Here is a 55,675-nt window from a genome sequence, read left to right on the forward strand (position 1 = left end):
TCACCGAGAAGGTGCGCCGCAAGCCGTTCTCGGTCGTGCTCTTCGACGAGGTCGAGAAGGCCCACCCCGACATCTTCAACAGCCTGCTGCAGATCCTCGAGGAAGGTCGCCTGACCGACTCGCAGGGCCGGGTCGTGGACTTCAAGAACACCGTCATCATCATGACGACCAACCTCGGCACCCGCGACATCAACAAGTCGGTCAACCTCGGCTTCCAGCAGTCCGGTGACGTCGCCGGCTCCTACGAGCGGATGAAGGCGAAGGTCGCCGACGAGCTCAAGCAGCACTTCCGCCCGGAGTTCCTCAACCGCGTCGACGAGATCGTCGTGTTCCCGCCGCTCTCGCGTGCGCAGATCGTGCAGATGGTCGACAACATGATCGCCTCCGTCGAGCTGCGGCTGCGCGACCGCGACATGCAGCTCGAGCTCACCCAGGCGGCCAAGGACCTGCTCGCCGCGCGCGGGTTCGACCCGGTCCTCGGTGCGCGTCCGCTGCGCCGCACGGTGCAGCGCGAGATCGAGGACGCCCTCGCCGAGAAGATGCTCTTCGGCGAGGTCGGCCCCGGGATGATCGTGCTCGTCGACGTCGAGGGCGAGGGGCCGACGGCCACCTTCACCTTCGACGGGCAGAAGGTCAACGCCCTTCCCGACATGCCGCCGCTGGAGACCGCGGCGCTGGGTGAGGGCACGATCGAGGGCCCCGACGACAGCGAGGGTCCCGTCGACGTCCCGAAGTCCACCGACAACGACTGAGCAGTCCAGCAGCACCCGAGGCCCCGGTTTCCGCGAGGAAGCCGGGGCCTCGTGCGTGTGCGGGGCTTCGGCTCAGGGCAGCGCGTAGGTGTCCGCGGAGAGCCGGGCGACCAACCCGTCCTCGACCAGCCCGGCCAGGCAGCGCTCGCGCTGGGTCGCCTCGCTCCAGACCTGGTCCAAGGAGCTGCGGTGCACCGGGCCGTCGCTGTCGCGCAGCACCGCCAGCAGTCGGCCCCGGCACTGCCGGTCGGTGCCGGCCCAGGCCTGCGTGGCGCGCTGCGGCCCGTCGTACGCCGGGTGCCCGGCGGCGCGCCAGGCGCACAGGTCGGCCACCGGGCAGGCCTCGCAACGCGGGCGCGCGGCGGTGCAGACCAGGGCGCCGAGCTCCATCGTCGCGATCGACCAGGTCGCGGCGTCGGCCACGTCGGCCGGCAGCAGCTCGGCGGCCACGTCGCGCTCGGCCCGGGTCACCGCGGGGGCCGGCAGCGCCACGCCCCGCACGGTGCGGGCGAGGACCCGGCGCACGTTGGTGTCCAGCACGACGTGGCGACGCCCGAAGGCGAAGGTCGCGATGGCGGCCGCGGTGTAGTCACCGATCCCGGGCAGCGAGCGCAGGTCGTCGTAGTCGGGCGGCACCTCGCCGCCGAAGCGCTCCACGAGCGCGCACGCCGCGGCGTGCAGGCGCAGCGCGCGGCGGGGGTAGCCGAGCCGGCCCCAGGCCCGGACCGCCTCGCCGGTGCTCTCCGCGGCCAGGTCGGCGGGCGTGGGCCAGCGCTCCAGCCACAGCGCGTGCACCGGCAGCACCCGGGCCACCGGGGTCTGCTGGAGCATGAACTCCGAGACCATCACCGACCACGGGGTGGCGGCGGGGGAGCGCCACGGCAGGTCGCGGGCGTGCTCGTCGTACCACCGCAGGAGGGGCTCGTGGAGGGCGCTCACCGGGGTCATTCTGCTGGGGAGCGGGTCCGTGCGGTGTGGCGGCCCGGCAACTGCCTCCTCTCTCGATAACGTGAGCCCATGAGCTCGCGGCCCGCACCCCTGGCACCGCGCGGCCCGTTGCCGGCGGCGGTCTACTGGCGACGTCGTCTGGTGCTGCTCGTGGCCCTCGTGGTCGTGGTCGCCGTGCTGGTCCAGCTCATCGGCGGCGGTGACGGCGACCAGAGCGAGCCGAAGGCCTCGGCGGCGCTGAGCGCCGCCGAGACGACACCGGAGACCGCCGCGAGCGCCGGGCCAAGCTCCGAGCCCTCGCAGGCCACCCGGGTCAAGAAGCGCAAGCGCCCCGCGCTCCCGGTCGAGCCGGTGCTGGCCGAGCCCAGCGGTCCGTGCGTGGACAGCGACGTCGCGGTCGCCCCGGAGGTCGGGACCGCGATCGCCGGTCAGGGTGCCGACATCGTGCTCTCGCTGCGCACGCTCACCGCCGAGGCCTGCACCTGGACGGTCGCCCCGCGCACGCTGTCGGTGAAGATCACCTCGGGTGACGACGACATCTGGTTCAGCCAGCACTGCCCCGTCGCGATCCCGTCCCAGGACGTCACCGTGCGCCGTGCGGTGAGCACCCCGATCACCCTGGAGTGGAACGCCCGTCGCTCGGACGAGGACTGTTCGGCCCAGGCAGGCTGGGCGATGCCCGGCTTCTACCACGTCACCGCGGCCGCCCTCGGCGGCGAGCCGGACGACGTGCAGTTCGAGCTGGTCCTGGCCGGAGGGTCGGCCGCGCAGGGCCGCCCCCAGGTGACCGGGCGACCCCGGGCCGAGCAGCAGGACGACGACCGCTCCTGAACCGGGCCCGTCGGACGGCACTGGGCCGTCCGGGCCGGCTGGGCCGTCAGGGCCGTCCGGATCAGACGTAGCGCTCGAGGATCGTGGACTCGGCGAGCCGGGAGAGGCCCTCGCGCACGCTGCGCGCCCGCAGCTCGCCGACGCCCTCGACCGCCTGCAGGTCGTCGATGCCGGCGGACAGCAGCTTCTGCAGGGTGCCGAAGTGGTCGACCAGGCGGTCCACGACGGAGGCGGGCAGCCGCGGCACCTTCGCCAGCAGGCGGTAGCCGCGCGGGGCCACCGCGCCGTCGAGGTGCTCACCGTTGCCGAGTCCGAGCACCCGTGCGGTGGAGGCGGGGTCGACCAGCTCGGTGGCCGAGAGCGCCTCGATCTTGGAGAGCAGCTCCTCGGCGCTCTTGCTGCGCTTGCCCGGCGGCAGGTAGTCGCGGATGACCAGCTCGCGCTCCGCGTCGACCCCGGTGATGAGCTCCTCGAGCTGAAGCGCCAGGAGCCGGCCGTCGCTGCCGAGCTCGAGCACGTAGTCCTCGATCTCGCGCGCGATCCGGGTCACCATCTCCAGGCGCTGCGCGACCACCGCCACGTCGCGCACGGTCACCAGGTCCTCGATCTCGAGTGCGGAGAGGGTGCTGGAGACCTCGTCGAGGCGCAGCTTGTAGCGCTCGAGGGTCGCGAGCGCCTGGTTGGCACGCGACAGGATCTGCCCGGAGTCCTCCAGCACGTGGCGCCGATCGCCGACGTACGCCGCGATGATCTGCATCGACTGCGAGACCGAGATGACCGGGTAGCCGGTCTGGCGCGCCACCCGGTCCGCGGTGCGGTGCCGGGTGCCGGTCTCCTCGGAGGGGATCGTGTGGTCGGGCATCAGGTGGACAGCTGCCTTGCTGATCCGGGTGATGTCCTTGTCGACGATGATGCCGCCGTCCATCTTGGCCAGCTCGCGCAGCCCGGTGGCGGTGAAGGGGACGTCGAGCTGGAACCCGCCGGTCGAGATCGACTCCACGGTCTTGTCGATGCCGAGCACGATGAGCGCGCCGGTGCGGCCGCGGAGGATCCGCTCCAGACCGTCGCGCATCGGGGTCCCCGGGGCGATGGCGGCGAGTGTCTCGCGCATCCGGGCATCGTCCGAGCGATCGGTGGCCACGAGGCGTTGTCCCTTCTCCACGGCGGCAGCGTGCCGCAGGAGAATCCTAGTGCTCAGAGCGCGGCGGCGTGGCCGAGCCCGGCAGCTGGCTCAACCGGAGCACCCGCAGCGCCGAGGCGACGTCGGGGACCTCGATCACCCGGATGCCGTCGGAGGGCGCCGGAGCGCCCGCGCGCAGCACCTGCGGGTCGCCGCTGCCGGGCTCGCAGGGCACCACCGCGACCCGGAACCCGAGCCGCTCGGCCTCGGCCACCCGCTGCGGCAGGTCGCGCAGCCGGCGCAGCTCGCCGGCCAGGCCGATCTCGCCCATCGCGACCACGCCGTGGGGGACCGCCTGGCCCAGCGAGGCGGAGGCGAGGGCCACTGCGACACCGAGGTCGCTGGCCGGCTCCTGCAGCCGCGCGCCGCCGACGGTCGAGGCGAACACATCCATCTTGTGCAGCCGGACCCCGCAGTGCTGCTGGAGCACGGCGAGCACCATCGCCACCCGTGAGGAGTCCAGCCCGGAGGTGGTGCGCCGGGGCCGCTCGAGCGGGCTGTGGGTGACCAGCGCCTGCACCTCGGCGAGCATCGGGCGCCGGCCCTCCATGGTGACCGCGACGCAGGTGCCGGGCACCCGGCCGTGGTGGTTCTCCACGAACAGGCCGGTGGGGTCGGTGACCGCGGTGATGCCGTCGGGCCCGAGGTCGAAGCAGCCCACCTCGTCGACCGGGCCGAAGCGGTTCTTCATGGCCCGCACCATGCGGAAGCGGGAGTTGCGGTCGCCCTCGAAGTGCAGGACGACGTCGACGAGGTGCTCGAGGACGCGCGGCCCGGCGATCGAGCCGTCCTTGGTGACGTGGCCGACCAGGACGGTGGTGATGTTGCGGGTCTTGGCCACCCGCACCAGCGCGGCGGCGACCTCCTTGACCTGGGTGACCCCGCCGGGCACGCCCTCGGTGCCGGAGGCGCCGATGGTCTGCACCGAGTCGACGACGAGGAGGGTGGGGCGGACCTGCTCGATGTGGGTCAGCACGGCGCCCAGGTCGGTCTCGGCGGCGAGGTAGAGCTCGTCCTGCACCGCACCGGTGCGGTCGGCGCGCAGCCGCACCTGCGAGGCGGACTCCTCGCCGGTGACGTAGAGCGTGCGGTGGCGGTAGCGGGCGGTCTGGGCGGCCACCTCGAGCAGCAGCGTGCTCTTGCCGACGCCGGGCTCGCCGGCCAGCAGGATCGCGGCGCCCGGGACCAGGCCGCCGCCGAGCACCCGGTCGAGCTCGGGGACGCCGCTGGTGCGGAAGGCGGAGTCGGTGACCGACACCTGCCCGATCGGGACCGCGGCGGTGGTCACCGGCGCCGCGGCGGCGCGCACGACGGGCGCGGCGGCCTCGGCGACCGATCCCCAGGCCTGGCACTCCCCGCAGCGGCCCACCCACTTGCCGGTCTCCCAGCCGCACTCGGTGCAGCGATAGCTCGGGCGGGAGGCACGGGCACCGGTCTTCGACATGGGCCAGACGCTAGGCGATGGCGCCGACAGTGCGGTCGCGCCGGGTCAGAACGACCGCGACCAGAGGTTGACCGCGTAGTCGACCTCGGTGCCGGTGTGCTCGGCGAGGGCCTGCTCGGCGGCGGCCGGCGGCAGCTCGATGCGTACGACGGCCTCGAGGTCGGCGCGTGAGGAGAACGACCAGCGGATGTCCAGCGGGGTGCGGGCCCAGCCGCGTGTCGACCAGAACCGCTCGACGGCCTCCGGGTCCACCTCGGGGAAGCCGCGGCGGAACCAGGCGCCGAAGGTCGAGCGGGTCGCGTCGTTGTCGATCACGAACGCCGTGCCGCCGCGGCGTACGACCCGGTCCAGCTCGCGCAGCCCGGGCTCGCTGCCGGGGCCGAAGAAGTAGGCCCAGCGGGCGTGGACCACGTCGACGGAGGCGTCCGGCACCGGCAGCGCCTGGGCGGTGCCCTGGTGCACGGCGACCGTGGGGAAGCGCCGGGTGCGGCGGCGCGCCAGCGCCACCAGGTCGGGGTGCGGCTCGACGCCGATCACGGCGGCGGCGTCGGCGGCGAACCGGGGCAGGTGGAAGCCGGTCCCGCAGCCCACGTCGAGGACCGTGCGCCCGGTCCAGCCGCCGGCGCCGAGGACGGCGCGCATGGCGGACTCGATCACGCCGTCGGGGTCGACGGCGCGGTTCTCCAGCTCGTAGGTCGCGGTGTGGTGCCAGATGTTGGGGCTCGGGCGAGCCCCCTCCGGGAGGCTCAGATCCGGACCAGGCCGCGCGGGGTCTGCACCTGGATGGCCAGCACGCCGGGGGTGCCGTTGGGGGCGACCCATTCGACCTTGACGTCCTCCAGCGGTGCGTCCACGCTCTCGCCGAGCCACTCGCTGACCCGGTGCGGGTCGCCGGCGATCTCCAGCGAGGCGAGCGCCCACGCGGGGTCCGCGCCGGTGCTCGGGTGCGGGGCGGTGGAGTCGTCCCACTGGATGAAGTAGGGGACCTGGGGGTCCGCGATCAGCCCGTTGATGCCGATCTGGTGCCAGCGCAGCTCGCTGCCGTCGGGCAGGTGGCGGTTGCCGGCCACGGCCTCACGGCCCAGGCGCTGCTCGACCACGGAGATGTCCTTGACCGCGACCACCCAGCCGAGCCACCCGCCGCCGAGCGCGGAGCGGGCCTTGACCGCCTGGCCGAACGGCGCCTTGTCGGAGGCGGGGTGGTCGAGGGCCTCGACGATCTCGAGGTAGGTGTTGCCGGCCAGCGGCAGGATCATGTTGCGAGTGCCGAAGCGCGGGTGCACCCCGCCGTCGACGAACTCACGTCCGAGGAGCTCCCCGATGCGCTGGGCAGTGCCCCGCAGTCCGTCGGGTCCAGCAGCGAAAGAGAGATGGTCCAGGCGCATGTGCCGATTGTGGGCGACCCCTCACCCTGCCCCGACAGTGGGGTCGTGGTCTCTTGACGTCGAGAGGTAAGCACCCTCTTCGTGCGCCGGTGTGTCCTGTGGTTGCGCGTAACTCAGCAATTGCTGAGTTACGCACTGTGGAACCCGCCGGTAGCGGTACTTATCCGCGCAATTGCGCGGAAGTGGCCGGGTGCAGCGTCAGCACCGAGCGGGAGCGCAGGTGCGCCTCGCAGTGGCCCACCAGCTCCTCGTACGCCGCGGCGCCCATCAGGGCGGTGAGCTCGGCGGCGTGGGTGCGGTAGACCGGCTCGGGGGCGACGTGGGCCTCGGTGTTGCCCGAGCAGTACCAGTCCAGGTCGTGGCCGCCGGGGCCCCAGCCGCGGCGGTCGTACTCGCCGATCGACACCTCGGTGTACGACGTGTCGTCGGGGCGCTCCACGTCGCGGAAGGTACGCCGGATCGGCAGCTGCCAGCACACGTCGGGCTTGGTCTCCAGGGGGTGCAGGCCGCGCTCGAGGGCGAGGCCGTGCAGGGCGCAACCGGCTCCGCCGGGACCGGTGCCCGGGGCGAACCCGGGCCGGTTCTGGAACACGCACGCCTGCTGGCCGTCGACCTCGGCGGTGCGGGTCTTGCGGTCGCCCTCGTCGTCGGTCTCGACCCAGTCCTCCGGGCGGACCTCGCGGCCGGGGTGCAGCTGCCACTGCTCGGGGGTCAGCTCGGCGACGAAGCCCGCGACCCGGCGCTCGTCGTCCGCGTCGGAGAAGTGCGCGCCGAGGGTGCAGCAGCCCACGTCGGGGGCGTCGGCGTAGATGCCTGCGCAGCCGCCGCCGAAGATGCAGGTCCACGCCGACGTCAGCCAGGTGAGGTCGCAGCGCAGCACCTCGTCGGGGTCGTCGGGGTTGACGAACTCGACCCACGCACGGGGGAACACCAGGTCGACCTCGGGCACCCGGTCAGCCTACGGGCCGTCGGGTACGGCGAGTACGTTGGAGGCATGCGCTTGGGCGTCCTCGACATCGGCTCCAACACCGGACACCTCCTGGTCGTCGACGCGCACGGGGGCGCGGCCCCGCTGCCCGCCTCCTCCTACAAGCAGCCGCTGCGCCTGGCCGAGCACCTCGTGACCGAGGGCCCGCCCGACGCCCCCCGCACCGTGGTCTCGCCCGTCGGCACCGACGCGCTGGCCGGCTTCACCGCCGAGGCCCTGCAGGTGGCCGAGGACCAGGGCTGTGAGGAGATCCTGGCGTTCGCGACCTCCGCGGTGCGCGACTCCGCCAACGCCGACGCCGTGCTCGAGGAGGTCCGCGCCCGCACCGGCGTGGCGATCGAGGTGCTCTCCGGTGAGGACGAGGCCCGCCTGACCTTCCTCGCCGTACGCCGCTGGTTCGGGTGGTCGGCCGGCCGGCTGGCGGTCTTCGACATCGGCGGCGGCTCGCTGGAGATCGCCGGCGGCGCCGACGAGGCCCCCGAGGTCGCCTGGTCGCTGCCGATCGGCGCGGCCCGGCTGGCGCGCGCCCACTTCGCCGACCCGACGACCGGGGCGCCCACCGCGCCGGTGGAGGAGGAGCGGCTGCGCGAGGTCCGCAGGGTGGTGCGTGCCGAGATCGCCCGCGCCGTCGCGACCTCCAAGACGTTCCGCTCGCTGGCCCGCATCTGCGGCGCCGCGCCGTCCGCGGAGGGCCCGCTGGTGCCGCGCTCGCTCCCGCTGGACGCGCTGCGACCGTGGATCCCCAAGCTGGCCGCGATGAGCCTCGAGGAGCTCGCCGAGCTGCCCGGGGTCTCCTCGAGCCGCGCCCACCAGGTGCTGGCCGGGGCGCTGGTCGCCGAGGCGTGCATGGACCTGTTCGGGCTGACCGCGCTGGAGATCTGCCCGTGGGCGCTGCGCGAGGGCGTGATCCTCGAGCGCCTCGACCAGCTGAGCGTGCTGGACGAGGCGTGAACCGCATCGGCCTGTCGACCTCCTCGGTCTATCCCGAGTCCTCGGCGCACGCCTTCGCCTACGCCGCGCGGCTGGGCTACGACACCGTCGAGGTGATGGTGGGCATCGACGCGCTCTCCCAGCAGACCGCGGCGATCCAGCAGCTCTCCGAGCACCACGGCGTCCCGGTCGCCGCGGTGCACGCGCCCTGCCTGCTGTTCACCCAGCGGGTCTGGGGCACCGAGCCGTGGGGCAAGCTCGAGCGCTCCGCGGAGATGGCGCACGCCGTCGGCGCCGCGGTGGTCATCGTGCACCCGGCGTTCCGCTGGCAGCGGGAGTACGCCGCGGGGTTCGTCGACGGCATCGCCGCGCTCGAGGAGTCCACCGGCATCGCCTTCGCGGTGGAGAACATGTATCCGTGGCGGGCCTCGCAGAAGCGCGGGGTGGAGATGTACCTGCCCTCACGCGACCCCTCCGACGAGCCGTTCGCCCACGCGACCATCGACCTCTCCCACGCCGCGATCGCCGGGGACGACCCCGTCGCGATGGCCGAGCGGCTCGGGCCCCGGCTGCGCCACGTGCACCTCACCGACGGCACCCTGTCGGCCAAGGACGAGCACCTGGTCCCGGGTCGGGGCACCGTCGGGGCCGCGGCGTTCCTGCAGCACCTCGCCCGGACCGGCTTCGCCGGCGAGGTCGTCGTCGAGATCAACACCCGGCGCTGCGGCAGCCCCGAGGAGCGCGCCCGGGACCTGACCGAGTCCCTGGAGTTCGCCCGCCAGCACCTCGGCGTCGCCGCCCCCTGAGCGGGCCGGACGCGCGCACCGTCTCGGCCGCCAGGCCTCACCCGAAGGCGGTCTGCGGGTCCAGCCCGGTGCGCATCCGCCAGGCGGTGAGCGCCACCGCCAGGCAGGTCAGCTGGGTGGCGTCGTCCAGGGACACCCCGAGCAGCCGCTCGATGCGCTCCAGGCGGGCGTAGAGCGACTGGCGGCGGATGCCGAGCGCCGCGGCGGTGCGCGACTTGCTCGCGCTGTGGGCCACGAAGGCGTCGAGGGTGCGCATCAGGTCCGCGGTGGCGGCGATGTCGTACTCCAGCAGCGGCCCGAGCTGCTCGGCGACGAACGCGGCGGTCGCGGCGGGGTCGGAGCCGGCCGCCAGCAGCCGCGGCACCCCGAGGTCGCGTGCCAGCACCACGCCGGCGCGGGTGCCGACGCGCCGGGCCACCTGCACGACCTCCCTCGCCTGCGCCACCGCCGCGCCCACGTCGGCCAGGTCGGCGACCGGGGTCGCCACCGCGAGCGCGCGGGCCCCGCCGGCCGTGGGCCCCAGCGCGTCGTACGCCGCGGTGAGGGCGGCGCGCACCCGCTGCGGCAGTGGACGGCTCCAGCCCTGGCACAGCGCCACCACCTGGCTGCCCGCGGCGCCGACCACCACCGGCCCCAGCTCGCCGGTGAGCGCGTCGCGCAGCGGGGCGACCAGCTCGTGCGCGGGCACCCGCGGGTCCACGTCGAGCGCCGCGACGAGCAGGTGCCGCCCGGGCGTCGGGAGCCAGCCCACGGCCGCCAGCCGGTCGCGCAGCTCGGCGGCGGAGGCGATGGTGCCGGCGGCCAGGTCGGTGACGACCGCCTGGGCGAGGGAAGGCCGCTGCTCCCCACCCGGGTGCCGGCCGAGCTCGAGGGCCACCGCGACCGCGAGCCGCTGGAGCACCGCGCCGCGCCGCGCGCTGGCGCGGCCGCGGAGCACGACCTGGCCGGCCGGACCGCCGAGCCCCCGCACGTCCGCGCTCACGCACTCGCCCGCCCACTCCGGGACCGCCACCCGGCTGCGCTCCACGAGCGTGCCGTCGACGTCGACGAGCTCGACGCCGCACCCGGCGAGGCGGGCGGCGGCGTCGAGCAGCGCGCGCATCCCCTGCCCGTGCACGACCGGCGCGAGCACCTCCTGCCAGACCCGCTCACCGAGGCGCGGCGCGTCCGGGCGGCGGCGTACGGCGAGGTCGTGGAAGTCCTCGATCATCCGCACGAACGGCACCACGGTGTGCAGGGCGACGAGCGGAAGCCCGCGCCGCTGGGCGGCCCGCACGATCGGTGCCGGCACCTCGAAGAACGAGCGGCCGATCTCCAGGGCCAGCGCGGCGCAACCGGCGTCCGCGAGCTGGTCGACGTACGCCGTGAGCTGCGCGGCGGTGCGCCCGTGCAGCCCGAGGCCGGTGGTCAGCAGCACCTCCCCGCCGGCGAGCAGCCCGGCGATCTCGTAGACCTCCGAGGAATGCACCCAGCGCACGGTGACCGCGTCCGGGTCGAGGAGCGGTCCGCCCAGCACCTCGGGGGCGGCGGCACGGAACGAGGGGAGCGCGAGCACCTCGCGCAGGGTCGGCAGCACGCGCTCATCCTGGGGCCCGACACCGCACGCTGTCACACGCTCGACGCAACACAGTGTCAGTCATCGGGCGCCCCAGGCCTGACGACTCGTCCCTTGCTGGGCTCCGTCGGGCTCTGGTCGGGTGGAGATCAGCCATCCCGCACCTCGAAGGAGCCCCCATGGACGACCGCGACCGGACATTTCTCGACCTGGCCATCGAGCAGGCACGCCTCGGCTGGGACGAGGGTGGGATCCCGATCGGCGCCGCCCTCGTCCACGAGGGCGAGGTGCTCGCGGTCGGCCGCAACCGCCGCGTCCAGCTCGGCAGCGCGATCCGGCACGGCGAGACCGACTGCATCGAGAACGCCGGGCGGCTGCCGGCGGCGGTCTATCGGCGCAGCGTGCTCTACACGACGCTCTCGCCGTGCTTCATGTGCGCCGGCACCGCGGTGCTCTACGACATCCCGCGGATCGTCGTCGGCGAGAACCGGACCTTCCAGGCCTCCGAGGAGTGGCTGCGCAGCCGCGGCGTGCAGGTCGACGTGGTCGACGACGCCGACTGCGTGGCGCTGATGCAGCGGATGATCGCCGAGCGCCCCCAGCTGTGGGCCGAGGACATCGGCGAGGAGTCGTGAGCGCGGCACCGGCCGCGGGACCTGCCGCGGCGCCGGTCGACCCGGACTACCCGGTCACCCCGGTGCCGCTGCACGCCCGCAAGTCGTTCCTGTCGCTGGCGGTGGTGCTGCTCGGCTTCACCGTCTTCACCCCGACGATGCTCGCCGGCGCCGCGCTCGGCCCGGCGTTCACCTTCGGCGACCTGCTGCTGGTCATCCTCGGCGGCTCGCTGATCCTCGGCGCCTACGTCGCCCTGATGGGCTACGTCGGGGCGCGCACCGGGCTAACCACCGTGGTGATGGCCCGCTACACCTTCGGCCACGGCGGCTCCAAGCTCGCCTCGATCCTGCTCGGCGGCACCCAGATCGGGTGGTACGGCGTGGTCGTGGGCACCATCGGCGACCTCACCGCGCGCGCCGCGGGCTGGGAGTCCTACGGCGCCAAGGCCTCGATCATGGTGCTCACCAGCGTCTTGATGTGCGCCACCGCCTGCTACGGCTACCGCGGCATGTACTGGGTCTCGCTGGTCTCGACCCCGCTGATCCTGGTGCTGGCCTTCTGGGTGGTGCTGCGCTCCCTGGAGGAGGTCGACGGGCTCTCCGGCCTGTTCGCGGTCGAGCCGACCGCGACGATGGCGATCCCGGTCGCGATCACGACGGTGGTCGGCACCTTCGTCTCCGCCGGCACCCAGGCCCCGAACTGGACCCGGTTCGCGCGCACCGGGCGCCAGGCCGTGTGGGCCTGCCTGATCGGGTTCCTGATCGGCAACGGGCTGATGATCCTGTTCGGGGCGATCGGCGCGATCACCTTCGGCGAGGGCGACTTCGTGCTCGTGCTCTACAACCTCGGGCTGGTCGGCTGGGGCGTGTTCCTGCTGTTCGGCAACCTGTGGAAGTCCAACGCCGACACGGCGTACGCGTTCGGCGTCGCGGGGGCCGAGCTCTTCGAGCGGCCGCGCAAGACGCCGTTCGTGGTGGGCGGCTCGATCATCGGCACCGCGCTGGCGCTCACCGGCGTGCAGAACCACCTCGTCGACTACCTCGGCCTGCTCGGCACGTTCATCCCGCCGCTGGGCGGCGTGATCATCGCCGACTTCTTCCTGCGCTGGCGCCGCGGCATCGCGACCGGGCAGCGCACCGTCCCGCTCGACCTGCGCAACGTCGCGGCGTACGCCGTGGGCAGCCTGGCCGCGTGGGGGTCGAAGGAGGCCGAGATCGGCATCCCGCCGCTGATCGGCATCGTGGTCGCGGTGCTCGCGGCGGTGCTGCTGCACCGCTCCCGCGCCGACCGGGGCGGGCTGGACGGCGGCGTCGTCCACGACCCCGCGACGGGGGCCACCGCGTAATCTCGGCCACATGTCCCTGCTGCGCCAGCCGATCCTGCTGCTGTCTCGCAGCGACCGCCTCCAGGACCTCGTCACCCGGCTCCCGGTGACCGCCCGCATAGTCGCGGGCTACGTCGCCGGGACCGGGACCGAGGACGCCCTCGAGGTGGCGGAGCGGCTGGCCGCCGAGGGGCTGGCCACCAGCCTGGACCACCTGGGGGAGGACACCCGCGACCTCGCCCGGGCCGACGCCGCGGTGGCCGCCTACCTGGAGCTGCTCGGCCACCTGCCGGCGCGGGGGCTGAGCCGCACCACCGAGGTGTCGGTCAAGCTCAGCGCGATCGGCCTGGCGCTGCCCGACGGCGCGGCGATCGCGCTCGAGAACGCCCGCACGATCTGCCGCGCCGCCCGCAACGCCGGGACCACGATCACCGTCGACATGGAGGACCACACCACCACCGACGCGACGCTGAGCGTGCTGCGCGAGCTGCGCAAGGACTTCCCGGAGACCGGCGCGGTCGTGCAGGCACAGCTGCACCGCACCGTCGACGACTGCCGGGCCCTGGCCCACGAGGGCTCGCGGGTGCGGCTGTGCAAGGGCGCCTACGGCGCGCCCGAGTCGGTCGCCTGGACCGACCCGAACGACGTGGACCGCGCCTTCGTGCGCTGCCTGAAGATCCTGATGGCCGGCCAGGGCCACCCGATGATCGCCACCCACGACCCGCGGCTGATCGAGGTGACCCTGGCGCTGGCGGGTCGTCACCGCCGCCCGCAGGACAGCTATGAGTTCCAGATGCTCTACGGCGTACGCCCCGAGGCGCAGCGCCGCCTGGCGGAGGCGGGCGAGCAGGTGCGGGTGTACGTTCCCTACGGCGCGCAGTGGTACGGCTACCTCGTGCGGAGGCTGGCCGAGCGACCGCGCAACCTGTCGTTGTTCATCACCTCCCTGGTCTCCAAGCGCTGAAGCCGCCCGGCCGGGAGGCCCCGGGAAAGAAGTGGGACCACCATGTCGCAGACCGCGATCCTCGGTGCCGGCGTCATGGGGGAGACCCTGCTGTCGGGCCTCGTCCGTGCCGGTCGCCGTGTCGACCAGCTCCTCGTCGGCGAGAAGCGCGAGGAGCGGGCCCGCGAGCTCGAGGAGCGCTACGGCGTCTCGGTCGTCGGCAACCGCGAGGCGGTCCGCGAGGCCGACACCGTCGCGCTCGTCGTCAAGCCGCAGGACATGGGCGACGTGCTGGCCGAGATCGCGCCCGACCTGCGTCCGGGCCAGCTGCTGGTCTCGCTGGCCGCCGGCATCACCACCGCCTACATCGAGGAGCGGGTGCCCGAGGGCGTCGCGGTGGTGCGGGTCATGCCCAACACCCCGGCGCTGGTCGACGAGGGCATGTCGGCGATCTCGCCCGGCTCGCATTGCACCGAGGACCAGCTCGTCGAGGCCGAGGCGCTGATGGCCTCGGTCGGCCAGGTGCTGCGGATCCCGGAGAAGCAGCAGGACGCCGTCACGGCGATCTCCGGCTCCGGCCCGGCGTACATCTTCTTCGTCGTGGAGTCGATGATCGAGGCCGGCGTCCACCTCGGCCTCCCGCGCGCGACCGCGACCCAGCTGGCGATCCAGACGGTCGTGGGCTCGGGCAAGATGCTGCGCGAGACCGGCACCCACCCCGCCGTGCTGCGCGAGCAGGTGACCTCCCCGGCCGGCACCACCGCCGCCGCCCTGCGCGAGCTGGAGGTGCACAAGGTGCGCGCGGCGTTCCTCGCCGCGATGGAGGCCGCCCGCGACCGTTCCCGCGCCCTCGCCGCCGGCGACTGACCCCTCCGCCGAGTCGGCGCCAGTGGCGCACCGAGTCGGCTCCAATGGCGCGCCGAGTCGGCTCCCATGGCGCGGATCGTGGTCCGGCGAGCAGCGATCGGCCCCAGGCGGTAGCGTCCGCGCCATGTCCACCTGCGAGGGGCCGGCGACGGTCGTGTACGACCCGGTCCTGACCGGCTACGACTTCGGCCCGCACCACCCGATGTCGCCCCTGCGGGTCGACCTCACGATGCGCCTGGCACGCGACCTCGGTGTGCTCGACGGCGTCCGCCTGGTGCCGGCGAGCGTGGCGACCGAGGACCAGCTGGTCACCGTCCACGACCCGCGTCTCATCGAGGCGGTCATGAAGGCCGGGACCACCGCCGACCCCGACGAGCTGCGCGGCGTCGGGACCGAGGACAACCCGATCTTCCGGCACATGCACCAGGCCTCCGCCCATGTCGTCGGCGCGAGCCTGGAGGCGTTCCGCCAGGTGTGGAGCGGGGAGTCGCTGCACGCGGCCAACATCGCCGGCGGTCTGCACCACGCGATGCCGGACCGGGCCAGCGGCTTCTGCATCTACAACGACATCGCCGTCGGCATCCGCTCGATGCTCGACGCGGGCGCCAAGCGCGTCGCCTACGTCGACGTCGACGTGCACCACGGCGACGGTGTGGAGCGGATCTTCTGGGACGACCCCCGGGTGCTCACGATCTCCCTGCACGAGACCGGACAGATGCTCTTCCCCGGCACCGGCTTCCCCCAGGACCTCGGCGGCCCCGAGGCGCAGGGGAGCGCGGTCAACGTCGCCCTTCCGCCCGGTACGTCGGACGCCGGCTGGCTGCGCGCCTTCCACGCGGTGGTCCCGCCGCTGCTGCGGGCCTTCGAGCCCGAGGTGCTGGTGACCCAGCACGGCTGCGACTCCCACGCCGACGACCCGCTCGCCCACATGATGTTGAGCATCGACGGCCAGCGTGCCGCCTACCTCGCGCTGCACGACCTCGCCCACGAGGTCGCCGGCGGACGCTGGGTGGCCACCGGTGGCGGCGGCTACGCCGTCGTCGACGTGGTGCCGCGTGCCTGGACCCACCTGCTCTCGATCGTCGCCGGCAACCCGGTCGACCCCGAGCGCGAGACCTCCGACGCCTGGCGCGAGCACGTCCGCGAGGCGCTCGACCTCACCGCGCCGTACCGCATGACCGACGGGCGTGTGCCGGCGTACCGCGACTGGAGCGAGGGCTACGACCCCGACACCTGGCTGGACCGGGCGGTCCACGCGACCCGCATGGAGGCGTTCCCGCTGCACGGCCTCGATCCCATGCCCTGAGGGCTCCGGACCGACCTTCGCGCTCGACGTAGGGTGGATCCACAAGGCGCCGCGCAAGCCGACACGCCGCGTGGCGTCCCAACTTTCACACGAGCTCTTCCCCACGAGTCACATCTGCCCCTATCCTCACGCTTACGTGGCCGTGTCAGCACCGGTGGGGAAGCCGGTGGCGCGCTGCAGAGAAAGAACGGTGCTCGATGGCAGCCAACTCCCGGGGGGACATCTCCGAGGCGAAGTTCCTGACCGTGGCCGAGGTCGCAGCGATGATGCGCGTCTCGAAGATGACGGTCTACCGCTTGGTGCACAACGGTGACCTCCCGGCGGTGCGGGTGGGCCGCTCGTTCCGGGTCCGCGAGGAGGACGCCGACGAGTACATCCGCCGCAGCTTCTACGACGCGGGCTGAGGTCCGCGCCATCGCACCACCCCGCCCCGGACGACCATTTCCGGGGCCAGGATTCTGACCTCCACCGGCGGGCCGTTAGGCTAGCCCGGTCCTCCGGGCGCTGTGCTCGAGTGGCCTGATCGGCTTTTGAAAGGTATCCCGTGGGTTCTGTCATCAAGAAGCGGCGCAAGCGTATGGCCAAGAAGAAGCACCGCAAGCTGCTCAAGAAGACGCGCGTCCAGCGCCGCAAGCTCGGCAAGTAGCCCCTCCCGGGGGACGGTCGGCATGAGCACCGGGAACGTCGTCCTCGTCACCGGGGTCTCCCGTGACCTCGGCCGGACGTTCGCGCGTTCCCTCGCCGCCGACCCCTCCGTGGAGCGGGTCATCGGCGTCGATGCGGTGCCGCCTCGCGGCGACATCGGCGACGTCTCGTTCGTGCGGGCCGACATCCGCAATCCGGTGATCGCCAAGGTGATCGCCAAGGAGGATGTCGACACCGTCGTCCACATGAGCATCATCTCCACCCCCGGCTCCGCCGGCGGACGCGGAACGATGAAGGAGCTCAACGTCATCGGCACGATGCAGCTGCTCGCTGCGTGCCAGAAGGCGCCGAGCCTGCGCTCGCTCGTGGTGAAGTCGACGACGACCGTGTACGGCGCCAGCAGCCGCGACCCCGCGATGTTCACCGAGGACATGGGGCCGCGCCGCGCGCCCCGCTCGGGCTACGCCAAGGACGTCGCGGAGATCGAGAGCTACGTGCGGGGCTTCGGCCGCCGGCGCTCCGACGTGCGGGTGACGCTGCTGCGCGCCGCCAACGTGATCGGCCCGCAGGTGCGCAGCCCGATCAGCTCCTACTTCCGGCTGCCGGTGATCCCGACGGTGCTCGGGCACGACGCGCGCATGCAGTTCCTCCACGAGGAGGACCTCTACGACGTGCTGCGCCACGCCGTGCTCGCCGACGTCGCCGGCACCTTCAACGTCGCCGGCTCGGGCATCCTCATGCTCTCCCAGGCGGTACGCCGCCTGCGCCGGCCGTGGCTGCCGCTGCCGGGCGTCGCCGTCGGCAACCTCGGCTCCACGCTGCGCTCGGCGGGGCTGGCGGACTTCTCGCCCGAGCAGCTCGGGTTCCTCACCTACGGGCGCGGGGTGGACACGACGCGGATGCGCGAGGTGCTGGGCTTCACCCCGGCCCGCACCACCCACGAGGCGTTCGCCGACTTCGCCGGTTCGCTGCCGCCGCCCGCGGCCCGGGCCGAGCGCGCGCTGCATGCCGTCGAGAGCCAGCTGAGCGGAGGCGTGGTCCATGGGTGATGCCGAGATCATCCCGATCGGCACGCGCGGGCGACCCGGTCGCGGCAGCGGACGCTCGGCGTCCTCGGCCGCCCGGAGCCTGGGCGGCCCCGGCGCGGAGCAGGGCGAGGCGTCCGCGCGTCGCCCCGCCGCGAAGAAGAGCCCGCCCCGCCCGGCGCCCGGTCACGTCGAGGAGCCCGCGGCGGCCGGCGTACGACCGCCGACGCGGACCGCGGAGCGACACCCGCTCGGCGGGATCCCGGTGAGTGAGTGGCTGGCGGCCTTCCAGACCGGCGCCCGCGAGGTCTTCGGCGAGGACTGGGAGCCGCAGCTGGCCCGCTTCCTGGCGTTCCTGCGCCGCCGGGTCACTGGGGAGTACGTCGTCGACGAGTACGGCTTCGACCAGGAGATCACCGAGCGCCTGGTCCTGGCGGCGCTGCGCCCGATCGCGCAGAAGTGGTTCCGCATCGAGGTCCGCGGGGTGGAGAACATCCCCGCCGACGGCGGCGCGCTGGTGGTCTCCAACCACTCCGGGACGATCCCGGTCGACGGGCTGATGACGATGGTGTCGGTCCACGACCACACCGGTCGCTTCCTGCGCCCGCTCGGCGCGGACCTGGTCTTCCGGCTGCCCGGTGTCGGCACCCTGGCCCGCAAGGGCGGCGCCACCCTGGCCTGCAACGAGGACGCCGAGCGGATGCTGCGCAGCGGCGAGCTGGTCGCGGTGTGGCCGGAGGGGTTCAAGGGGATCGGCAAGCCGTTCTCGGAGCGCTACAAGCTCCAGCGGTTCGGGCGCGGCGGCTTCGTCGGGGCCGCGCTGCGCACCGGGGTGCCGATCGTGCCGCTCTCGGTGGTCGGCGCGGAGGAGATCTACCCGATGATCGCCAACCTGCCCTCGCTGGCGCGGCTGCTGGGGCTGCCGTACGTGCCGATCACCCCGTTGTTCCCCTGGCTCGGGCCGCTCGGGCTGGTGCCGCTGCCCTCGAAGTGGCTGCTGGAGTTCGGCGAGCCGATCCGCACCGACGACTTCGAGCCCGGTGCCGCGGAGGACCCGATGCTGGTCTTCAACGTGACCGACCAGGTCCGTGAGTCGATCCAGCAGACGCTGTACTCGCTGCTGATGCAGCGCGACTCGGTCTTCGGCTGACCGGCCGGCCTCCGCCCGGAGGCCGCGCACCGGCTACTTCTGGTCCGGGTCCTTGCCGGTGAGCCCGCCGAGCAGCGGCCCGGTCAACCCGTCGAGCAGGTCCCCGACGCCGGCGAGCAGCTCCGGGACGACGGGGATGGGGTTGTCCTTCCCGCCGGTGATGCCCTCGATCAGGTTGCCGACCGGGCCCTTCTTCGGGTCCTTGGCGCCGCCCTCCCCGGTGCCGCCGCTGCCGCTGCCGCCGCCGCTGCCCGGCGCGGGCGTCGGGGGTCCGCCGACACCGGGCAGACCGCTGGGGATGTCGGTGGGCAGGACCGGGCGGTACTCCGCGTCGTCCTCGTCGCCCTGGCCGGGCGCGTCCTGATCGCCGTCCGTGCCGCGGCCCCCGCGGTCCTCGCGCGGCGGGGACGGGTCGGCGGCCGGCGGTGCGGTCGTGCCGATCGGGCCCGAGGCCTGGGTGATGAGCCACTGCGGGATCTGGGTGAGACTGTCGGGGCAGTCCGGGCAGGCCTGCTGAAGCTCCAGGTCGATGCCGAGCAGCACGTTGCCCGCATCGACGAGAGCGTCGCGGGCGTCGTCGTCGGACACCCGGTCGGAGAGCTCCTCGAGGGAGGCCAGGCCCTCGGCGGTGAACGCCTGCAGGGTCTCGACCGCGGCCCGGTCGCCGTCGGAGACGTCGCCGAGCAACAGCGTCGAGGCCTCACCGGCCTGGGCGCCGAAGTCGTCGAGGGTGTCGCGGATCGCCTCGGTGTCCTGGCGCTCCGGGGTCTCGCTGGCCAGCTCGGTGGCCTCGCGCAGCCGGGCCCGCGCGTTGTCGAGCAGGGTGGAGCCCTTCTGCTCATCGCCCACGCTGACGCCGATGTGCGCGTTCTCGATCGCCCGCTTGATCGGGTAGAGCGTGTCGCCGGGCAGCGCGGACTGCGAGGCGACGGCCATCGAGGTGCTCGCCCCGACGACGGCGAAGCCGCCGACCGCGATCGCGATGCGCCGCTCACGGCTGGTACGCCGGGGCGTGAGCGTCAGCCGGTCCTCGACGCTCGGCCGGCTGCGGTCGGGCCGCTCGACCGCGGCGAGCTCGCTCGCCGCGGCCGCCATCAGCCGCTCGCGCAACGAGGCGGCGAACTCCGGGCGGGGCTCGGGTGCGGGCACCGCCCGCAGGGCGCCGGCGACCTCGAGGAGCTCGGCGTACCTCGCGTGCCCCGGGCCCGGCCGCTCCGAGCCGCGCTGCACCAGCGCGTCGAACTCCTCCGCGCGCCGCCGTGCCGCGAACACCGGGCTCATGCTCTCTGTCCTGTCGTCTCGTGCGAGGCCGGGACAGGTGCGCGCACCGGCCTCGACAGCCGGACCAACGACGCGGTGCGGGGACGGGTTACGCGGGTGCCGCGGTGGTGCGCACCTGGCGCGGCCGCGGGGCGCAGCCCGGTGGCGTTCACCGGATCCCCTCCGGCATCAGCTTGGCCAGGTTGCGCACGCCGCGCAGCTGCAGCTGCTTGACCGCGCCGTCGCTGCGGCCCAGGACCGCGGCGGTCTCGGCGATGCTCATGCCCTGCAGGAAGCGCATCACCAGGCAGTCGCGCTGCTCGTCGGGGAGCTTGGTCAGCGCGCTCAGCAGCACCTCGTTGGTGAGGCTGGCGAGCACCGCCGACTCGGGGCCCTCGGTGACGTCGTCGTGCTTGCCCATGTCCTCGGTGGTGAGCTCCAGGCGCGTGCGGCTGGCCTTGAAGTGGTCGGTGGCCAGGTTGCGCGCGATCGTCATCAGCCAGGCGCCGAAGTCCTTGCCCTGCCAGCGGAAGCCCTTCATGCTGCGCAGCGCGCGGAAGAAGGTCTCCGAGCTGAGGTCCTCGGCGAGCGTGCTCGACCGGGTGCGGTAGAAGAGGAAGCGGTAGACCGCGAGGTGGTAGTGGTCGTAGAGCAGCCCGAACGCGTCGGCGTCGCCGCCGCGGGCCAGCTCGACGAGGGCGATCAGGCGCTGGCGCTCGCTCGCGGACTCCTCGGAGGAGGCGGCCAGGTCGGAGTCGTCGTGATCCCGCGGATCGTGGGGACCGCCGGCGGCGCCGGCAGGGTGACGCGCGCCCGGGCGGGAGGTCGCCGTGCTGCGCGGCCCGTCGTCGGCGACTGCGGCGAGCCAACCGCTGTCAGCGGCGGGACCGACGAGCAGCGGGCCGGGGGAGTCGAGGACGTCGAGAAGCGCCCGGCGCAGGCGGTCGAGCCCGCGCGCGCTCCACTCCCCGTCCCGTGACATGTGTCGCCCTCCCGTGCTCTGTCAGAGCGTGGGCATGTTACCGCCGACACACTCGGGGCGGAACCGCTCCCGGGCGCCGGGCTCGGCCGCCACGCAACGTCAGCGGCGGCGACGCAGCGCCACCCCGGCCGCGACCGTGCCCGTCGCGGCCCCCGCGACCGCGCCGACGACGGCGCCGGCGCGGGCGGCCTTGCGTCCGGTGCGGTAGTCGCGGACCCGCCAGCCGTGCGCCCGGGCGTGGGCGCGCAGCCGGGCGTCCGGGTTGATCGCGCAGGGGTCCCCGACCAGGGAGAGCATCGGCAGGTCGTTGGCGGAGTCGGAGTACGCCGAGCACGCGGCGAGGTCCAGCCCCTCGCGCTCGGCGAGCGCGCGGACCGCCTCGGCCTTGGCCGGGCCGTGCAGCAGGTCGCCGACCAGGCGCCCGGTGTAGACGCCGTCCTCGTGCTCGGCCACGGTGCCCATCGCGCCGGTGAGCCCGAGCCGGCGCGCGATGACCTGGGCGATCTCGATCGGGGCGGCGGTCACCAGCCAGACCCGCTGGCCGCGATCGAGGTGGAGCTGGGCGAGGGCGCGGGTGCCGGGCCAGATGCGGTGCGCCATCGCCTCGTCGAAGATCACCTCGGTGAGCTCCTCGAGCTCGGTGACGGTGTGCCCCGCGATGAAGGCGAGCGCCGACGCGCGGGCCTCGGCGACGTGGTCGGGGTCCTCGACCCCGACCACCCGGAAGTAGAGCTGCTTCCAGGCGGCGCCCGCGATCTCGCGGGTGGTGAAGAACTCGCGGCGGTGCAGGCCGCGCGCGAGGTGGAAGATGCTGGCCCCCTGCATCACCGTGTTGTCGACGTCGAAGAACGCCGCCGCCCGCGGGTCGGCGGGGGTGTGCAGGGCGGTCTCGACCTCGGCGATGGCCGCGGCTGCCTCGCCGGCCAGACGGGAGCGCTGCCTGAGGTCGGGCAGGGTGCGTCGGGGAGCGTGCGGGGTCACGCGCCCCAATGTAGTGCGATCCACGTCACCAGGGGACAGGCGCGAGGAGGTGTGGAAGTATCCCGCGCATGTCCTCCTCCGACGCCGTGCAGGACGTGGACGGCTCGGCGGGCCACGCGGGACCCGGCGTACGAGACCTCTCGGACCTGGTGGTCCTCGCCGCCGCCGAGAGCCCCGACAAGCTGGCGATCGTCGAGGCGAGCGGACGCAGCGTGACCTGGTCGCAGCTGGCCGACGACGTCGCGCGGGTGGCCACCGGGCTGGGTTCCCTCGGCGTCGTCGGCGGGCTGCGGGTGGTGCTGGCGCTGGGCAACAGCATCGAGATGGTCGCGGGCTACCTCGGCGTGCTGCGGGCCCAGGCGGTGGCCGTCCCGGTCAACCCCGGCTCGACCCCCGCGGAGCTGACCCGGTTCCTCGCCGAGTCCGGCGCCCGGCTCGTGATCTGCGACCCGGAGAGCGCCCCGGCGGTGCGAGCGGCGCTGGCCGACCTGCCGGTCGCGCCGCGGGTGGTGCTGGTCGGCGCGGACCCCGAGCCCGGGGAGCTCGCCTGGGAGCGGCTTCGCACCGCGCCCGCCCGCGCGGTGCTGCCGCTGCAGGACCCCGAGAAGCTCGCCTGCCTGCTGTGGACCAGCGGCGCCTCCGGGCGCCCGCGGGCTGCGATGCTCACCCACCGTGCGCTGCTCGCCAACATCGAGCAGGCCGCCGGGGTCGAGCCGCCGATGATCCACGGCGACGACGTGGTGCTCGGCGTGCTCCCGCTCTTCCACGTCTACGGCCTCAACGCGGTGCTGGGCGCGGTGCTGCGCCACCGCGCCAAGCTGGTGCTGGTCGACCGCTTCGACCCTCAGGCGGTGCTCGACGTCATCGACGACGAGGCGGTGAGCGTGCTCCCGCTCGCTCCGGCCGCCTTCGCCCACTGGCGCACCGAGGAGCACCTCGCCGAGCGGCTGGGGCCCGCCCGGCTGGTGCTCTCCGGCTCAGCCCCGCTGCCGGCCGAGGTCGCGGAGGACTTCGTTGCGCGTACCGGCGTACCGGTGCACCAGGGCTACGGGCTCACCGAGGCCGCCCCGGTCGTCACCAGCACCCTGGTGAGCGCCGACCCGCGGCCCGGGTCCGTGGGTGCGGCGCTGCCCGGCGTGGAGCTGCGGCTGATCGACGTGGCCGGCCGCGAGGTCACCGGCGAGGACCCCGGAGAGATCCAGGTGCGCGGCGCCAACCTGTTCAGCGGCTACTGGCCCGACGGCAGCGACGGGCCGGGCCCGGACGGCTGGTGGGCGACCGGGGACGTGGGCCTGCTCGACGCCGCCGGCGACCTGTCGCTGGTGGACCGGATCAAGGACCTGGTGATCGTCTCGGGGTTCAACGTCTACCCGGTGGAGGTCGAGGACGTCGTCGCCGAGGTCGACGGCGTCAGCGCGGTAGCGGTCGTCGGTGCCCCCGACGAGCTCAGCGGCGAGGCCGTCGTGGCGTACGTCGTGGCGCCGGGCCGTGACCCGGGCGAGGTCGACGCCGCGGTGCGGGCCCGCTGCGCGCAGCGGCTGGCCCGTTTCAAGCGGCCGAACCGGGTCGAGGTCGTCGAGGAGCTGCCGCGCACCGTCACCGGCAAGGTGCAGAAGGGCCGGCTGCGGGGCCAGGAACGACGCCGTGTGCTCGGCCTGCTGGAATAGAGCCATGTCCCCGACGCCCCGTGTGACGCTCTACGGAAAGCCCGGCTGCCACCTGTGCGAGGACGCCCGCGCGGTCGTGGCGGCGGTCTGCGCCGAGCTCGGCGAGGAGTTCGAGGAGGTCTCGATCCTCGACGACCCCGCCCTGGCCGAACGGTTCGGCGAGGAGATCCCGGTGACCTTCGTGGACGGTCGCCAGCACGACTTCTGGCGCGTCGACGCCGAGCGGCTGCGGCGCGCCCTCTCCGGCTGAGCCCGGCCCCGGCAGCATCCACCCCCCTGCGGGTGTGCCATATCACATGTGGTAGCCCACGGGTCGGGATGGGGGCGCCGACGGTTTGTTCTCACGTTCACAAACTCCTACAGTGACTGAGCCGTCGGACGAACCCCGGGCCGGGCCGGCCCTGCGCCACGGCGCGCTTGCCCCAGTGGCATGGAGAGAAGAACCTCGTGACCCCACGGACACCCAGCGAGAGCCCCCGGGACATCCCGGAGGCGACGATCGCTCGGCTCCCGATCTACCTGCGGGCGCTGTCGACCCTCGCTGAGGGCGGGACGACGACGTGCTCCAGTGAAGACCTCGCGAGCGCGGCCGGCGTGAACAGCGCCAAGCTCCGCAAGGACCTCTCCTACCTCGGCAGCTACGGCACCCGCGGCGTCGGGTACGACGTGGAGTACCTGCGCTACCAGATCGCGCGGGAGATCGGGCTGACCCAGGACTGGCCGGTCGTCATCGTCGGCATCGGCAACCTCGGCCAGGCGCTGGCGAACTACTCCGGCGTGCGCAGCCGCGGCTTCCAGGTCGTCGCGCTGCTCGACGCCGACCCGGCCCGCCACGGCGAGGTGGTCGCGGGCGTCGCCGTACGTCCCTTCGACGACCTCGAGCAGATCGTGCTCGAGCAACGCGTCTCGATCGGCGTCATCGCCACCCCCGCGGTCGCCGCCCAGGCCGTCGCCGACCGGATGGTCGCCGCCGGCATCACCAGCATCCTCAACTTCGCGCCGTCCGTGCTCGCGGTGCCCCACGGGGTCGACGTCCGCAAGGTCGACCTCTCCATCGAGCTGCAGATCCTCGCCTACCACGAGCAGCGCAAGGCCCAGGGCGAGGCGGGCGTCGCTGCAGAGGAGGAGACCGCATGAGCGTCCTGGTGGTGGGCATCTCCCACAACACCGCACCCGTCGCGCTCCTCGAGCGTCTCGCCGTCGACGCCGAGGGCCTGCGCAAGCTGATCACCGACGTGAGCACCAGCGAGCACGTCAGCGAGGTCACCGCGATCGCGACCTGCAACCGCCTGGAGATCTACGCCGAGGTCGAGCGCTTCCACGGCTCGGTCGAGGAGCTCTCCACGCACCTGGTCGAGCGGGCCGGCGGCGACCCCGAGCTGTTCGTGCCGCACCTCTACGTCCGCTACGACGACGCCGCGGTCTCGCACCTGTTCCAGGTCGCGGCCGGACTGGACTCGATGGCCGTCGGCGAGGGCCAGATCCTCGGCCAGACCCGCAGCGCACTGCGGCTGGGCCAGGAGCTCGGCACCGTCGGCTCCACCCTCAACGTGCTGTTCCAGCAGGCGCTGCGCGTCGGCAAGCGGGCCCGCACCGAGACCGGCGTGGACACCGTCGCGCCGTCGTTGGTCTCCGCCGCCCTCGACCGGGTCGGCTGCGAGGACCTCACCGGTCGCCGCGTGCTCGTCGTCGGCGCCGGCGCGATGGCCGGGCTGGCCACCGCGACCGTCACCCGTCGCGGCGCCACCGACGTGGTCATCGCCAACCGCACCGCCGAGCGCGCCGAGCGCCTCGCCCGCGAGTACGGCGGCCGCCCGGCGCCGCTGGCCGACCTGGCCACCGAGCTGGCCGAGGCCGACGTGGTGCTGGCCTGCGCCGGCGCGCGCGGCGCCCTGATCACCGTCGCGATGGCGCGCGAGGCGCTGGCCGGCGGCCGCGAGGCCGTGCTGGTCGACCTGGCGCTGCCCCACGACATCGAGCCCGAGGTCCGCGAGGTCCCCGGCGCCACGGTGGTCGGTCTCGCCGACCTCGCCGCCGCGCTGCAGACCAGCCCGGCTGGTCGCGAGATCGAGGAGGTGCGCCGCATCATCACCCAGGAGGTGGCGGCCTTCCTCGCCGCGCGCCGCCAGGCCAACGTCACCCCGACCGTGGTCGCGCTGCGCTCGATGGCGACCAGCGTCGTGGAGAACGAGATGGAGCGACTGGCCAACCGGCTGCCCGACCTCGACGAGGCGATCCGCGCCGAGGTGCTCCACACGGTGCGGCGGGTGGCCGACAAGCTGCTCCACGAGCCGACCGTGCGGGTCAAGGAGCTCGCGAACACCGGGGTGGTCTCCTACACCGAGGCCCTCGCCGAGCTGTTCGCGCTCGACCCGGGGGCCGTGGACGCCGTCACCCGACCGGAGGGGCTGCAGTGAGCACGTCGCAGACGACCGGGCAGGCCGCGATCCGGATCGGCACGCGTGCCTCGCTGCTGGCCACCACCCAGGCCGGGTGGGCCGCGGACCTGATCCGTGAGCGCCTCGGCCGCGAGGTCGTGCTCGTCGAGATCAGCACCGACGGCGACCGCACCCAGGCCTCCGGCACGCCGCTGGCGTCGTACGGCGGCACCGGGGTGTTCGTGGCCGAGCTGCGCGACGCGCTGCTGCGCGGCGACGTCGACGTGGCGGTGCACTCCCTCAAGGACCTGCCGACCTACCCGACCGAGGGCATCACGCTCGCCGCGGTGCCGACGCGCGAGGACCCGCGCGACGTCGTGGTCGCCCGTGACGGGCTGACCCTGGCCGAGCTGCCCGCCGGCGCCCGGGTCGGCACCGGCTCGCCGCGGCGAGCCGCCCAGCTGCACGCCCTGGGTCTCGGGCTGGAGATCGCCGGGATCCGCGGCAACATCGACACCCGGCTGCGCAAGCTGCGCGACGGCGAGTACGACGCGATCCTGCTGGCCCGGGCCGGGCTGGCGCGGATCGACCGGCTCGAGGTGATCACCGAGGTGCTCGACCCGCTCCAGCTGCTGCCCGCCCCCGGGCAGGGCGCGCTGGGCATCGAGTGCCGCAGCGACGACCCGCTGGCCGCCGAGCTCGCCGCGGTCCAGGACCCCCACACCCGGGCGGCGGTGGACGCCGAACGTGCGGTCCTGGCCACGCTCGAGGGCGGGTGCTCGGCGCCGATCGGCACCCTCGCCGAGGTCGTGGAGGGCGAGGACGGGGAGGAGCTCTGGGTGCGAGCGGTAGCGCTCTCACCCGACGGTGCGCTCGCGGTGCGGAGATCCGCGACCGGGGCGCCCGGTGATGCCACGGGTGTCGGGACCCGGTTGGGCCAGGAAATGCTTGCAGACGGGGCCGGTGGGCTCACTGCGGCGCAGACAGAAGACGAAGCAGTCCGAGAGTCAGACAAGGTGCGAAACGCATGACGCGAGGCAAGACCAGTACGTCCGAGGCGCCGACCCGAGCCTGGGTGTCCTTCGTGGGGAGCGGGCCGGGCGACCCGGACCTGCTCACCGTCCGTGCCGTGGAACTGCTCCGACAGGCCGACGTGGTCGTCACCGAGGCTCCCGAGCACGCCGAGATGGTCCGGGTGGTCCTCGGGCTGCCCGAGCCCTCGGCCGAGGACGCCGAGCAGCCCGCCGAGCCGGTGGGACCGATGATCGTCGACGGCGGCTTCGGCGAGGACGGCCAGCCGCTGACCCACGCGGCGCGGGCCAAGGTGGTGCTCAAGCACGCCAAGAAGGGGCTGCGCGTGCTGCGCCTCATGACCGGCGACCCGTTCGTGTACGCCTCCGGGCCTGAGGAGGCCCAGGCGTGCGTGAAGGCCGGCATCGGCTTCGAGATCGTCCCCGGCATCTCCTCGGTCAACGCGGTCCCGGCGTACGCCGGCATCCCGCTCACGACCAAGGACCACCGCGAGGTGGCGGTGGTGACCTGTGACGGCACCATCGACTGGAGCCAGTACGCCGACAACCGCACCCTGGTGCTGCTGTCCGCGGTCGGCCAGATCGGCGAGATCAGCAAGGCGCTGCTGGCGGCCGGGCGCAAGGCGAGCACCCCGGTCGCGATGACCCGGGTCGGCACCACGACCACCCAGGCGACCGTCACCTCGACCCTCGCCAACATCGCCGAGGACGCCCGCGCGGCCCGGATGGCCCCGCCGGCCGTCACGGTCGTCGGCGACGTCGTCGACCTGCGCGAGAGCCTGTCGTGGTTCGAGACCAAGCCGCTCTTCGGCTGGCGCGTGCTGGTGCCGCGGACCAAGGACCAGGCCGGTCCGCTCACCACCCGCCTGCGCGGCTACGGCGCGGTGCCCGAGGAGGTCCCGACCATCTCGGTCGAGCCGCCCCGCAACCCCCAGCAGATGGACAAGGCCGTGCGCGGCCTGGTCGAGGGCCGCTATGAGTGGATCGCGTTCACCTCGGTCAACGCCGTCCGCGCGGTGCGCGAGAAGTTCGAGGAGTACGGCCTGGACGCCCGCGCGTTCTCCGGGCTCAAGATCGCCGCGGTCGGCGACAAGACCGCGCAGGCGATCGCTGCCTGGGGCCTGCGTGCGGACCTGATGCCCTCCGGCGAGCAGTCCGCGGCCGGGCTGCTCGAGGACTGGCCCGAGTACGACGAGGTGCTGGACCCGATCAACCGGGTCTTCCTGCCCCGCGCCGACATCGCCACCGAGAACCTGGTCGCCGGCCTGATCGACCTGGGCTGGGAGTGCGACGACGTCACGGCGTACCGCACCGTGCGGGCGACGCCGCCGCCGGCGCCGACCCGCGACGCGATCAAGTCCGGCAAGTTCGACGCGGTGGTGTTCACCTCGTCCTCGACGGTGCGCAACCTGGTCGGCATCGCCGGCAAGCCGCACCCCTCGACGATCATCGCCGTGATCGGCCCGGCCACGGCCAAGACCGCCGAGGAGCACGGCCTGCGCGTGGACGTCCTGGCCCCGCGCCCGGACGTCGAGCTGCTCGCCGACGCGCTCGCCGACTTCGGCGCGGCACGTCGGGCCGCGCTCGTCGAGGCCGGCCAGCCGGTCACGAAGCCGTCGGACCGCAAGCCCTCGGCGCGCTCGCGCAAGGTGCGCGCCGAGTAGGACCCCGCACCACCGCACCGTCTCGAGACCCCGCACGCGCCCCGGCGCCTGCGGGGTCTCGTGCGTGCGGGCCCGCGCTGTCCGGCCCGACCAGGCCCGCGCAAGGATGGGGGCCATGGAGCACGCCCCCGTCGACCCCGCCCTGACCCCCGTCATCCGCCCGCGCCGGCTGCGCACCACCGCCGCGCTGCGGCGTACCGTCGCCGAGACCTCGCTGGAGGCCCGTCAGCTGGTGCTGCCGGTCTTCGTGCGCGAGGGCATCGACGCCCCGGTGCAGATCTCCTCGATGCCCGGGGTCGTCCAGCACACCCGCGACACCCTGCGCGCGGCGGTCGCCGAGGCCGCCGAGCTGGGCCTGGGCGGCGTGATGCTCTTCGGGGTGCCCGCGCAGCGCGACGCCACCGGCTCCGGGGCGCTGGACCCCGACGGGATCCTCAACGTCGCGATCGCCGACGTGGTCGCCGAGGTGGGCGACGCGCTCACGGTGATGAGCGACCTGTGCCTCGATGAGTTCACCGACCACGGGCACTGCGGCCTGCTCAGCGACGACGGGCGCGTCGACAACGACCGCACGCTCGCGGCGTACGCCGAGATGGCGCGCGCCCAGGCGGCCGCCGGCGTCCACATGGTCGGGCCCAGCGGGATGATGGACGGCCAGGTCGCGGTGATCCGGGCCGCGCTGGACGCCGCCGGGCACAGCGACGTCTCGGTGCTGGCCTACTCCGCGAAGTACGCCTCGGCGTTCTACGGCCCGTTCCGCGAGGCCGTGGGCTCGGCGCTCGAGGGGGACCGGCGCACCTATCAGCAGGACCCCGCCAACGCCCGCGAGGGCGTGCGCGAGGCGCTGCTCGACGTCGCCGAGGGCGCGGACCTGGTGATGGTCAAGCCGGCGCTGGCCTACCTCGACGTGCTGCGCCAGGTGCGCGACGCGGTGGACGTCCCGGTCGCGGCGTACAACATCTCGGGGGAGTACGCCATGGTCGAGGCCGCGGCCGCGAAGGGCTGGATCGACCGGGAGCCGGCGATCCTGGAGACGCTGCTCTCGATCCGGCGCGCCGGCGCCGACGTGGTGCTGACCTACTGGGCCAGCGAGGCCGCCCGGCTGCTCGCGCGCCGCTGATCCCGCCCGGTACGCCGCCCCGGCGTGTCGGGGCGGGTCCGGCCGCGCCGGGCCCCCGGAGGCGTCAGGATGCGGGACCATGGACTGGCAGCGGGACCTCCTCGCGCTGCTCGTCGGGTTCGTCGTCGCCACCGTGACCACGCCGGTCGGGGTCTCGGGGGCGGTGTTCCTGCTGCCGGTGCAGCTCTCGGTGCTGGACGTGCCGAGCCCCCGGGTGACGCCCACCAACCTGCTGTTCAACGTCGTCTCGGCCCCGGCCGGGATGCTGCGCTACCGGCGCCGCGGCCAGCTGGACCGTGATCTGGCCCGCTCGCTGGTCCTCGGCTCGGTGCCCGGGGTGGTCGTCGGGGCGCTGCTGAGGGTGCACCTGGTCACCGATCCCGACGCGTTCCGGCTGCTCGCCGCGGCGGTGCTCGCCCCGGTCGGGCTGGTGATCCTGCGCCGGCCGGCTGCCGGGCCGCCGCGGCGCCCGCCGGGTCGGCGTACCGTCCGGGCGCTGGCGTTCGTCACCGGGGTGGTCGGGGGGATCTACGGCATCGGCGGCGGCTCGCTCATCGGTCCGATCCTGGTCGGTGCGGGGATGGCGGTCGCCGCCGTGGCCCCGGCCGCGCTGCTGGCCACCTGGGTGGCCTCGCTGGTCGGAGTCGCGACGTATGCCGTGCTCGCAGTGTCCTCTGGCGACGTCACCGGGCCGGTCGGCCCCGACTGGAGCCTGGGAGTGGCGGCCGGGCTCGGGGGACTCGTCGGCGGCTGGCTCGGGGCCTCGCTGCAGCCGCGGCTGCCCGAGATCGCCCTGCGCCGCCTGCTGGGCGTGCTCGCCCTCGCGCTGGCCGGGGTGTACGTGGTGCAGGTGGTGGTGTGAGCAGTCCCGCCCCGTTACAGCTCGCGGATCAGGGCGACGTGTACCGCTTCACGCACTGGTCGAACGGGTCGTCCTTCTTGAAGATGTTGTCGAAGTAGCCGTCGAGGGTGCACTGCGCCACGGCCTGGGCGTGGGAGAGCAGGCCGTCGAGGGGCGTGACCCCGGTCGAGGGCAGGGCCGGCAGGGAGATCGTGGGGGCGCCCGGGATGCCGAGCCCGCCCTTGCTGTCGCCGGTCCCGCTGTTCCCGCCGTTGCCGCCGTCCTGGCCACCGCCGGTCCCGCCGTCGGTCTGGGTGGGTGCGGCGGTGGGCTGCGGGGGCTTGGTGGGCTGCGGCGCCGCGATCACCGCCTCGTCCTCGGCCGGGCGCGGGCCGTCGGGGCCGTCGTCCTTGGCGTTGCCGCCGCCCCCGGTGCCGGGCTGGCCCGGCTGGGGGTCGGTGGAGGGGACCAGGTAGCCGGCGGTGGTGGTGCTGTTCGGCGCCGAGGTGAAGTCGCCGGCGAGGTAGGAGTTCATCACCGACAGCACGGCGTCGACGTAGGCGTCGCTGTGGTTGTAGCGGTGCACCGCGGAGCGCTGGCCCGCGACCGTGGAGAGGTCCTCGTCGCCGGAGCAGAGGTAGACCGCGCTGGCCAGGGCCGCGTCGTCGATGTCCTGCGGGTTGCGCTGGCCGTCGCCGTCGGCGTCCACGCCCACGACCGACCAGGTCGAGGGGATGAACTGCATCGGCCCGACCGCGCGGTCCCACACGTCGTCGTTGTCGAACTGCCCGGCGTCGGTGTCGGAGATCCGGGCGGTGTTGCGGGTGCCGTCGAGGGCGATGCCGTAGACGCCCGGCACCGTGACCCCGTCGGCGTCGAGCTGGTTGCCGCCGTAGCGGCCGTGGTCGGACTCGATGCGTCCGATCGCGGCGACCAGCTGCCAGCGCAGGTTGCACGCGGTGTCGGCGGAGTTGATCACGGTCTCGGCGCGCTGGTAGGCGGACAGGGCGGCCGCCGGGATGGCGGAGGTGGAGGCGTCGGAGACCCGAGCGGCACCGCGGCGCGCGGAGCCCGGGACGATGGTCTCGGGCGCCGAGACGCTGGCCGGCGCCTCGATCGCGCGACCGGGCACGCTGGTGCCGTCCGGGAGCCGGGCGGGCGAGCCCGGGTCGGAGCTCGAGGAGGCCAGCGTCGCGCCGGCTCCGGCACCCGCGAGGCTCGCCGTCCAAGCGGCCGAGAGCAGGGCCAGCGGCACCAGTGCGGTGGCCTTCTGAACCCGGCTGAGTCGTGTGGCGGACATGCGCTCTCCTGGCCCTCGGTCGATGATCGGTGTGCAGCTGTGCTCGGTAGTGCTGGGGTCGGCGGTGCTGGTGGTGCTGGCGCGACCGCTGGTGGGTGGCACGCCCGTGTGATGTTGGTAACGATAAATGCCACCGAGGGTTACGCGAATGTGTCGTCCAGCGGTCCGCCCCGGCGCCCGACGGCCCCGGGGGTGCCTGCGGGCCATCCTTCCGCGTGATCCACGTCATGCAAACCCCCTGGGGCCCGCGACCTTCGAAGGAACTGCGACGACGGCCGGACGCCACCCGGCTGGGAGCGGTTGGCTCGTTGGGCGACAATGATCCGGTGCCTGCCTCCACGCCTCAGGCGATCACGCCGAGCAGTCCCCTCCTCACCACCACGTCGGCCGATCTCTTCGCCCGCGCCCGCGCGGTGACCCCCGGCGGGGTGAACTCCCCGGTCCGTGCGTTCAACGCGGTCGGCGGCACCCCGCGGTTCATCCGCTCCGCAGCCGGCGCCCGGCTCACCGACGTCGACGGCAACGACTACGTCGACCTGATCGGCTCGTGGGGCCCGATGCTGCTCGGCCACGCCCACCCCGAGGTCATCGCCAAGGTGCAGGAGGCGGTCGCGCGCGGCACGTCGTACGGCACCCCCACCGAGCCCGAGGTCGAGCTGGCCGAGGAGATCGTCGCCCGCACGTCGGTCGAGCGGGTCCGCTTCGTCTCCTCCGGCACCGAGGCCACGATGTCGGCGATCCGGCTGGCGCGCGGCTTCACCGGCCGTGACGTGGTCGTGAAGTTCGCCGGCTGCTACCACGGCCACGTCGACTCGCTGCTCGCCTCCGCCGGTTCCGGGCTGGCCACCTTCGCCGTCCCGGGCACCCCCGGCGTGCCGGTCTCCTCGACCGAGCTCACCTTGGTGCTGCCCTACAACGACCGGGCCGCGGTCGAGGCGGCGTTCGCCGAGCACGGCGAGCGGATCGCCTGCCTGATCACCGAGGCCGCCCCGGGCAACATGGGCATCGTCCCGCCCGAGCCCGGCTTCAACGCCTTCCTCGCCGAGACCTGCGCGCGCCACGGCGCGCTGTTCGTCAGCGACGAGGTGATGACCGGCTTCCGCGCCTCGCGCCAGGGCCAGTGGGGCCTGGACGGCGCCGTCGAGGGCTGGGCGCCCGACCTGACCACCTTCGGCAAGGTGATGGGCGGCGGCTTCCCTGCCGCGGCGTTCGGCGGTCGCGCCGACGTGATGGCCCACCTCGCGCCGGAGGGGCCGGTCTACCAGGCCGGGACCCTCTCGGGTAACCCGGTGGCGACCACCGCCGGCCTCACCACGCTGCGCCTGGCCACCCCCGAGGTCTACGACCACATCGACGCCGCCGCGACCACCGTCCGCGAGGCCGCCGCGGCCGCGCTGAGCGTCGCGGGCGTGACCCACACGGTGCAGCGCACCGGCACGATGTTCTCGGTCTTCTTCTGCGAGGGCCCGGTGCGCGACTTCACCGATGCCTCACGCACCGACGACCGCGCGTACGCCGCGTTCTTCCACTCGATGCTCGAGGCGGGGGTCTACCTGCCGCCCTCGGCGTACGAGACCTGGTTCCTTTCGGCCGCCCACGACGACCGCGCCGTGCAGACGGTGCTCGACGCGCTCCCGGGCGCGGCCCGCGCGGCCGCCCGCGCGCAGGAACAGGAGGAGCAGCGATGAGCGCCACCCCCGACACGATCGTCCACCTGCTGCGCCACGGGGAGGTCCACAACCCCGGCGGCGTGCTCTACGGGCGCCGCGACGGCTTCCACCTCTCCGAGCTCGGGCGCACCATGGCCCAGCGGGTCGCGGACACCATCAAGGACCGCGACATCACCCACCTGGTCTCCTCGCCGCTCGAGCGCGCCCAGGAGACCGCGGCGCCGCTGGCGGCCGCGCGCGGCCTCGAGGTCACCCTCGACCCGCGGGTGATCGAGTCGAGCAACGCCTTCGAGGGGATCAGCTTCGGCGAGGGGCCGATGACGCTGGTCAAGCGCCCGAAGCTGTGGCGCCACCTGTGGAACCCGTTCCGTCCCTCGTGGGGCGAGCCCTACACCGAGATCGTGAACCGGATGATGTCGGCGATCCACGACGCCCGGGTCGCGGCAGCCGGCCACGAGGCGGTGGTGGTCTCCCACCAGCTGCCGATCTGGACCACCCGGCTGGCCGCGGAGAAGCGCTCGTTCCTGCACGACCCGCGCAGCCGCCAGTGCACGCTGTGCTCGCTGACCTCCTTCCACTTCGTGGGCGACCGCCTGGCCCAGGTCAGCTACTCCGAGCCCGCGGGCGACCTCATCCCCATCGCAGACAAGAAGGCGCCGTTCTCCGCGGGCGGCGCCCCCGAGGAACGCAGGCCGTGACCCAGTCCCACCCCGTGCCCCACCCCCGCGCCCTGCTGGGCGCCCTCCTCGCCGTTGCCCTGGTGACGCTCACCGCGTGCACCTCCGTCGGCGGCACCAACTCCGGCGGCTACATCACCGGCGACGGTGCGGTGGTGCAGTACGACCCCGAGGACCGCACCGAGGCCGTCGAGTTCGCCGGGGAGACCCTGCAGGGCGAGGACCTCGACCTCGCCGACCTGCGCGGCGACGTGGTCGTGGTCAACACCTGGTGGTCGGGCTGCCCGCCGTGCCGCACCGAGATGCCGATGCTCGTCGAGGCCGAGAAGGAGCTGGCGAAGGACGGGGTCTCCTTCGTCGGGATCAACATCCGCGACAACAGCCCCGCCCAGGGTCAGGCCTTCGAGCGCTCCTTCGGCGTCGACTACCCCTCGGTGTACGCCGTGGACGGGGAGGCGCTGCTCGCCTTCTCCCACGTCACCAACCTGCGCAGCGTCCCCACCACGATCGTGCTGGACCGCGAGGGCCGCGTCGCCGCGCTCATCAGCGGGCCGATCCCCGGCAAGGTCACCCTGACCGACGTCGTCGAGGAGATCGCGGCCGAGGAGGCCTGAGCCATGGTCGACTGGTTCACCTCGACCGCCGGGTCGGGGTCGTTGATCCTGGCCGTGCCGGTGGCGGTCCTCGCCGGGCTGGTGGCGTTCCTCTCGCCCTGCGTGATCCCGCTGCTGCCGGCGTACCTCTCCTACTCCACCGGGCTCTCCGGCGCGGACCTGGCCACCGGCCAGGTGCGCCGCGGCCGGATGGCGCTGGGCTCGCTGCTGTTCGTGCTCGGCTTCAGTGCCGTGTTCGTGATGCTCGGCCTCGCCAGCGGCGGGGTGGCGCGCTGGTTCCAGGTCAACCAGGACACCCTCAACATCGTCCTGGGCGTCATCGCGATCCTGATGGGTCTGGCGTTCATGGGCCTGGTGCCGCTGCTCCAGCGTGACGTCCGGGTGCACAAGATCCCCTCGGTCGGCCTGGCCGCGGCCCCGGTCATCGGCTTCCTGTTCGGCCTGGGCTGGACGCCGTGCGCCGGCCCGACGCTCGGCGTGATCACGACGCTGGCCTACGCCGAGGGCACCGCGAGCCGTGGCGCGCTGCTGCTGGGCGCCTACTCGCTGGGCATCGGGCTGCCGTTCATCGTCGCCGGCATCTTCTGGGACCGCGCGCTCGGCGCCCTCGCGGTGCTGCGTCGCCACCAGGCCCTGATCACCCGACTGGGCGGCGGGATGCTGATCCTGGTCGGCCTCGCCCTGGTCACCGGCTGGTGGGACTACGCCGTCAGCTGGCTCCAGATCCACCTGATCTCCGACTTCGAAGTGGCGGTCTGATGTCTTCCACGTCCCGCGAGCCCGGCACCGCCGAGGTCCCGCCCGACACCCCCGACACCCCCGACGGCAGTGGCCCGGGCGGCGGCACGCCGCGCCGTGGCGCCGGCGAGCTCGGCGTCCGTGAGCTGCTGCGCTGGGCGTGGCGCCAGATCACCTCGATGCGCACCGCGCTCGTGCTGCTGCTGCTGCTCGCGCTGGCGGCGGTGCCCGGCTCGATCATCCCGCAGGAGGGCGTGGACTCCCTCGCCACCTCGCAGTGGAAGGACGAGCACCCCGACCTGACCCCGGTCTATGAGTGGCTGGGCCTGTTCGACGTCTACGGCACGGTGTGGTTCTCCGCGATCTACCTCTTGTTGATGCTCTCGCTCGTCGGGTGCATCCTGCCGCGGACGTTCCACTACGCGAAGGCGATCCGCAAGCCCCCGCCGCGCGCGCCCCGCAACCTCTCCCGGCTGCCCGACCACGCGTCGTACACGACCGATGAGAGCGTCGATGAGGTCCTCGAGCGGGCCCGCCGGGCCCTGCGCGGCCGGCGCTACCGGGTGCGCCCGGCGGCGATGGACCCCGACGGCGAGGCCGCCGTGGCCAGCGAGAAGGGCTACCTGCGCGAGGTCGGCAACCTGCTCTTCCACGTCTCGGTGATCGTGGTGCTGGTCGGCTTCGCGGCGGGCTCGCTGTTCGGCTACCGCGGCGGCGTGCTGCTGGTGGTCGGCAACGGGTTCTCCAACAGCCTGACCCAGTACGACGACTTCGTCCCCGGCGACCTCTTCGACCCCGACGAGATGGAGCCGTTCTCCTTCACCGTCGACGAGTTCGACGTGGACTGGCTGACCACCGGCCCGCGTGCCGGCATGGCCCAGAAGTTCAACGCCTCGTTGCGCTACAAGGAGGGCCGCGACGGCGAGGAGAAGGAGTACGACCTGCGGGTCAACCACCCGCTGGCGATCGGCGACACCGAGGTCTTCCTCATCGGCCACGGCTACGCCCCGGTGATCACGATCCGCGACGGCAACGGCGACGTGACCTACAGCGGCCCGACGATCTTCCTGCCCCAGGACATGAGCCTGTACTCCTTCGGCGTGGTCAAGGCGCCGGACTCCCCGACCGGGCAGGTCGGCCTCGAGGGCGTCTTCTACCCGACGTTCTCGATGACGCCGGACGGCGACCCGGTCAACGTCTTCGGCGACCTGGCCAACCCGCTGCTCTCGGTGCTCGTCTACACCGGCGACCTGGGCCTCGACGACGGCGTTCCGCAGTCGGTCTACGTGCTGCCCAAGGACGACGCCGAGCAGGTCACCAACCCCGACGGCACCCCGCTGCGCCTGGACATGCAGCCCGGCGACACCGTGCAGCTGCCCGACGGTCTGGGCTCGGTCAGCTTCGAGGGCGTCGAGCGCTGGAACCGGCTCCAGATCAGCCAGAGCCCCGGCAAGATGGTCGCGCTCACGGGCGTGGTCCTGGCCCTGGTCGGCCTGCTGGGCTCGCTGTTCATCCGGCCCCGACGCGTCTGGGTGCGAGCCCGTCGCGAGGCAGGGGTGACACTGGTGGAGATCGCCGCGCTGGACCGCTCCGGCGGCGGCGACGTGTCCACCGAGATCGACGCGCTCCTCGAGGCGCTGGGCGCGCCCGACGGCCGGGAGCGCCCGCACGACCCGCAGAACCCGACTCAGCACCACCCCCGGTCCAAGGAGGACTCGTGAGCAACGCAGCGTGGGAGACCCTCAGCAACCAGGCGCTCGTCGTCTGTGGTGCGGTGTACTTCCTGGCCCTGCTGTCCCATCTCATCGAGTGGTCGGCGCTGCGCAAGCTGCCCGCCTCGGTGGGCTCGGTGACCGCGCCGGCCGAGTCCGGCCGAGTCCGTGGTGGCGTCGCCGTCGCCACCGGCGGGCCCGGTGACGACACGGGCGAGCCGGTCGACGAGGACGCCGTACGCCGTACCACCCTGTTCGGGCGCCTGGGCCTGCTGCTGCTGATCCTGGCCACCGCCGTGCACGCGGTCTCGCTGGTCTCGCGCGGCATGGCCGCGGACCCCAACCGGGTGCCGTGGGGCAACATGTTCGAGTTCACCCTCTCGGCGACCTTCGTGCTCTCGCTGGGCTACCTGCTGGTCTACCGGCGCTACTCGCTGGCCTGGATGGGCCCGATCGTCGCCGGCGTCGAGGTGTCGGTGCTGATGGCGGCCGCGATCTGGCTGCACGACGAGGTGGCCCCGCTCACCGAGGCGCTCGACTCGCCGTGGCTGGTGATCCACGTGGTCTCCGCGGTGATCGCCACCGGCGCCTTCACCCTCGGCGGCATCGCCTCGGTGCTGTACCTGCTCAAGGAGCGCGCCGTCGCGAAGGGCCGCACCCGCGGCTACCTCGCCCGGGTGCCGTCCCCGGCCCGCCTGGACGTGGTGTCCTACCGCATGCACGCCTTCGCGTTCCCGGTGTGGACCTTCGCGGCGCTGATCAGCGGACCGATCTGGGCGCACCAGGCCTGGGCGTCGTACTGGAGCTGGGACCCCAAGGAGGTCTGGGCCTTCATCACCTGGGTCATCTACGCCGCCTACCTCCACGCCCGGGCCACCGCGGGCTGGAAGGGCCGCAACGCCGCGATCCTGGCCCTGGTCGGCCTGGCCACCCTGTGGTTCAACTTCATCGGCATCAACTTCTTCTCCTCGACCAGCCAGCACTCCTACGCCGCGCCGGAGCTGGGTGCGACGAGCGCCGTGACCGCGCCGGTGTCGCCGGGCGCCACCGGCTGACACGCGGTCCTGCAGACGCGGACGGGCCCCGACCACCACTGGTGGTCGGGGCCCGTTGCGTACGTCGGGGGGTCCGGCTCCGCGAGCCGCCGGCGGGGTGGAGCGCTCAGCCGGGGGCGGGGCTCTCGGGGTCCTCGGGGTGCCGCCGCTTGCGCTCGAGGTCGCGCAGGAAGTCCTCGTCGTCGTCGGGGGCGATGATCCGCGGCGGCTGAGGGCGCGGGCGGCGCGGGCGGGGCAGGCCCGGCGCCTGGCCGGACCGCTGCATGGCACGGACGGCGAGATAGGTCACCGCGGCGAAGATGGCGACGACGAGAAGGAACTTCAGCACACCTCCAGCCTAGGCCGGGGCCGGTCGTGCCCGGGCCGGCGGATACCCTGAGGGGGTGAAGGAGTTCTGGATCTACACCGGCCTGCGGGCGCTGCTCTTCCTCGCGGCACTGGGTGTCGTGTCGGGTGTGTGGTGGCTGATCACCGGCGGCGTCGACCTCTTCTTCGCCGTGATCGTGGCGTTCCTGATCAGCGGCTTCAGCTCGTTGGTCCTGCTCGACAAGTACCGCGAGGCCTTCGCGCTGCGGGTGCAGCAGCGCGCGGACCGGGCGGCCGCGAAGTTCCAGGAGCGCGCCGCCAGCGAGGACGACGACCAGCGCTGAGCCGCGTCGGCTTCCGCTGCTGCTTCTGGCGCTGCGGGTGCCCGGGGGGGGGTAGGTGTTTATCGGCGCAATTGCGCGGATAAACACCGGTACGGCGGGGTTCCAGGTGCTTTTCCGCGCAATTGCGCAGTTATGCGCACCCCGCCGCAGCCCGCGCCCCGCGGCGCCCAGGCCCGCGGCGCCCAGGCCGCTGTGGCCAGGGGCACGTTTGTGCCTCACGGCCCGGAGGCAGGCGTAACGGGAGGTCGTCTTGGTCATCGGCGCCGCCGTGCGGCGACTTCCGTTGCCACCGGGGGATCCCTTCCATGCGTCTTGCCCGCTCCGTCCGCCTCTCCGTCGCCGCCGTCGCCTGCACCGGCCTGCTCGCGCTGAGCGCCTGCTCCGGGGACTCTGAGCCGGAAGCGAAGGAGGCCGAGTCCAGCGAGGCGCCCGCCGGGGACGCCGCCGCGGAGGTGGAGGCGACACCGGTCGAGGGACAGCCCGACTGGGCCAACCCGCTGGCCACCGGCGGTGAGCTGATCTCGACCTTCGACGTCGGTGACATCACCGTCGAGGTGCACCAGGTGGGCACCGACACGGCCGAGCGGGACGGCACCTTCGTGAACTCCGAGACCGAGGAGCCGCTGCTGGCGAAGGGCGAGGAGATCGTGTTCGTGAACTACGTGATCACCAACAACGGCGACCCCATCGACCTCGGGCCCAGCCTGGTCAAGATCACGCCCCGCTACGACGACTGGGAGTACCTCATCGGGATGGACTCGATGTTCGACGCCGACCAGTTCGAGGAGCTGGGCGTGAACATCGGCGCCCTGGGCCCCGACGGCTACCGCGAGCCGGCGGTGTACCCCTTCGGCGCGGGGGAGACCTACTCCTACGCCGAGAACTTCATCTACCAGGAGAACTCCCCGATCACCTTCACGGCGGAGGCCGTCCCGGTCGACGCGGAGGGCGAGTCGCTGCAGCGCAAGCGCCTCGACGGCAGCGGCACCGCGACGATCCGCTGAGCCAGAGGGCCCGCCGTCCCCGGACGGCGGGCCCTCTGCTGCGGCGTCAGACCAGCACGAGCGCGGCGGCGACCAGGACCGCCCAGGCGGCCTCGGCGAGGCCGGTGGACTGGATGACCGGCAGCGCGGGCACCACGAACAGCATGTCGCGCAGGTTGTTGACGACCAGCACCCGCAGGCGAGGGCGCCGATGCCGATCGAGGCCAGCAGCGCGGGGAGCTCGAAGGTCTCGGTCTGCACGTAGGTCGTGCCGACCACCGCGACCAGCCCGAAGAAGACGAAGACGAAGACCATGACCACGCCCAGGCCGAGGCAGGTGTCTTTCCGCGCAATTGCGCCGAAGAGCACTGGCGCGGCCGAGATCGGGTTGCTTTTCCCAGCGATTGCGCGATCGCGCGCACCCGAGGGCCGGTAGGGCCCTGACGCCTTCCCCGGCGACCCTCCCGACGACCCCACGCCATCGCGTCCGCTATGCGGGCGGCGGCGTTTGCGCCGTACGTCGAGGTGGCAGGCAAAAAGGGAGGACCGATGAGTCATCGGCACCGCCGAGGGTCGGCCCTCCATCTACCGGGGGATTCATCCATGCGCCTTTCCCGCTCCTTCCGCCTGTCCGTCGCCGCCGTCGCGTGCACCGGCCTGCTCTCACTGGCCGCCTGCTCCGAGGACTCCGAGCCGGAGTCGGAGACCGCAGCCGAGACAAGCGAGACTCCGGCCGATGACACCACCGAGGACGTCGAGCCCGTCGAGGACGAGGTGGAGGCGGAGCCGACGGCCGCCGCTGGTCAGCCCGAGTGGGCGAACCCGGCCACCAGCGCCGGTGACCTGATCTCGACCATCGAGGCCGGCGACGTCACCGTGGAGGTGTTCCAGGTCGGCACCGCCAAGGCGACCAAGGACGGCAACTTCGCGGACCCCGAGACCAACAAGCCGCTGCTCGCCAAGGGCGAGGAGATCGTGTTCGTCAACTACGTGGTCACCAACGACGGCGACCCGATCGACCTCGGTGCCAGCCTGGTGAGCATCACGGCTCGCTACGACGACTGGAAGTGGCTGCAGGGCATGGACTCCAGCCTCGACGACGCCCAGTTCGAGGAGCTGGGCCTCAACACCGACGCGCTCGCCCCGGGGGCCTACCGCGACCCGTCCGTGTACACCCTCGGCACCGGAGAGACGTACTCCTACGCGGAGAACTTCAAGTACCAGAAGGGCTCCCCGATCACCTTCGAGGCGGTCATCACCCCGGTCGACGCCGAGGGCGAGCTCCTCCACGACGACCGCATCGAGGGCACCGGCACGGGCACGATCGTCTGATCGTCCTCGAACCGACCCGGCGTGACCGAGCAGGTCGCGCCGGGTCGCGCGTCAGCCCGCGGCCGGGCGCCGGCGCAGGCTCAGACCAGCACGAGCGCGGCGGCGACCAGGACCGCCCAGGCGACCTCGGCGAGGCCGGTGGACTGGATGACCGGGACCAGCGCCGGGCCGGTCGCCGTCGAGCGGACCGTGCGCAGCCCCGGCAGCGCGGGCACCACGAACAGCAGCCCGACCAACGCCCACCACGTCGTCACCGCCGCGACCGCCACGACGGAGGCGGCCGCGACGGCCACCAGGGCGACGTACAGGCCACGGGTCGCGGGGTCGCCCAGCCGCACCGCGAGGGTGCGCTTGCCGGACACGGTGTCGGTGGGGATGTCGCGCAGGTTGTTGACCACCAGCACCCCGCACGCGAGCGCGCCGATGCCGATCGAGGCCAGCAGCGCGGGGAGCTCGAAGGTCTCGGTCTGCACATACGTCGTGCCGACCACCGCGACCAGCCCGAAGAACACGAAGACCATCACCTCGCCCAAGCCGAGGTAGCCGTACGGCGTCGAGCCGCCGGTGTAGAACCAGGCCGCCAGCACGCAGATCACGCCGACGGCGAGCAGCCACCAGGCGGTCGTGGCGGCGAGCACCAGGCCCAGCACGCCGGCGACCCCGAAGGCGGTGAACGCGGCGCGCTTCACCGCGCCTGGCGTCGCGACCCCGGACCCCACCAGGCGCATCGGCCCGACCCGGTCGTCGTCGGTGCCGCGGATGCCGTCGGAGTAGTCGTTGGCGTAGTTGACGCCGACCTGGAGCGCCAGGCTCACCCCGAGGGCGAGCAGCGCCTTCCACCACACGAACCCGCCGGCGTACGCCGCGACGCCGGACCCGACGAGGACCGGGGCGATCGCGGCGGGAAGGGTGCGGGGGCGGGAGCCGGCGAGCCACTGGGCCGGCGTCGGAGTCGAAGGAGCCACGAGGACTGATTCAACCCGGCGCCGGCGCCGCTCACGCGGCCGGGTCCAGCTCGTGGCGCTCCAGGAACCGCTCGGCCATCCGCGAGGAGGGGTGGATCAGCACCGTGGCGAGCACGATGATGGCGGCGATCAGCAGCCAGCCGGTCGCGCCCCACTCCATCGCCAGGTAGGTGTAGACGGCCGGCGCCCACACGTAGCCGAGGGTGTTGCCGAGGTTGCCGGCGCCCTGGTACTCCCCGCGCCGGTCGGGGTCGGAGAGCTCGGACTCGAAGGCCCACCCGGCGGCGGAGAGGAACAGCTCCGCGCCGGTGACGGTGATGTGGCCCAGCCACACCAGCACGATCGTGGTCCAGCCGAGGGTGTCGTGGGTGACCAGCGTGATCAGGCAGGAGACCACGAAGAACCCGCTGCTGATCCGTGACGCCCGCAGCGCCGTGGGCAGGCCGCGCACCGTGCGCGCGACCATCATCGGCAAGAAGATGCACATCACCGTGTTGGTGCCGAACAGCAGCGCCAGCAGCACCCGGGGCGCGTCGGTCTCGGCGATCAGCCACAGCGGGATCACCGTGTGCAGCAGCACCTGGTTGGTGCCCAGCACACCGCCGAAGAACGAGGTGAGCAGGTAGCCCGGGTTGCGCAGCGCGCCCGGCACGAGGCGCTCGGCCTCGGCGTCCTCGATCGCCCCGCTGACCGCCTGCTCCAGGGCGCTGGGACGCTCGCGGTGGGGCGCCTTCGGCAGCCGGGTGATCCAGTAGGCGTTGCCGAGCATGAGCACGGCGGTGAACACCGGCAGCGCGGTCACCACCGCGTCGCTGTCGAAGGCCAGGGCGATGCCGCCGATCGCCGCGCCGCCGGTGAAGCCGAGGTTGAGCGCGGCGTACATGTAGGCCTGCGAGGCGACCCGCTCCGCGCGCGGCACCAGGTCGAGCACGTAGGCGCCGCGGGCCGCACCGCCGGCGCTGTTGACCACCTCGAGCAGGATGCTCACCACGAGGAACGCCGTGAACCCGTCGATGAACGGCCAGGCGGCGTAGGTGAGCGCGGTGCCGACCGCGCCGAGCGCCCAGGTGCGCTGCGGGCCGATCCGGTCGGCGAGCTTGCCGGCCGGGACGGCGACGAGGAACGACGCGACGCCGGCGAGGGTGATGCCGAGACCGACCTGGGCGGGCGTCAGACCGACGACGGTGGTGAAGAAGACGGCACTGGCGGTGATGAAGGTGCCGTCGCCGACGGCATAGAGAACCGACTGGACCGAGAGGCGGCCGGCGAGCGGGGTGGGTGGCGTGAACTGGTCCAGACGGGATGGCACGGAGAGATCAGAGCACGCGGGGATAGCGTTCGTCCCGTGAGTTTCACGTCCGCGTCCACCGCCGCCACCGTGGCCACGCTCAGCGCGTGGCTGGAGTCACACGACGAGCCGGCGCCCTGGGTGGTCGAGACATCCGGGTCGACGGGCCGGCCCAAGCGGGTGCGCCTGTCGCGCCGCGCGGTCCTCGCCTCGGTCGAGGCCTCCGCGCGACGCATCGGCGCTTCTGGCGGCTGGCTGCTCGCGCTCCCCGCGGCGTACGTCGCCGGCGTGCAGGTCATCTGTCGCTCGCTGGTCGCCGGGCACGAGCCGGTGCTGCTGGAGGACCACCCGTCGTTCGCGGCGGCGACCGCGGCGATGCCGGCGGGGGACCGGTTCGTCTCCCTGGTGCCGACCCAGCTCCAGCGCCTGCTCACCGACCCGGAGTCCGCGGCGGCGCTCGCGACGTTCCACACGGTGCTGCTCGGCGGCGGCCCGATCGACCCCGCGCTGCGCGAGCGCGCCCGGGCGGCCGGGGTGCGGGTGGTGGCGACGTACGGCTCGGCGGAGACCGCGGGCGGGTGCGTGTACGACGGCCTTCCTCTCGACGGGGTGGCGGTCGCGATCGGCGACGACGGGCGGGTGCGGATCAGCGGGCCGACGCTGTTCGAGGGCTACGAGGACGACCCGGAGCTGACCGCCTCGGTGCTGGTCGACGGCTGGTTCCTCACCTCCGACGCCGGACGGTTCGACGAGGACGGCCGGCTGCAGGTGCTGGGCCGCCTCGACGACGTGATCGTCACCGGGGGCGTCAACGTGCCCGGCCCCGCGGTCGCCGCGCGGCTGCGGGCGCACCCCGGCGTCCGGGCGGCCGAGGTGCTCGGCGTGCCCGACGAGGAGTGGGGCAACCGGGTGGTCGCGTTCGTCGTCGTTGACGTGGCGCTGCCCGGACTGGCCGAGCTGCGCGACTGGGTGGCCGCCGAGCACCCGAGGTCCTGGGCGCCGCGGCAGCTGGTCGCGCTCGACGACGTACCGCTGCTGGCCAACGGCAAGCCGGACCGGCTGCGGCTGCGCGCGCTGGCCACGGGGGACACCGGGGGCGAGGCGTGAGCGCGCTGGAGGTGCACGTGTGGTCGGTGCCGATGCGCGCGCGGTTCCGCGGCATCACGGTGCGCGAGGGGGTGCTGCTGCGCGACCCCGAGAGCGGCCGGTGGGGGGAGTGGAGCCCGTTCCTGGACTACTCGCCCGAGGTCGCCGAGCCGTGGCTGCGCGCCGCCGAGGAGGCGGGCGCCGGCGACTGGCCCGCGCCGGTGCGCGACCGGGTGCCGGTCAACGTCACCGTGCCGGCGCTCGGGCCGGAGCAGTCGCACGCGATCGTGCGCCGCGGGGGCTGCGCGACCGCGAAGGTCAAGGTCGCCGAGCCCGGGCAGACCCTGGCCGACGACGTGGCGCGGGTCGAGGCGGTGCGCGACGCGATCGGGCCCACCGGGCAGGTGCGCGTCGACGCCAACGGCGGCTGGTCGGTGGACGAGGCGGTCGCCGCGATCCAGGCGCTCGACCGTGCCGCCGGCGGCCTGGAGTACGTCGAGCAGCCGTGCGCCGAGGTCGAGGAGCTGGCAGCGGTACGCCGCCGGGTCGAGGTGCGCATCGCCGCGGACGAGTCGATCCGCCGGGCCGCCGACCCCTACCGGGTCCGCGACCTGGAGGCCGCCGACATCGCGGTGCTCAAGGTGCAGCCGCTGGGCGGGGTGCGCGCCTGCCTGCGCATCGCCGAGGACATCGGGCTGCCGATCGTGGTCTCCTCCGCACTCGAGTCGTCGGTCGGCATCGCGGCCGGGGTCGCGCTGGCCGCCGCGCTGCCCGAGCTGCCGCACGCCTGCGGCCTGGCCACGGTGCAGCTGCTCACCGACGACGTGGCCCGCGAGCCGCTGCTGCCGGTCGACGGGATGCTCCCGGTCGCGCCGGTCGAGGTGGACCCCGCGGCCCTCGCCCGGCTCGCCGCGGCCCCCGACCGGGTGGCGCACTGGCAGGCCCGGCTCGCCGCGGTCCACGGCGTACGGAAGGATCGGCACACGTGACCCGTTCCGCCACCGCCCTCGCGCGCGCCGTCGTCGAGGCGCTGCTGGAGGCGGGCGTGCGGGAGGTCGTGCTCTCGCCGGGGTCGCGCAACGCGCCGCTGTCGTTCGCGGCCTTCGACGCCGCGGCGACCGGCCGGCTGCGGCTGCACACCCGCCTCGACGAGCGCTCCGCGGGCTTCCTGGCCGTCGGGCTGACCAAGGTAGGCGCGCGTGCCGCGGTGCTGTGCACCTCCGGCACCGCCGTGGCGAACCTGCACCCGGCCGTGCTCGAGGCCGCCCACTCCGGGCTGCCGCTGGTGGTGCTCACCGCCGACCGGCCCGCGCGGCTGCGCGGCACGGACGCCAACCAGACCACCGACCAGGTGGGGATCTTCGGCCCGCTGGTGGCCACGGTCGACCTCGACGCGGGGGCGCTCGACGGGCTCCCGGCCCTGGTGGTGGACGGCCCCACGCACTGGAACGTCCAGCTCGACGAGCCGCTGGTCCCTGAGGACCGGTGGCTGCCGACGCCTCCCGGCGCGGCCGCGGCGCCGGCTCCCCGCGAGTGGGTGGAGCTGAGCGGCGAGGTCACGCTCGAGGTCGGCGCGAGGCACACCGTGGTGGTGGCCGGCGACGGTGCCGGGCCCGCGGCGCGGGTGCTGGCCGAGCGCGCCGGGTGGCCGCTGCTGGCCGAGCCGACCAGTGGGGCGCGCACCGGCGCCCACGCGATCCGCAGCTATCGGCTGCTGCTGGACACCGAGCTCGGCGAGCAGGTGGAGCGGGTCGTGGTCGTCGGCCGCCCGACGCTGTCGCGACCGGTCAGCCGCCTGCTGTCGCGCCCCGATGTGGAGGTGCTGGCGGTGCGCCACCCGGGTGTCTGGGCGCGCCCGCCGTGGCCGGCGACGATGCTCGACGCGGTGCCGGGCCTCATCGGTGCTGTTCCCGCCGGCGGCGCGGCCGTCTCCGGCAGCGAGGGCGCCGTCGACGGCGGCTGGCTCGCTGCCTGGCGCGAGGCCGACCGGGCGCTCTCCGCGCAGGTCGACGCGCTCGTGCAGGCCGGGCCCGACCTCACGCCGTACGCCGTGGCGGGGGCGGTGAGCCGCGCGCTGCCGGCCGGCGGGCTGCTGTGGGTGGGGGCCTCGAACCCGATCCGCGACCTGGACCTGATGGCCGCCCGATACCCCGTCGGACAGCGCCGCAAGGTGCTCGCCAACCGCGGGCTGGCCGGCATCGACGGCGTGCTGTCCAGCGCGATCGGGGCCGCGCTCGGTCGCCCGCGCGGCACCCGCAACCTCGCGCTGGTGGGGGACGTGACGTTCCTGCACGACTCCAACGGCCTGGTGCTCGGCCCGGTCGAGGCCCGCCCGGACCTCACCATCGTCGTGGTCAACGACGACGGCGGCTCGATCTTCGCCACGCTCGAGCAGGGCGCGCCGGCGCACGCCGACCCGTTCGAGAAGATCTTCGCCACCCCGCACGGCGTCGACCTCGCCTCGCTGTGCGCTGCGACCCGCACGCCGCACTGGCGGGTGGACTCCCTGCCCGAGCTCGAGCACGCCCTGGCCAGCCCGAACGGCGGCATCGAGGTGGTCGAGGCCATCGTCCGCCGCGACACCCGCCGCGACCTCGACCTCGCGCTCCGCGCCCTGCGCCCCTGACCCGCGGGTTGAGTCGATTCTCCCGTCGAGTCGAGACTTCCGACCACGGCGCTCTCGACTGAACGGGAGAAAGTCTCGACTCAACCGTCACAACTCTCGACTCAACCGTCGGTGAGGGTGTCCTCGAGGGTGCGGGGCGGGTGGCCGGCCACGCGCTCGACGTCGGGGCTGATCTCGGCGAGCGCGCCGTCGCGGATCGCGGTGTAGGTGGTGACCCAGGCGTCCAGCTGCCAGTCGGGGGCGCCGTACTGCTCGCGCCGCCAGGCGTAGGCCTCCTCGGTGCTCTCATCGACGAAGCGCAGCGCGCGGCCGAGCACGGCACCGGCACGGGCGGCGACCTCGGCCAGGCTCAGCGCCTCCGGCCCGGTGAGCGTGTACGTCGCGCCGCGGTGGGCGTCCGGGTCGCGGAGCACCGCGGCGGCGACGTCCGCGACGTCGGCGCGGGCGACCGCGGCCGCCCGACCCTCGCCCGCGGGACCGCGGATGACGCCCTCGGCGTCGGCGAACTGCGGCAGCACGTCGAGGTAGAAGCTGTCGCGCAGGAACGTGAACTCCATGCCGGACTCCCGGATCGCCTGCTCGGTGTCGTAGTGGTCGCGACCGAGCGTGAAGCCGGCATCCGGCGCGGCCCCCGCGAAGGAGGTGTAGACGAGGTGGCGCACGCCGGCCTCGGCCGCGGCCCGCACGAACGTGCGGTGCTCGGTGCGCCGGTCGGCGGACTCCGAGGCCGACACCATCAGCAGCGTCTCGACCCCGCGCAGCGCCGCGACCCCCGCGTCGAGGTCGCCGTAGCTGCAGGCGCGGATGTCGGTGTCGAGGTCGGGAGCACGGTCGGGGTCGCGCGCCAGCAGGCGCAGGTCGATGCGGAAGTCGTCGGCGAGGCGGCGTACGACCAGGCCGCCGAGGGCGCCGGTGACACCGGTGACGGCAAGGGTGCCGGCGCCGTGCGCGCCGTTCTCGGACTCGGGGCTTCCTGGAGCGCTCATGGCGGCCAGCCTAGGCAGGCGTGCGTGGCGGGGCGCCCCGACGAAGCCTCGGCCCGGGCGCGGACAGCGGGCGCTCGCGAGGCGCCGGGCCCACTAGCGTGGCCCCATGAGGATCACGAAGTTCGGACATGCCTGCGTCCGCGTCGAGCACGACGGCACCACCGTCGTCCTCGATCCCGGCATCTTCGCCACCCCGGAGGCCCTCGACGGCGCCGACGCGGTGCTCATCACCCACGAGCACGCCGACCACTACGCCCCGGAGCTGCTGCGCGGCACCGACGCGGCGATCTGGACGATCGCCGACGTCGCGGCGAAGATCCGCGAGGACGCTCCGGAGGTCGCCGAGCGGGTCACCGTCGTCGCCCCCGGCCAGCAGCTCGACCTCGGCGGCCTCGGGGTCCGGGTGGTGGGGGAGCGGCACGCCGTGATCCACCCCGAGATGCCGCGCATCCACAACAGCGGCTACGTGCTCACCGGTGGGGACACCTCGGTCTACCACCCCGGCGACGCCCTCGTGGCCCCGCGCCAGGACGTCGACGTGCTGCTGGTGCCGTCCTCGGCGCCGTGGCTGAAGAGCTCGGAGGCGATCGAGTTCACCCGCGAGGTCGGTGCCCCGCGCAACCTGGCGATCCACGACCGGGTCTACTCCGACTTCGGTCTCGGCATCCTCGAGCAGCACATGGGCGCCCTGCTGGGAGCGGGCCAGGAGTTCCTGCGACGCGCGGACGGCGAGGACCTGGACTGACCCGCGCCTCAGGCCCGGCCGCGCCGCCGCCGTACGACGGACGCCGCGGCGACCGCGCCCAGCCCCAGCAGGCTCGCGCCGAGCCCGGCGCCCACCCACGTCCACGCGGCGCGGGTGTCGCGGGTGGTGCTGCCGTCGCCGGGTAGCACCGACGGAGCGACCGCAGCGCCGACCGGTTCGCCCGCCGGCACCCGCACGGAGCCCGCGGGCCAGGCCGTGCACGGGTTGACGCTGCCGTCGTCGGGGGCGAACACCCAGCGCCGCGGGTTCGAGTAGCCGGCGGGGATCGCGCCGCCGGCGTCGGTCCAGGTCGACCAGCCCGCCAGCGTGACGTCGAGCCACCACCGCTCGGGCACCTGCGCGTCCGCGGGCGCCCGGTGCACCGTCTCGACCTCGACCAGGATCCGGCTGCCGTCCTGGTCGCTGCCGCCGTCGACGATCCGGCCGGTGACGAGCACGTCAGCGTCCCGGATCACCGGCGCGGGCATGGCACAGGACAGTGCGGCGGCGTCGGGCGCGGTGAGCACCGGAAGAGTCAGGAAGGTCGCGGCGACGGCGACGGCGGGTGCGACCAGGATGCGGCTCATGGGGGTACGACGCCCCCATGTGTCGACCGGTTCCGGGCAGGCCCCGGGCAGCCTCAGGGCACCAGCGAGTCGCGCACCGGCACGAACTTGGCCTGCGACTCGGCGAGCTCGGACTCGGGGTCGGAGTCCGCGACGATGCCGCAGCCGGCGAAGAGCCGGATGGTGGCGCCCTCGTGGGAGGCCGAGCGCAGGGCGATGCCCCACTCGCCGTCGCCGCTGGCGTCCATCCAGCCCACGGGGCCGGCGTACCGACCGCGGTCCATGCCCTCGATCTGCGAGATCAGCTCGGTCGCGGTAGGGGTCGGGGTGCCGCCCACGGCGGCGGAGGGGTGCAGCGCCTCGGCCAGCTGGAGCGAGGAGACGGTCGCCGCGTCGTGCACGACCCCGTTCACGTCGGTGGCGAGGTGCATGACGTTGGGCAGGTGCAGCACGAACGGCGCCTCGGGCACGTTCATCGAGGAGCAGTGCGGCTCCAGGGCGTCGGCGACCGAGCGCACGGCGTACTCGTGCTCCTCGAGGTCCTTGGAGGAGCGGGCCAGGGTGGCGGCCAGCGCCAGGTCGCGCTCGTCGTCGCCGGTACGCCGGATGGTGCCGGCCAGCACGCGGGAGGTGACCAGGCCCCGCTCGCGACGCACGAGCATCTCCGGGGTGGCGCCGAACATGCCGTCGACGTGGAAGGTCCAGCACATCGGGTAGCCGGCGGCGAGGCGGCGCAGCGGCCAGCGCACGTCGATCGGCTCGGTGGCGGTGGCGAGCAGGTCGCGGGCCAGGACGACCTTCTCCAGGTCGCCGGCGCTGATCCGGGCGACCGCGTCGGCGACGACCGACATCCACTGCTCGCCGTTGAGGGCGCCGTCGGCGTAGGTCACGCCGACCGGGGCCGCGGGCAGGTCGGTGCGGGTGAGGGCGGGTTCCTCGAGCGGAGCGTCGCGGCCCACCGTGGTCAGCCAGGCGACGTCGCCACGTCGGCCGACCACCACCGAGGGGACCACCAGCACCGAGTCGCCGGGGTCGTCGGCGAACGCGAAGGCACCGAACGACACCAGCCCGGTGCCCGGCTCGCGCACCTCGTCGCGGATGTCCGCGCGGGCGGTGGTCTCGGTCCACCACTTGGCGGCGTCGGCGAAGCGGGTGCTGCCGCTCGTGCGCAGCTCGGCGGCCACGCCCCAGCCCACGAGCCCGTCGCCGCGGCGCAGCCAGGTCAGCGGGCGCTCGGCCGGAAGCAGGTCCAGCAGCGCGTCGGCGGTGGGCAGGTCCAGTGGCCTGGTGCGGGCCACGAGGGTGCCGGCCCGGGCCTCTTCCCCGGGGGTCGCGCTCGTCGTCACCCGCCCGAGCCTACGCGGGAGAGCCAGGTCACCCCGGCGCCGGTCGACCGGGGGTCGCACAGGTGTCGTTCAGCCTGGGCCGTTACCGTCGCGTGCGTGACTTCCACGCCTCCTGCTCTGCGCGTCCGCGGCCTCGTGCTCGGTGCGGTCCTCCTCGGGCTCCTGGTGGTGCTCGCGGTGGTGCTGCCCAAGCTCACCTCCGAGGACACCCTCGAGCTGCCCGAGACCCTGCCCGGCGGCTTCACCGCCGTCGACGTCCCCCGCGACGGTGACGAGGAGGAGGGCGCCGGCACGGGTGTCGACCCCGAGCTCCAGGGCGAGCTCTTCGGCGCGTCCGCCGAGCAGCTCGAGGCGCTCTTCGGCGTCCCGGCCGCGGTCCGGATGTATGCCGACAAGAGCGGCGCCCAGCAGCTGCGCATCGTCGCTGTCGATGAGGCCCCGGGCCCGTTCCTGCCCGACGGCCCGCCGTACGACGCGGCGCTGGTCGGCGCCGAGCGCCTCTCCAGCGAGCTGGTCGAGGTCGACGACGCGGTGTGCAACGTGCTGTGGGCCCAGGCCGTGCCCGAAGGCCAGGAGATCCCCGAGGGCGACCCCGTCTTCGTGCGCTGCCAGCTCAACGACACCGACGCCACCTGGCAGGTCGAGGCCGAGGGCGTCCCCGCCGAGAAGGCCGTGTCGATCCTGCAGGACCTCGCCGGCTGATCGCCCGGTCCGGTGTCACCGGACCACCCGAACGCCGCCGCGGCCCGGGCTCCTCTCACGAGGGCCCGGGCCGCTGTGCGTCGCGGCTCCGGACCGGGTCGGCCGGGCCCGGGGGTGACCGCCTAGGCTTCGCAGGTGGCCCGCGCAGAACTCGACAAGCAGCCGATCGACGTCCGGCGGATGTTCGACACCGTGGCGAAGCGGTACGACCTCACCAACGACGTGCTCTCCCTCGGCCAGGACCGGCGCTGGCGCAAGGACGTGATCGACGCCGTCGACCCGCAGCCCGGTGAGCTCGTGCTCGACTTGGCCGCCGGCACCGGCACCTCCAGCCAGCCGTTCGCCGACCGCGGCGCGACGGTGGTGCCGTGCGACTTCTCCCTCGGCATGCTGCAGGTCGGCAAGCAGGCGCGTCCCGCGCTGCCCTTCACCGCCGGTGACGCCACGCGGCTGCCGTTCGCCGACGACACCTTCGACGCGGTGACGATCTCCTTCGGCCTGCGCAACGTCGTCGACCCGCTCGCCGGCCTCGCCGAGATGCGCCGCGTCACCAAGCCCGGCGGGCGCCTGGTGGTCTGCGAGTTCAGCCACCCGACCTGGGCGCCGTTCCGCCTGGTCTACCTGGAGTACCTCATGAAGGCGCTCCCCACGATCTCGCGCGCCATCTCCTCCGCCCCCGACGCGTACGTCTACCTCGCCGAGTCCATCCGTGCCTGGCCCGACCAGCGCGGCCTCGCCGACCTGGTCGCCCGCGCCGGTTGGCAGGCGCCCCAGTGGCGCAACCTCTCCGGCGGCATCGTCGCCCTCCACCGCGCCACCGCCTGACACCTCTCCTCCCACTCGCCGAGTCGGCGCCAATGGCGCGCCGAGTCGGCGCCAGTGGCGGACCTGTCCACAGGTGGTGTGAAGAACTCCGCCACTAGCGCCGACTCGCGCAACCACACGCGCCGACTCGCGCAACCACACGCGCCGACTCGCGCAACCACACGCGCCGACTCGCGCAACCACACGCGCCGACTCGCGCAACCACACGCGCCGACTCGCGCAACCACACGTGCCGACGCGGGGAGCCGTGACCGGAGCGTGACCGGCCCGTGATCGGGTCGATGGCAACACGTGCGACCAAACTCACCCCCCGGCGTGCGTGGCACCCAGGGCGGTGGCAGTATGTGGGCCACGCCACTTCGTGATTCGTTTCACAAGAGCACAAGTGGACGCGGACCCGGTCGCCACGCGCAAGGAGGAACCGTCGGCATGGAGCTCTACACGCCGGTCTTGGTCCTGGTCGCGATCGCGACCCTGTTCGCCGTGGGCTCGGTCGCCGCCGGGGCAGTGATCGGCCCGGCCCGCTACAACCGCGCACGGCTGGACTCCTACGAGTGCGGCATCCAGCCGACGCCGCAGCCGGTCGGGGGCGGGCGCATCCCGGTGAAGTACTACATCACCGCGATGCTCTTCATCGTCTTCGACATCGAGATCGTCTTCCTCTACCCGTGGGCCGTCCACTTCGACGCGCTGGGCCTGTTCGGGCTGGTCGAGATGGTCCTGTTCCTCGCCACCGTCTTCGTCGCCTACGCCTACGTGTGGCGACGCGGCGGACTGGAGTGGGACTGAGAGCCGCGGCCGAGCGACGCCGTACGACGCAGACGCACTGACGCAGGGACAGGAGCGGGACATGGGTATCGAGGAGAAGCTGCCGAGCGGGGTGCTGCTCACCACCGTCGAGGGGCTCTCGGGCTACATGCGCAAGGCGTCGTTCTGGCCGGCGACCTTCGGTCTGGCCTGCTGCGCCATCGAGATGATGACCTCCGGCGGGCCCAAGTACGACCTGGCCCGCTTCGGCATGGAGGTCTTCCGGGCCAGCCCGCGCCAGGCCGACCTGATGATCGTCGCCGGCCGGGTGAGCCAGAAGATGGCGCCGGTCCTGCGCCAGATCTACGACCAGATGCCCAACCCCAAGTGGGTGCTGGCCATGGGCGTGTGCGCCTCCAGCGGCGGCATGTTCAACAACTACGCGATCGTCCAGGGCGTCGACCACGTCGTCCCCGTCGACATGTACCTCCCCGGCTGCCCGCCGCGCCCGGAGATGCTGATCGACGCGATCCTCAAGCTCCACGACCAGGTGCAGCACGCCAAGCTCGGCGCCCACCGCGCCGCCGAGATCGAGACCCTCGAGACCGCCGCGCTGCGGGCGCTGCCGACCTCCGAGATGAAGGGGCAGCTGCGGTGAGCGATCCCGAGAGCACGCCGGAGCAGACCGCCGGCCCCGGGCAGCCGGCCGTCGAGCAGTCGCCCGAGAACGTCCCGGCGCCCCCCGGCGAGGTGCACCAGGTCGGTGAGCGCCACGGCATGTTCGGCGTCAGCGGCACCCCCGACACCAGCGGGTACGGCGGCCTGCGCCAGGCCGTCACGCTGCCCGCCCCGGCCCGGCGCCCGTACGGCGGCTGGTACGACGAGGTCGCCGACGTCCTCGCCGAGCGGCTGCGCGCCGACGGCATCGAGCACGCCGTGGAGTCGGTGGTCCTGCACCGCGGCGAGATCACCTTCCACGTGCGCCGCGAGGACCTGCTGGCAGTGGCCAAGCTGCTGCGCGACGACCCCGCGCTGCGCTTCGAGCTGCTCTCCGGCGTCAGCGGCGTGCACTACCCCGGCGACACCGCGCGCGAGCTGCACGCGGTCTACCACCTGCTCTCGATGACCCACAACCGCCGGATCCGGCTCGAGGTCGGCGTCCCCGACGCCGACCCGCACCTGCCGTCGGTCGTCGCGGTCTATCCCACGGCCGACTGGCACGAGCGCGAGACCTACGACATGTTCGGCCTCATCTTCGACGGCCACCCCGGCCTCGCCCGGATCCTGATGCCCGACGACTGGCCCGGCCACCCGCAGCGCAAGGACTACCCGCTCGGCGGCATCCCCGTGGAGTACAAGGGCGGCTCGGTGCCGCCTCCCGACCAGCGCAGGAGCTACACCTAATGGCTCACGACATCTACGCCGGGACCTCCGAGACCACCGAGGGGCGGGTCTTCACCGTCTCCGGGCAGGACTGGGACGAGATCGCGGCCGGCCTCGCGGAGGACCCCGACAGCGAGCGCGCCGAGCGCGTCGTGGTCAACATGGGCCCCCAGCACCCCTCCACCCACGGCGTGCTGCGCCTGATCCTGGAGCTCGACGGCGAGACGGTCACCGAGGCCCGCTGCGGCATCGGCTACCTGCACACCGGCATCGAGAAGAACATGGAGTACCGCTCCTGGGTGCAGGGCGTCACCTTCTGCACCCGGATGGACTACCTGGCGCCGCTGTTCAACGAGGCGACCTACGTGCTCGGCGTCGAGCGGCTGCTCGACATCGAGGACCAGATCCCCGAGAAGGCCCAGGTCATGCGGGTGCTCCTGATGGAGCTCAACCGGATCTCCTCCCACCTGGTCGCGATCGCGACCGGCGGCATGGAGATCGGCGCGCTGACCGTGATGACGATGGGCTTCCGCGAGCGCGAGCTGGTGCTGGACCTCTTCGAGCTCATCACCGGCCTGCGCATGAACCACGCGTTCATCCGCCCCGGCGGCGTCGCCCAGGACCTCCCGGTGGGGGCGCTGGAGGAGATCCGCTCCTTCATCGCGCTGATGAAGAAGCGCCTGCCCGAGTACGCCGCGCTGTGCAACGCCAACCCGATCTTCAAGGCCCGCCTCGAGGGGGTCGGGCACCTCGACCTCGAGGGCTGCCTGGCGCTGGGCATCACCGGCCCGGTCCTGCGCAGCACCGGCTACCCGTGGGACCTGCGCAAGAGCGAGCCGGTCTGCGGCTACGAGGACTACGAGTTCGACGTGCAGACCTGGGACACCGCCGACGCCTACGGCCGCTTCCGGATCCGGCTCAACGAGATGTGGGAGTCCCTGCGCATCGTCGGGCAGGCCGCCGACCGGCTGGCCGGGCTCGAGGGGGCGCCGGTGATGATCGCGGACAAGAAGATCGCCTGGCCCAGCCAGCTGGCGATCGGCTCCGACGGCATGGGCAAC

At 73.6% G+C, this 55,675-nt stretch carries 58 protein-coding genes (2 of these 58 cut by a window edge); 40 read left to right on the forward strand and 18 right to left on the reverse strand.

All coding sequences use genetic code 11. The features are described 5' to 3' along the window. Positions 1–752, forward strand: the end of a protein-coding gene (locus GFH29_RS02445; protein WP_153321889.1) for an ATP-dependent Clp protease ATP-binding subunit. 1,828 nt of this gene lie to the left of the window's left edge; only the last 752 of its 2,580 coding nucleotides appear in the window; the start codon falls outside the window, past its left edge; the stop codon is at positions 750–752. 72 nt (positions 753–824) lie between these two features. Here GFH29_RS02445 and GFH29_RS02450 read toward each other — a convergent pair whose 3' ends face one another. After that, positions 825–1,700, reverse strand: coding sequence for an A/G-specific adenine glycosylase (locus GFH29_RS02450; RefSeq protein ID WP_153321890.1), 876 nt, complete (start codon positions 1,698–1,700; stop codon positions 825–827). Positions 1,701–1,769: 69 nt separating this feature from the next. Here GFH29_RS02450 and GFH29_RS02455 point away from each other — a divergent pair, with 69 nt between their 5' ends. Then, on the forward strand, positions 1,770–2,531 hold the full coding sequence (locus tag GFH29_RS02455; protein WP_153321891.1) for a hypothetical protein: 762 nt from the start codon (positions 1,770–1,772) through the stop codon (positions 2,529–2,531). A 61-nt stretch (positions 2,532–2,592) separates the two neighbouring features. Here GFH29_RS02455 and disA read toward each other — a convergent pair whose 3' ends face one another. The 5 genes from disA to GFH29_RS02480 form a co-directional block, all read right to left on the reverse strand. Further along, positions 2,593–3,672, reverse strand: a complete 1,080-nt coding sequence (disA, locus tag GFH29_RS02460) for a DNA integrity scanning diadenylate cyclase DisA (RefSeq protein ID WP_267128538.1) — start codon at positions 3,670–3,672, stop codon at positions 2,593–2,595. A 46-nt stretch (positions 3,673–3,718) separates the two neighbouring features. Beyond that, a complete protein-coding gene (radA, locus tag GFH29_RS02465; protein ID WP_153321893.1) occupies positions 3,719–5,155 on the reverse strand; it encodes a DNA repair protein RadA in 1,437 nt (478 codons plus the stop codon). Positions 5,156–5,200: 45 nt separating this feature from the next. Then, on the reverse strand, positions 5,201–5,812 hold the full coding sequence (locus tag GFH29_RS02470) for a class I SAM-dependent methyltransferase (RefSeq protein ID WP_228387720.1): 612 nt from the start codon (positions 5,810–5,812) through the stop codon (positions 5,201–5,203). 89 nt (positions 5,813–5,901) lie between these two features. Then, positions 5,902–6,540, reverse strand: coding sequence for a VOC family protein (locus GFH29_RS02475; RefSeq protein ID WP_153321895.1), 639 nt, complete (start codon positions 6,538–6,540; stop codon positions 5,902–5,904). A gap of 160 nt (positions 6,541–6,700) precedes the next feature. Next, entirely contained in the window at positions 6,701–7,489 is a 789-nt protein-coding gene (locus GFH29_RS02480; protein WP_153321896.1) for a hypothetical protein, read from the reverse strand. A 45-nt stretch (positions 7,490–7,534) separates the two neighbouring features. Between GFH29_RS02480 and GFH29_RS02485 the strand changes: the two genes are divergently transcribed. Next, complete coding sequence (locus tag GFH29_RS02485; protein WP_153321897.1) at positions 7,535–8,479, forward strand: Ppx/GppA family phosphatase; 945 nt, start codon at positions 7,535–7,537, stop codon at positions 8,477–8,479. Then, positions 8,476–9,264 carry a sugar phosphate isomerase/epimerase family protein gene (locus GFH29_RS02490; RefSeq protein ID WP_153321898.1) on the forward strand — a complete coding sequence of 263 codons (789 nt, stop codon included), beginning with the start codon at positions 8,476–8,478 and terminating at the stop codon, positions 9,262–9,264. Before GFH29_RS02485 ends, GFH29_RS02490 begins: the two co-directional genes overlap by 4 nt. Positions 9,265–9,301: 37 nt before the next feature. On the opposite strand, the gene GFH29_RS02495 is transcribed toward GFH29_RS02490, so the two are convergent. Then, on the reverse strand, positions 9,302–10,840 hold the full coding sequence (locus tag GFH29_RS02495; RefSeq protein WP_153321899.1) for a PucR family transcriptional regulator: 1,539 nt from the start codon (positions 10,838–10,840) through the stop codon (positions 9,302–9,304). 158 nt (positions 10,841–10,998) lie between these two features. Here GFH29_RS02495 and GFH29_RS02500 point away from each other — a divergent pair, with 158 nt between their 5' ends. The 9 genes from GFH29_RS02500 (at position 10,999) to GFH29_RS02540 (ending at position 18,694) form a co-directional block, all read left to right on the forward strand. After that, positions 10,999–11,454: a nucleoside deaminase gene (locus tag GFH29_RS02500; RefSeq protein WP_153321900.1), complete on the forward strand. Its 456-nt coding sequence runs from the start codon at positions 10,999–11,001 to the stop codon at positions 11,452–11,454. Then, complete coding sequence (gene codB / locus GFH29_RS02505; protein ID WP_153321901.1) at positions 11,451–12,779, forward strand: cytosine permease; 1,329 nt, start codon at positions 11,451–11,453, stop codon at positions 12,777–12,779. Before GFH29_RS02500 ends, codB begins: the two co-directional genes overlap by 4 nt. Positions 12,780–12,789: 10 nt before the next feature. Then, the gene (locus GFH29_RS02510) at positions 12,790–13,722 is read left to right on the forward strand and encodes a proline dehydrogenase family protein (RefSeq protein ID WP_228387721.1); all 933 of its coding nucleotides are present in this window, start codon (positions 12,790–12,792) and stop codon (positions 13,720–13,722) included. A 42-nt stretch (positions 13,723–13,764) separates the two neighbouring features. Further along, positions 13,765–14,568, forward strand: coding sequence for a pyrroline-5-carboxylate reductase (proC, locus tag GFH29_RS02515; protein WP_153321902.1), 804 nt, complete (start codon positions 13,765–13,767; stop codon positions 14,566–14,568). A 124-nt stretch (positions 14,569–14,692) separates the two neighbouring features. Further along, positions 14,693–15,874, forward strand: a complete 1,182-nt coding sequence (locus GFH29_RS02520; protein WP_153321903.1) for an acetoin utilization protein AcuC — start codon at positions 14,693–14,695, stop codon at positions 15,872–15,874. Between the two features lie 197 nt (positions 15,875–16,071). Further along, a complete protein-coding gene (locus GFH29_RS02525; RefSeq protein ID WP_153321904.1) occupies positions 16,072–16,278 on the forward strand; it encodes a helix-turn-helix domain-containing protein in 207 nt (68 codons plus the stop codon). Positions 16,279–16,418: 140 nt separating this feature from the next. Next, complete coding sequence (locus tag GFH29_RS02530; protein WP_008356322.1) at positions 16,419–16,520, forward strand: 30S ribosomal protein bS22; 102 nt, start codon at positions 16,419–16,421, stop codon at positions 16,518–16,520. Between the two features lie 22 nt (positions 16,521–16,542). Then, positions 16,543–17,568, forward strand: a complete 1,026-nt coding sequence (locus GFH29_RS02535; protein WP_153321905.1) for an NAD-dependent epimerase/dehydratase family protein — start codon at positions 16,543–16,545, stop codon at positions 17,566–17,568. Then, complete coding sequence (locus GFH29_RS02540) at positions 17,561–18,694, forward strand: lysophospholipid acyltransferase family protein (RefSeq protein WP_153321906.1); 1,134 nt, start codon at positions 17,561–17,563, stop codon at positions 18,692–18,694. The genes GFH29_RS02535 and GFH29_RS02540 overlap by 8 nt, the downstream gene beginning before the upstream one ends. Positions 18,695–18,727: 33 nt before the next feature. Here the strand turns inward: GFH29_RS02540 and GFH29_RS02545 are convergent, their stop codons facing one another. The 3 genes from GFH29_RS02545 to GFH29_RS02555 form a co-directional block, all read right to left on the reverse strand. Further along, positions 18,728–19,975 (reverse strand): DUF5667 domain-containing protein, encoded by a 1,248-nt coding sequence (locus GFH29_RS02545; RefSeq protein ID WP_153321907.1) that lies wholly within the window; start codon positions 19,973–19,975, stop codon positions 18,728–18,730. Between the two features lie 148 nt (positions 19,976–20,123). Next, positions 20,124–20,936 carry a sigma-70 family RNA polymerase sigma factor gene (locus tag GFH29_RS02550; protein ID WP_153321908.1) on the reverse strand — a complete coding sequence of 271 codons (813 nt, stop codon included), beginning with the start codon at positions 20,934–20,936 and terminating at the stop codon, positions 20,124–20,126. Positions 20,937–21,035: 99 nt separating this feature from the next. Next, positions 21,036–21,917 carry an HAD family hydrolase gene (locus tag GFH29_RS02555; protein ID WP_153321909.1) on the reverse strand — a complete coding sequence of 294 codons (882 nt, stop codon included), beginning with the start codon at positions 21,915–21,917 and terminating at the stop codon, positions 21,036–21,038. A 68-nt stretch (positions 21,918–21,985) separates the two neighbouring features. On the opposite strand from GFH29_RS02555, the gene GFH29_RS02560 reads away from it, so the two are divergent. From GFH29_RS02560 to GFH29_RS02595, 8 genes are all read left to right on the forward strand, one after another. Further along, the gene (locus GFH29_RS02560; RefSeq protein WP_153321910.1) at positions 21,986–23,584 is read left to right on the forward strand and encodes a class I adenylate-forming enzyme family protein; all 1,599 of its coding nucleotides are present in this window, start codon (positions 21,986–21,988) and stop codon (positions 23,582–23,584) included. A 4-nt stretch (positions 23,585–23,588) separates the two neighbouring features. After that, positions 23,589–23,834 carry a glutaredoxin family protein gene (locus tag GFH29_RS02565; protein WP_153321911.1) on the forward strand — a complete coding sequence of 82 codons (246 nt, stop codon included), beginning with the start codon at positions 23,589–23,591 and terminating at the stop codon, positions 23,832–23,834. A gap of 197 nt (positions 23,835–24,031) precedes the next feature. After that, positions 24,032–24,721 carry a redox-sensing transcriptional repressor Rex gene (locus GFH29_RS02570; RefSeq protein ID WP_153321912.1) on the forward strand — a complete coding sequence of 230 codons (690 nt, stop codon included), beginning with the start codon at positions 24,032–24,034 and terminating at the stop codon, positions 24,719–24,721. Then, on the forward strand, positions 24,718–26,001 hold the full coding sequence (locus tag GFH29_RS02575; protein ID WP_153321913.1) for a glutamyl-tRNA reductase: 1,284 nt from the start codon (positions 24,718–24,720) through the stop codon (positions 25,999–26,001). Before GFH29_RS02570 ends, GFH29_RS02575 begins: the two co-directional genes overlap by 4 nt. Beyond that, on the forward strand, positions 25,998–26,993 hold the full coding sequence (hemC, locus tag GFH29_RS02580) for a hydroxymethylbilane synthase (protein WP_228387722.1): 996 nt from the start codon (positions 25,998–26,000) through the stop codon (positions 26,991–26,993). The genes GFH29_RS02575 and hemC overlap by 4 nt, the downstream gene beginning before the upstream one ends. Continuing rightward, complete coding sequence (locus tag GFH29_RS02585; protein ID WP_153321914.1) at positions 26,990–28,657, forward strand: uroporphyrinogen-III synthase; 1,668 nt, start codon at positions 26,990–26,992, stop codon at positions 28,655–28,657. The genes hemC and GFH29_RS02585 overlap by 4 nt, the downstream gene beginning before the upstream one ends. A 115-nt stretch (positions 28,658–28,772) precedes the next feature. Continuing rightward, positions 28,773–29,777: a porphobilinogen synthase gene (hemB, locus tag GFH29_RS02590; RefSeq protein WP_153321915.1), complete on the forward strand. Its 1,005-nt coding sequence runs from the start codon at positions 28,773–28,775 to the stop codon at positions 29,775–29,777. Between the two features lie 79 nt (positions 29,778–29,856). After that, the gene (locus tag GFH29_RS02595) at positions 29,857–30,639 is read left to right on the forward strand and encodes a sulfite exporter TauE/SafE family protein (protein WP_153321916.1); all 783 of its coding nucleotides are present in this window, start codon (positions 29,857–29,859) and stop codon (positions 30,637–30,639) included. Between the two features lie 28 nt (positions 30,640–30,667). Here GFH29_RS02595 and GFH29_RS02600 read toward each other — a convergent pair whose 3' ends face one another. Further along, positions 30,668–31,918, reverse strand: coding sequence for a lytic transglycosylase domain-containing protein (locus GFH29_RS02600; RefSeq protein ID WP_153321917.1), 1,251 nt, complete (start codon positions 31,916–31,918; stop codon positions 30,668–30,670). Between the two features lie 326 nt (positions 31,919–32,244). Here GFH29_RS02600 and hemL point away from each other — a divergent pair, with 326 nt between their 5' ends. From hemL to ccsB, 6 genes are read left to right on the forward strand one after another with little or no spacing between them, the layout of a single operon-like run. After that, entirely contained in the window at positions 32,245–33,606 is a 1,362-nt protein-coding gene (hemL, locus tag GFH29_RS02605) for a glutamate-1-semialdehyde 2,1-aminomutase (RefSeq protein WP_416224759.1), read from the forward strand. Beyond that, entirely contained in the window at positions 33,603–34,286 is a 684-nt protein-coding gene (locus GFH29_RS02610; RefSeq protein ID WP_153321919.1) for a histidine phosphatase family protein, read from the forward strand. The genes hemL and GFH29_RS02610 overlap by 4 nt, the downstream gene beginning before the upstream one ends. Further along, on the forward strand, positions 34,283–34,879 hold the full coding sequence (locus tag GFH29_RS02615) for a TlpA disulfide reductase family protein (protein ID WP_228387723.1): 597 nt from the start codon (positions 34,283–34,285) through the stop codon (positions 34,877–34,879). Before GFH29_RS02610 ends, GFH29_RS02615 begins: the two co-directional genes overlap by 4 nt. A gap of 3 nt (positions 34,880–34,882) precedes the next feature. After that, on the forward strand, positions 34,883–35,638 hold the full coding sequence (locus GFH29_RS02620; RefSeq protein ID WP_153321920.1) for a cytochrome c biogenesis CcdA family protein: 756 nt from the start codon (positions 34,883–34,885) through the stop codon (positions 35,636–35,638). Then, on the forward strand, positions 35,638–37,338 hold the full coding sequence (gene resB, locus GFH29_RS02625; RefSeq protein WP_153321921.1) for a cytochrome c biogenesis protein ResB: 1,701 nt from the start codon (positions 35,638–35,640) through the stop codon (positions 37,336–37,338). Before GFH29_RS02620 ends, resB begins: the two co-directional genes overlap by 1 nt. Next, positions 37,335–38,384, forward strand: a complete 1,050-nt coding sequence (gene ccsB, locus GFH29_RS02630) for a c-type cytochrome biogenesis protein CcsB (RefSeq protein ID WP_153321922.1) — start codon at positions 37,335–37,337, stop codon at positions 38,382–38,384. The genes resB and ccsB overlap by 4 nt, the downstream gene beginning before the upstream one ends. A 106-nt stretch (positions 38,385–38,490) precedes the next feature. On the opposite strand, the gene GFH29_RS02635 is transcribed toward ccsB, so the two are convergent. Then, positions 38,491–38,712, reverse strand: coding sequence for a hypothetical protein (locus GFH29_RS02635; RefSeq protein ID WP_153321923.1), 222 nt, complete (start codon positions 38,710–38,712; stop codon positions 38,491–38,493). 55 nt (positions 38,713–38,767) lie between these two features. On the opposite strand from GFH29_RS02635, the gene GFH29_RS02640 reads away from it, so the two are divergent. Continuing rightward, positions 38,768–39,034, forward strand: coding sequence for a DUF4229 domain-containing protein (locus GFH29_RS02640; protein WP_153321924.1), 267 nt, complete (start codon positions 38,768–38,770; stop codon positions 39,032–39,034). A 305-nt stretch (positions 39,035–39,339) separates the two neighbouring features. Continuing rightward, positions 39,340–40,038 (forward strand): hypothetical protein, encoded by a 699-nt coding sequence (locus GFH29_RS02645; RefSeq protein ID WP_153321925.1) that lies wholly within the window; start codon positions 39,340–39,342, stop codon positions 40,036–40,038. A gap of 46 nt (positions 40,039–40,084) precedes the next feature. Here GFH29_RS02645 and GFH29_RS20795 read toward each other — a convergent pair whose 3' ends face one another. Continuing rightward, positions 40,085–40,210 carry a hypothetical protein gene (locus tag GFH29_RS20795; RefSeq protein WP_267128532.1) on the reverse strand — a complete coding sequence of 42 codons (126 nt, stop codon included), beginning with the start codon at positions 40,208–40,210 and terminating at the stop codon, positions 40,085–40,087. A gap of 410 nt (positions 40,211–40,620) precedes the next feature. Between GFH29_RS20795 and GFH29_RS02655 the strand changes: the two genes are divergently transcribed. After that, the gene (locus GFH29_RS02655; protein WP_153321926.1) at positions 40,621–41,349 is read left to right on the forward strand and encodes a hypothetical protein; all 729 of its coding nucleotides are present in this window, start codon (positions 40,621–40,623) and stop codon (positions 41,347–41,349) included. 80 nt (positions 41,350–41,429) lie between these two features. Here the strand turns inward: GFH29_RS02655 and GFH29_RS02660 are convergent, their stop codons facing one another. Continuing rightward, on the reverse strand, positions 41,430–42,314 hold the full coding sequence (locus tag GFH29_RS02660) for a 1,4-dihydroxy-2-naphthoate polyprenyltransferase (protein WP_153321927.1): 885 nt from the start codon (positions 42,312–42,314) through the stop codon (positions 41,430–41,432). A gap of 31 nt (positions 42,315–42,345) precedes the next feature. Then, positions 42,346–43,623 carry an MFS transporter gene (locus GFH29_RS02665; RefSeq protein ID WP_153321928.1) on the reverse strand — a complete coding sequence of 426 codons (1,278 nt, stop codon included), beginning with the start codon at positions 43,621–43,623 and terminating at the stop codon, positions 42,346–42,348. Between the two features lie 36 nt (positions 43,624–43,659). On the opposite strand from GFH29_RS02665, the gene GFH29_RS02670 reads away from it, so the two are divergent. The 3 genes from GFH29_RS02670 to menD are packed head-to-tail and all read left to right on the forward strand — an operon-like array spanning position 43,660 to position 47,314. After that, complete coding sequence (locus GFH29_RS02670) at positions 43,660–44,709, forward strand: AMP-binding protein (RefSeq protein ID WP_153321929.1); 1,050 nt, start codon at positions 43,660–43,662, stop codon at positions 44,707–44,709. A gap of 5 nt (positions 44,710–44,714) precedes the next feature. Further along, positions 44,715–45,677: an o-succinylbenzoate synthase gene (locus GFH29_RS02675; protein ID WP_153325594.1), complete on the forward strand. Its 963-nt coding sequence runs from the start codon at positions 44,715–44,717 to the stop codon at positions 45,675–45,677. After that, positions 45,674–47,314: a 2-succinyl-5-enolpyruvyl-6-hydroxy-3-cyclohexene-1-carboxylic-acid synthase gene (gene menD, locus GFH29_RS02680; RefSeq protein WP_153321930.1), complete on the forward strand. Its 1,641-nt coding sequence runs from the start codon at positions 45,674–45,676 to the stop codon at positions 47,312–47,314. The genes GFH29_RS02675 and menD overlap by 4 nt, the downstream gene beginning before the upstream one ends. A gap of 101 nt (positions 47,315–47,415) precedes the next feature. Here the strand turns inward: menD and GFH29_RS02685 are convergent, their stop codons facing one another. Beyond that, on the reverse strand, positions 47,416–48,300 hold the full coding sequence (locus tag GFH29_RS02685; RefSeq protein ID WP_153321931.1) for an SDR family oxidoreductase: 885 nt from the start codon (positions 48,298–48,300) through the stop codon (positions 47,416–47,418). Between the two features lie 106 nt (positions 48,301–48,406). Here GFH29_RS02685 and GFH29_RS02690 point away from each other — a divergent pair, with 106 nt between their 5' ends. Next, positions 48,407–49,045, forward strand: a complete 639-nt coding sequence (locus tag GFH29_RS02690) for an MBL fold metallo-hydrolase (protein ID WP_153321932.1) — start codon at positions 48,407–48,409, stop codon at positions 49,043–49,045. Between the two features lie 8 nt (positions 49,046–49,053). Here the strand turns inward: GFH29_RS02690 and GFH29_RS02695 are convergent, their stop codons facing one another. Both GFH29_RS02695 and GFH29_RS02700 read right to left on the reverse strand, forming a co-directional pair. Then, the gene (locus GFH29_RS02695; RefSeq protein ID WP_153321933.1) at positions 49,054–49,632 is read right to left on the reverse strand and encodes a hypothetical protein; all 579 of its coding nucleotides are present in this window, start codon (positions 49,630–49,632) and stop codon (positions 49,054–49,056) included. A gap of 53 nt (positions 49,633–49,685) precedes the next feature. Continuing rightward, positions 49,686–50,957 carry an isochorismate synthase gene (locus tag GFH29_RS02700; RefSeq protein ID WP_153321934.1) on the reverse strand — a complete coding sequence of 424 codons (1,272 nt, stop codon included), beginning with the start codon at positions 50,955–50,957 and terminating at the stop codon, positions 49,686–49,688. Positions 50,958–51,053: 96 nt separating this feature from the next. Here GFH29_RS02700 and GFH29_RS02705 point away from each other — a divergent pair, with 96 nt between their 5' ends. The 6 genes from GFH29_RS02705 to GFH29_RS02730 all read left to right on the forward strand — a co-directional run. Then, entirely contained in the window at positions 51,054–51,659 is a 606-nt protein-coding gene (locus GFH29_RS02705; RefSeq protein WP_153321935.1) for a hypothetical protein, read from the forward strand. 135 nt (positions 51,660–51,794) lie between these two features. Further along, complete coding sequence (locus tag GFH29_RS02710; RefSeq protein WP_153321936.1) at positions 51,795–52,484, forward strand: demethylmenaquinone methyltransferase; 690 nt, start codon at positions 51,795–51,797, stop codon at positions 52,482–52,484. Positions 52,485–52,913: 429 nt separating this feature from the next. Then, complete coding sequence (locus tag GFH29_RS02715; RefSeq protein ID WP_153321937.1) at positions 52,914–53,273, forward strand: NADH-quinone oxidoreductase subunit A; 360 nt, start codon at positions 52,914–52,916, stop codon at positions 53,271–53,273. Between the two features lie 61 nt (positions 53,274–53,334). After that, positions 53,335–53,889, forward strand: a complete 555-nt coding sequence (locus GFH29_RS02720; protein ID WP_153321938.1) for a NuoB/complex I 20 kDa subunit family protein — start codon at positions 53,335–53,337, stop codon at positions 53,887–53,889. Beyond that, on the forward strand, positions 53,886–54,635 hold the full coding sequence (locus GFH29_RS02725) for an NADH-quinone oxidoreductase subunit C (protein ID WP_153321939.1): 750 nt from the start codon (positions 53,886–53,888) through the stop codon (positions 54,633–54,635). Before GFH29_RS02720 ends, GFH29_RS02725 begins: the two co-directional genes overlap by 4 nt. Further along, positions 54,635–55,675, forward strand: the 5' portion of a protein-coding gene (locus GFH29_RS02730; RefSeq protein ID WP_153321940.1) for an NADH-quinone oxidoreductase subunit D. It continues 306 nt past the right edge of the window; 1,041 of the gene's 1,347 nt are visible here — the first part of the coding sequence; the start codon lies at positions 54,635–54,637; the stop codon falls past the right edge of the window. Before GFH29_RS02725 ends, GFH29_RS02730 begins: the two co-directional genes overlap by 1 nt.

It is taken from the genome of Nocardioides sp. dk884, assembly GCF_009557055.1.
Taxonomy (GTDB): domain Bacteria; phylum Actinomycetota; class Actinomycetes; order Propionibacteriales; family Nocardioidaceae; genus Nocardioides.

Excerpts from the sequence above, each read along its gene's own strand:
- GFH29_RS02450 (WP_153321890.1), bottom strand. The coding sequence starts at position 1,700 with ATGACCCCGGTGAGCGCCCTCCACGAGCCCCTCCTGCGGTGGTACGAC.
- GFH29_RS02455 (WP_153321891.1), top strand. The coding sequence starts at position 1,770 with ATGAGCTCGCGGCCCGCACCCCTGGCACCGCGCGGCCCGTTGCCGGCG.
- radA (WP_153321893.1), bottom strand. The coding sequence starts at position 5,155 with ATGTCGAAGACCGGTGCCCGTGCCTCCCGCCCGAGCTATCGCTGCACC.
- GFH29_RS02475 (WP_153321895.1), bottom strand. The coding sequence starts at position 6,540 with ATGCGCCTGGACCATCTCTCTTTCGCTGCTGGACCCGACGGACTGCGG.
- GFH29_RS02485 (WP_153321897.1), top strand. The coding sequence starts at position 7,535 with ATGCGCTTGGGCGTCCTCGACATCGGCTCCAACACCGGACACCTCCTG.
- GFH29_RS02500 (WP_153321900.1), top strand. The coding sequence starts at position 10,999 with ATGGACGACCGCGACCGGACATTTCTCGACCTGGCCATCGAGCAGGCA.
- GFH29_RS02510 (WP_228387721.1), top strand. The coding sequence starts at position 12,790 with ATGTCCCTGCTGCGCCAGCCGATCCTGCTGCTGTCTCGCAGCGACCGC.
- proC (WP_153321902.1), top strand. The coding sequence starts at position 13,765 with ATGTCGCAGACCGCGATCCTCGGTGCCGGCGTCATGGGGGAGACCCTG.
- GFH29_RS02520 (WP_153321903.1), top strand. The coding sequence starts at position 14,693 with ATGTCCACCTGCGAGGGGCCGGCGACGGTCGTGTACGACCCGGTCCTG.
- GFH29_RS02525 (WP_153321904.1), top strand. The coding sequence starts at position 16,072 with ATGGCAGCCAACTCCCGGGGGGACATCTCCGAGGCGAAGTTCCTGACC.
- GFH29_RS02535 (WP_153321905.1), top strand. The coding sequence starts at position 16,543 with ATGAGCACCGGGAACGTCGTCCTCGTCACCGGGGTCTCCCGTGACCTC.
- GFH29_RS02540 (WP_153321906.1), top strand. The coding sequence starts at position 17,561 with ATGGGTGATGCCGAGATCATCCCGATCGGCACGCGCGGGCGACCCGGT.
- GFH29_RS02545 (WP_153321907.1), bottom strand. The coding sequence starts at position 19,975 with ATGAGCCCGGTGTTCGCGGCACGGCGGCGCGCGGAGGAGTTCGACGCG.
- GFH29_RS02550 (WP_153321908.1), bottom strand. The coding sequence starts at position 20,936 with ATGTCACGGGACGGGGAGTGGAGCGCGCGCGGGCTCGACCGCCTGCGC.
- GFH29_RS02560 (WP_153321910.1), top strand. The coding sequence starts at position 21,986 with ATGTCCTCCTCCGACGCCGTGCAGGACGTGGACGGCTCGGCGGGCCAC.
- GFH29_RS02565 (WP_153321911.1), top strand. The coding sequence starts at position 23,589 with ATGTCCCCGACGCCCCGTGTGACGCTCTACGGAAAGCCCGGCTGCCAC.
- GFH29_RS02575 (WP_153321913.1), top strand. The coding sequence starts at position 24,718 with ATGAGCGTCCTGGTGGTGGGCATCTCCCACAACACCGCACCCGTCGCG.
- GFH29_RS02585 (WP_153321914.1), top strand. The coding sequence starts at position 26,990 with ATGACGCGAGGCAAGACCAGTACGTCCGAGGCGCCGACCCGAGCCTGG.
- hemB (WP_153321915.1), top strand. The coding sequence starts at position 28,773 with ATGGAGCACGCCCCCGTCGACCCCGCCCTGACCCCCGTCATCCGCCCG.
- GFH29_RS02595 (WP_153321916.1), top strand. The coding sequence starts at position 29,857 with ATGGACTGGCAGCGGGACCTCCTCGCGCTGCTCGTCGGGTTCGTCGTC.
- GFH29_RS02600 (WP_153321917.1), bottom strand. The coding sequence starts at position 31,918 with ATGTCCGCCACACGACTCAGCCGGGTTCAGAAGGCCACCGCACTGGTG.
- GFH29_RS02610 (WP_153321919.1), top strand. The coding sequence starts at position 33,603 with ATGAGCGCCACCCCCGACACGATCGTCCACCTGCTGCGCCACGGGGAG.
- GFH29_RS02620 (WP_153321920.1), top strand. The coding sequence starts at position 34,883 with ATGGTCGACTGGTTCACCTCGACCGCCGGGTCGGGGTCGTTGATCCTG.
- resB (WP_153321921.1), top strand. The coding sequence starts at position 35,638 with ATGTCTTCCACGTCCCGCGAGCCCGGCACCGCCGAGGTCCCGCCCGAC.
- GFH29_RS02645 (WP_153321925.1), top strand. The coding sequence starts at position 39,340 with ATGCGTCTTGCCCGCTCCGTCCGCCTCTCCGTCGCCGCCGTCGCCTGC.
- GFH29_RS02655 (WP_153321926.1), top strand. The coding sequence starts at position 40,621 with ATGCGCCTTTCCCGCTCCTTCCGCCTGTCCGTCGCCGCCGTCGCGTGC.
- GFH29_RS02685 (WP_153321931.1), bottom strand. The coding sequence starts at position 48,300 with ATGAGCGCTCCAGGAAGCCCCGAGTCCGAGAACGGCGCGCACGGCGCC.
- GFH29_RS02690 (WP_153321932.1), top strand. The coding sequence starts at position 48,407 with ATGAGGATCACGAAGTTCGGACATGCCTGCGTCCGCGTCGAGCACGAC.
- GFH29_RS02695 (WP_153321933.1), bottom strand. The coding sequence starts at position 49,632 with ATGAGCCGCATCCTGGTCGCACCCGCCGTCGCCGTCGCCGCGACCTTC.
- GFH29_RS02715 (WP_153321937.1), top strand. The coding sequence starts at position 52,914 with ATGGAGCTCTACACGCCGGTCTTGGTCCTGGTCGCGATCGCGACCCTG.
- GFH29_RS02720 (WP_153321938.1), top strand. The coding sequence starts at position 53,335 with ATGGGTATCGAGGAGAAGCTGCCGAGCGGGGTGCTGCTCACCACCGTC.